34 protein-coding genes and 1 tRNA gene (1 of these 35 only partly in view) are annotated in these 41,371 nt (G+C 69.8%); 18 read left to right on the top strand and 17 right to left on the bottom strand.

Going from position 1 to position 41,371, the window contains the following annotated elements; translation table 11 throughout:
- Positions 1-299 precede the first annotated feature (299 nt).
- The gene (locus E8A74_RS09735; protein ID WP_170229004.1) at positions 300-1,451 is read left to right on the top strand and encodes a ferritin family protein; all 1,152 of its coding nucleotides are present in this window, start codon (positions 300-302) and stop codon (positions 1,449-1,451) included.
- On the opposite strand, the gene E8A74_RS09730 is transcribed toward E8A74_RS09735, so the two are convergent.
- From E8A74_RS09730 to E8A74_RS09720, 4 genes are all read right to left on the bottom strand, one after another.
- Entirely contained in the window at positions 1,410-2,633 is a 1,224-nt protein-coding gene (locus E8A74_RS09730) for an ATP-grasp domain-containing protein (protein ID WP_170229003.1), read from the bottom strand. The two genes, E8A74_RS09735 and E8A74_RS09730, sit on opposite strands and share 42 nt — an antisense overlap.
- Before the next feature lie 34 nt (positions 2,634-2,667).
- Positions 2,668-4,317 carry a tetratricopeptide repeat protein gene (locus tag E8A74_RS52065; RefSeq protein WP_170229002.1) on the bottom strand — a complete coding sequence of 550 codons (1,650 nt, stop codon included), beginning with the start codon at positions 4,315-4,317 and terminating at the stop codon, positions 2,668-2,670.
- A gap of 55 nt (positions 4,318-4,372) precedes the next feature.
- Positions 4,373-4,927, bottom strand: a complete 555-nt coding sequence (locus E8A74_RS09725) for a YtfJ family protein (protein WP_136928669.1) — start codon at positions 4,925-4,927, stop codon at positions 4,373-4,375.
- Between the two features lie 78 nt (positions 4,928-5,005).
- The gene (locus tag E8A74_RS09720; RefSeq protein ID WP_136928668.1) at positions 5,006-6,244 is read right to left on the bottom strand and encodes a monooxygenase; all 1,239 of its coding nucleotides are present in this window, start codon (positions 6,242-6,244) and stop codon (positions 5,006-5,008) included.
- Positions 6,245-6,429: 185 nt separating this feature from the next.
- Here E8A74_RS09720 and E8A74_RS09715 point away from each other — a divergent pair, with 185 nt between their 5' ends.
- Both E8A74_RS09715 and E8A74_RS09710 read left to right on the top strand, forming a co-directional pair.
- The gene (locus E8A74_RS09715; protein ID WP_136928667.1) at positions 6,430-7,881 is read left to right on the top strand and encodes a ferritin-like domain-containing protein; all 1,452 of its coding nucleotides are present in this window, start codon (positions 6,430-6,432) and stop codon (positions 7,879-7,881) included.
- Positions 7,882-7,912: 31 nt separating this feature from the next.
- Positions 7,913-8,299: an NFACT RNA binding domain-containing protein gene (locus tag E8A74_RS09710; RefSeq protein WP_136928666.1), complete on the top strand. Its 387-nt coding sequence runs from the start codon at positions 7,913-7,915 to the stop codon at positions 8,297-8,299.
- 413 nt (positions 8,300-8,712) lie between these two features.
- Here the strand turns inward: E8A74_RS09710 and E8A74_RS09705 are convergent, their stop codons facing one another.
- Complete coding sequence (locus tag E8A74_RS09705) at positions 8,713-10,050, bottom strand: sigma 54-interacting transcriptional regulator (protein ID WP_136928665.1); 1,338 nt, start codon at positions 10,048-10,050, stop codon at positions 8,713-8,715.
- 71 nt (positions 10,051-10,121) lie between these two features.
- On the opposite strand from E8A74_RS09705, the gene E8A74_RS09700 reads away from it, so the two are divergent.
- Positions 10,122-10,820 (top strand): hypothetical protein, encoded by a 699-nt coding sequence (locus E8A74_RS09700; RefSeq protein WP_136928664.1) that lies wholly within the window; start codon positions 10,122-10,124, stop codon positions 10,818-10,820.
- 3 nt (positions 10,821-10,823) lie between these two features.
- Here E8A74_RS09700 and E8A74_RS09695 read toward each other — a convergent pair whose 3' ends face one another.
- Positions 10,824-11,852 (bottom strand): tetratricopeptide repeat protein, encoded by a 1,029-nt coding sequence (locus E8A74_RS09695; RefSeq protein WP_136928663.1) that lies wholly within the window; start codon positions 11,850-11,852, stop codon positions 10,824-10,826.
- Entirely contained in the window at positions 11,849-13,303 is a 1,455-nt protein-coding gene (locus E8A74_RS09690; RefSeq protein ID WP_170229001.1) for a serine/threonine-protein kinase, read from the bottom strand. The genes E8A74_RS09695 and E8A74_RS09690 overlap by 4 nt, the downstream gene beginning before the upstream one ends.
- 157 nt (positions 13,304-13,460) lie before the next feature.
- Between E8A74_RS09690 and E8A74_RS09685 the strand changes: the two genes are divergently transcribed.
- A complete protein-coding gene (locus tag E8A74_RS09685) occupies positions 13,461-14,018 on the top strand; it encodes a superoxide dismutase family protein (RefSeq protein WP_211365324.1) in 558 nt (185 codons plus the stop codon).
- On the opposite strand, the gene E8A74_RS09680 is transcribed toward E8A74_RS09685, so the two are convergent.
- Positions 14,002-14,940, bottom strand: a complete 939-nt coding sequence (locus E8A74_RS09680; RefSeq protein WP_136928660.1) for a formate/nitrite transporter family protein — start codon at positions 14,938-14,940, stop codon at positions 14,002-14,004. The two genes, E8A74_RS09685 and E8A74_RS09680, sit on opposite strands and share 17 nt — an antisense overlap.
- Positions 14,941-15,110: 170 nt before the next feature.
- Here E8A74_RS09680 and E8A74_RS09675 point away from each other — a divergent pair, with 170 nt between their 5' ends.
- Together E8A74_RS09675 and E8A74_RS09670 are read left to right on the top strand one after the other, a co-directional pair.
- Positions 15,111-16,580: a tetratricopeptide repeat protein gene (locus tag E8A74_RS09675; protein ID WP_136928659.1), complete on the top strand. Its 1,470-nt coding sequence runs from the start codon at positions 15,111-15,113 to the stop codon at positions 16,578-16,580.
- A gap of 139 nt (positions 16,581-16,719) precedes the next feature.
- Entirely contained in the window at positions 16,720-17,115 is a 396-nt protein-coding gene (locus tag E8A74_RS09670; RefSeq protein ID WP_136928658.1) for a VOC family protein, read from the top strand.
- A 3-nt stretch (positions 17,116-17,118) separates the two neighbouring features.
- On the opposite strand, the gene E8A74_RS53835 is transcribed toward E8A74_RS09670, so the two are convergent.
- Positions 17,119-18,342 carry a hypothetical protein gene (locus tag E8A74_RS53835; RefSeq protein ID WP_211365323.1) on the bottom strand — a complete coding sequence of 408 codons (1,224 nt, stop codon included), beginning with the start codon at positions 18,340-18,342 and terminating at the stop codon, positions 17,119-17,121.
- Between the two features lie 162 nt (positions 18,343-18,504).
- Between E8A74_RS53835 and E8A74_RS09660 the strand changes: the two genes are divergently transcribed.
- The 4 genes from E8A74_RS09660 to E8A74_RS09645 all read left to right on the top strand — a co-directional run bounded on the left by E8A74_RS09660 (position 18,505) and on the right by E8A74_RS09645 (position 25,546).
- Positions 18,505-21,318, top strand: coding sequence for a cation-translocating P-type ATPase (locus tag E8A74_RS09660; RefSeq protein WP_136928657.1), 2,814 nt, complete (start codon positions 18,505-18,507; stop codon positions 21,316-21,318).
- A gap of 111 nt (positions 21,319-21,429) precedes the next feature.
- A complete protein-coding gene (locus tag E8A74_RS09655; RefSeq protein WP_136928656.1) occupies positions 21,430-24,099 on the top strand; it encodes an ATP-binding protein in 2,670 nt (889 codons plus the stop codon).
- Between the two features lie 73 nt (positions 24,100-24,172).
- Positions 24,173-24,988: a Uma2 family endonuclease gene (locus E8A74_RS09650; protein WP_136928655.1), complete on the top strand. Its 816-nt coding sequence runs from the start codon at positions 24,173-24,175 to the stop codon at positions 24,986-24,988.
- Positions 24,989-25,036: 48 nt separating this feature from the next.
- On the top strand, positions 25,037-25,546 hold the full coding sequence (locus E8A74_RS09645) for an acyl-CoA thioesterase (RefSeq protein WP_136928654.1): 510 nt from the start codon (positions 25,037-25,039) through the stop codon (positions 25,544-25,546).
- Here the strand turns inward: E8A74_RS09645 and E8A74_RS09640 are convergent.
- Both E8A74_RS09640 and E8A74_RS09635 read right to left on the bottom strand, forming a co-directional pair.
- A tRNA-His gene (locus E8A74_RS09640) sits at positions 25,539-25,614 on the bottom strand. The two genes, E8A74_RS09645 and E8A74_RS09640, sit on opposite strands and share 8 nt — an antisense overlap.
- Positions 25,615-25,688: 74 nt before the next feature.
- Positions 25,689-26,771 carry a histone deacetylase family protein gene (locus tag E8A74_RS09635; protein WP_136928653.1) on the bottom strand — a complete coding sequence of 361 codons (1,083 nt, stop codon included), beginning with the start codon at positions 26,769-26,771 and terminating at the stop codon, positions 25,689-25,691.
- Between the two features lie 137 nt (positions 26,772-26,908).
- Here E8A74_RS09635 and E8A74_RS09630 point away from each other — a divergent pair, with 137 nt between their 5' ends.
- The 3 genes from E8A74_RS09630 (at position 26,909) to E8A74_RS09620 (ending at position 31,159) form a co-directional block, all read left to right on the top strand.
- Entirely contained in the window at positions 26,909-28,342 is a 1,434-nt protein-coding gene (locus E8A74_RS09630; protein WP_136928652.1) for an MXAN_5187 C-terminal domain-containing protein, read from the top strand.
- Between the two features lie 468 nt (positions 28,343-28,810).
- Positions 28,811-30,787, top strand: coding sequence for a VWA domain-containing protein (locus tag E8A74_RS09625; protein WP_136928651.1), 1,977 nt, complete (start codon positions 28,811-28,813; stop codon positions 30,785-30,787).
- Between the two features lie 33 nt (positions 30,788-30,820).
- A complete protein-coding gene (locus E8A74_RS09620) occupies positions 30,821-31,159 on the top strand; it encodes a DUF6209 family protein (protein ID WP_136928650.1) in 339 nt (112 codons plus the stop codon).
- A 43-nt stretch (positions 31,160-31,202) separates the two neighbouring features.
- Here E8A74_RS09620 and E8A74_RS09615 read toward each other — a convergent pair whose 3' ends face one another.
- Positions 31,203-31,508: a LysR substrate-binding domain-containing protein gene (locus E8A74_RS09615; protein WP_232379467.1), complete on the bottom strand. Its 306-nt coding sequence runs from the start codon at positions 31,506-31,508 to the stop codon at positions 31,203-31,205.
- A gap of 40 nt (positions 31,509-31,548) precedes the next feature.
- On the opposite strand from E8A74_RS09615, the gene E8A74_RS52060 reads away from it, so the two are divergent.
- A complete protein-coding gene (locus E8A74_RS52060) occupies positions 31,549-31,800 on the top strand; it encodes a hypothetical protein (protein WP_170228967.1) in 252 nt (83 codons plus the stop codon).
- Between the two features lie 62 nt (positions 31,801-31,862).
- Here E8A74_RS52060 and E8A74_RS53830 read toward each other — a convergent pair whose 3' ends face one another.
- Together E8A74_RS53830 and E8A74_RS52055 are read right to left on the bottom strand one after the other, a co-directional pair.
- Positions 31,863-32,174, bottom strand: a complete 312-nt coding sequence (locus E8A74_RS53830; protein WP_211365322.1) for a hypothetical protein — start codon at positions 32,172-32,174, stop codon at positions 31,863-31,865.
- Between the two features lie 4 nt (positions 32,175-32,178).
- The gene (locus tag E8A74_RS52055; protein ID WP_170228999.1) at positions 32,179-32,766 is read right to left on the bottom strand and encodes a plastocyanin/azurin family copper-binding protein; all 588 of its coding nucleotides are present in this window, start codon (positions 32,764-32,766) and stop codon (positions 32,179-32,181) included.
- 263 nt (positions 32,767-33,029) lie between these two features.
- Between E8A74_RS52055 and E8A74_RS09600 the strand changes: the two genes are divergently transcribed.
- Complete coding sequence (locus tag E8A74_RS09600; RefSeq protein WP_136928648.1) at positions 33,030-33,995, top strand: hypothetical protein; 966 nt, start codon at positions 33,030-33,032, stop codon at positions 33,993-33,995.
- Between the two features lie 107 nt (positions 33,996-34,102).
- Positions 34,103-36,391 (top strand): lytic transglycosylase domain-containing protein, encoded by a 2,289-nt coding sequence (locus tag E8A74_RS09595; RefSeq protein WP_136928647.1) that lies wholly within the window; start codon positions 34,103-34,105, stop codon positions 36,389-36,391.
- Between the two features lie 57 nt (positions 36,392-36,448).
- On the opposite strand, the gene E8A74_RS09590 is transcribed toward E8A74_RS09595, so the two are convergent.
- From E8A74_RS09590 to E8A74_RS09575, 3 genes are all read right to left on the bottom strand, one after another.
- Positions 36,449-38,734 carry a lamin tail domain-containing protein gene (locus E8A74_RS09590; protein WP_170228998.1) on the bottom strand — a complete coding sequence of 762 codons (2,286 nt, stop codon included), beginning with the start codon at positions 38,732-38,734 and terminating at the stop codon, positions 36,449-36,451.
- Positions 38,735-38,860: 126 nt separating this feature from the next.
- On the bottom strand, positions 38,861-39,571 hold the full coding sequence (locus E8A74_RS09580; RefSeq protein ID WP_136928645.1) for a hypothetical protein: 711 nt from the start codon (positions 39,569-39,571) through the stop codon (positions 38,861-38,863).
- Between the two features lie 132 nt (positions 39,572-39,703).
- The gene (locus tag E8A74_RS09575) at positions 39,704-40,900 is read right to left on the bottom strand and encodes a glycoside hydrolase family 113 (RefSeq protein WP_232379466.1); all 1,197 of its coding nucleotides are present in this window, start codon (positions 40,898-40,900) and stop codon (positions 39,704-39,706) included.
- 89 nt (positions 40,901-40,989) lie between these two features.
- On the opposite strand from E8A74_RS09575, the gene E8A74_RS09570 reads away from it, so the two are divergent.
- Positions 40,990-41,371, top strand: the beginning of a protein-coding gene (locus E8A74_RS09570) for a helix-hairpin-helix domain-containing protein (RefSeq protein WP_136928644.1). Its footprint extends 1,250 nt past the window's final position; the window shows 382 of its 1,632 coding nt (coding positions 1-382); its start codon is at positions 40,990-40,992; its stop codon lies beyond the right edge, outside the window.

The following is a 41,371-nucleotide window of genomic DNA, read 5'->3' as shown; positions in this document are numbered from 1 at the left end:
GCTCCGACATCTCCCCTCTCGCGCCCCGAGGGCCGTCGAGAGGCTCCGTTTCGTCACGACCATCGCGCGTCCCTGCTCCGACAAACCCAGCCGCAGCCCCAGCCCGCGGTGCGTCCACCACGCGGCGTACGCATCGCTCGAGCCCGGCGTCGGCCCACCGTCAAGCGCCATCCCCTCCCAAGGTTTGCCGGCGTACCCTCCGGCAAACCGCAGGACCGGCCGAGGGGTGGGTCCGTTACGACCTGGTGGCCATGTCACATCGGAATCGATGCCCACGTGCCGTCGGAACGCGTGCCCACGTGGGTTCGGAATACGCAGGCATGATGGGCCACACCGTCGTCAGCTCCAGCGTCGGCGTCGGCGGGACGGGCGCGGGCGGCGCGCTCCCCTGTGAGAACCCGCCGCCCCCGAATGCCGAATATCGGTTCCTTTGCCTCGAAGGCTCCGTCGGCGGAAATTGTCCACCCCTCGCCGACGTTCAGAAAGAGCTCATGAAGCAGGTCCACGGCACCGACGAATGCGCGGGCTCCGGCTCCTGCTGCTATGACGTCCCCGGCGCCGGCTGCCAGGACCTCGCGATCAGCGCGCAATGCTGCTATCACGTCGCCATCATCTTCGAGTCCTGCGAAGGCCGCCCCTTCATCGTCGACGGCGAAGCGCGCACCGCGGAGCCCGCGGCCCGCGTCGATTGGCTCCTGCAAGCCGGGCAAGGTTTGGTCGAGTCGCCCAATGTCTCGAACCTCGACCCCACCACGCGTCGCGCCCTCGCCGACCATTTCACGCGCGCCGGCCTCTACGAGCACGCCTCCGTCGCCTCGTTCGCGCGGTTCGTCCTCGAGCTCCTCGGCGTCGGGGCCCCGGCCTCGCTCGTCTCCGCCGCGCAAGAGGCCCTGGCCGACGAGGTGCGGCATGCCAAACTCTGCTTTGGCCTCGCTGGCGCCTACGCGGGCGCGCCCGTGGGTCCGGGCGCGTTGCCCATGCCCGCGCTCGCGATTGGGCGGACCCTCGCCGACGTCGCGCTCGCCACGGCCCTCGAAGGTGCCGTCAACGAGACGCTCTCCGCGCTCGTCGCGGGCGAAGAGGCCCTGCGCGCGACCGATCCCGCGGTGAAAGCCGCCCTCGTCTCGATCGCTGAGGACGAGGCCACCCACGCGGAACTCGCATGGCGTACGCTCGCATGGGCGCTCGACGCGGGCGGGCCCGAGGTCGCCCGCACCCTCGAAAAGGCATTCACCATGGCCATTTGCCCCGAGTCCGAGGACCTCGTCGCCCTCGGCGCGGACCCGGACAAACTCGCGGCCCACGGCTGCCTCTCCGCCGCGGAAAAACGCGACGTCATGCGCCGCGCCATGGCCGACGTCGTCCTGCCGGCTGCGCGTACGCTCCTCCGCGCGCCGCGCGCTGGCCGGTCAGTGCGAGATGACGCGCACGGATTGGACAATCTGGCGTAACGCCTCCGCGACGCCCTCCGTCTCCGGGTGCCGGACCAGCACATACCCTTCGCCCTCGTAGCTCGCCGAGCGCGGCTCGCCGACCTTGGGCCATTTCACGTCCGTGATCATCTCGCCGAACGCTTGCTCGGCCTCCTCGACCCCCCACACCTCGCGCACCACGCCTGGCGCCTGCCCGCGCAGGAACGCCGCGCCCGTCGCATACTTGCGCTCGCGCGGCGCCTCGAACGTATCGAATGCGATGAGCCGCGCGACTTGCCCGTACATGTCGAAATCGTGGGCGCGCGCGTTCAGGTTCATGAGCTGCGCGCCGCCCGGCCGCGCCGCGACCTCGGAGAGCACGATCCTCCCGTCGTCTTGCCGGAACCATTCCATGTGGCAAATGCCCGTCTCGAGCCCGAGCACCGAGAGCGCCCGGAACCCGAGCTCCCGGATCGGAGCGAACTCCGGCCCGCTGATGTCCCGCGGCAGGAGCACGCACCACTGGATCCACGGATTCTCCACGACCTCGATCGGATTCGGCAGGTACCGCGAAATCGAGTACCAGACCGGCTTTCCCCCGATCACCACCGCGTCGAACGTATGCTCGGCTCCGCCCACGAACTCTTCGAGCAGCACGGGGGACGCGGGGGTGGGCGAGGAGAGCGAGAGCACGCGATCGAACTCGGCCGTGTCCTTCACGATGAACGTGCTCGCCGAGCCCACGCCGGCCGGCGGCTTCGCGACCAGCGGAAACCCCACCTCGTCCGCGAAGCGCCGCGCCTCGGCCTCGTTCGTGGCGAGGCGGTGGCGCGCGCACGGCAATCCCGCCGCGCGCAGCACGTCTTTCATGCGCGGTTTGTCCCGGAAGTTGCGGATCACCTCCGCGCCCGGCCCCGGCAGCCCCAGCGCGTCGCGCGCCTCGGCCACCGCGACCTGCACGAACTCGCTCACGCCGAGCAGCCGGTCGACGGGCGCGACGTTCGCGTGCAGCCACCTCGTCGCCGCCACGAGCTCCGCCGTGTCCTGCACGTTGCTCACGCGAAAATGCTTCACGAGTCGGCCGAGCAGCTCCGCCGGCAGGTTCTCCTCGACGTCCTGGCTCACGACCGCGAGCCGGAGAGCCGGCACGTCGAGCAAGGCGGCGATGAATCGGATGGCGCTCTCGTTGAAGAAAGGCGTGACGAGGACGGCGAATCGCATGGCGGGCGCCACCATACTCCGTTCGTCCCGGTCTTCAAGGCGTCGTTCGTGACGTCTGCGTGGCAGCGTCGGCGTCGTCTGCTGGGGCGGTCGCTCCGCCGACCACGATAACCTCCGTGTCCCCCGCCTCGGGAGGCGCCTGCAATCGCGAAAGGAGCTCCTCGTACCGCCGCCGGAGGGCCGGGCGATCCGGCGCGTTCCGTGCCGCTCGGTACCGCGCGTCGAGCGCCCGCTGGAAATCCCCGCGCGTGATCCACGACGCGGCGATCCGATCGAGCGCCGTCGCGTCCTCGGGATCGAGCGCGAGCGCCGCCTCGTAGGCCGCGTGCGCCGCTTCCTTCTCCCCGCGCGCCTCGCGCAACTTTCCGATCGCCACGTGAATTCGCGGGCCATCCCGCCCGAGCATCACGAGCCTACGCGCTGCGACCTCGACCCGCGCGAGATCCCCGGCCGCGGCCCCGCGCCGGATCCCCATTTCTTTCTCCCAGGCCGCGCCCGCCCACGCGCCCGCCGCCACGAGCCCCGCTGCAACGAGCGCAGCCCGCACCCCCCACGCCCCGAGGCCCCTTGCTGCCGGGGCCGTCTGCGGTGCGGTGCTGGGTTGTCCAACGAGCACATTGCCGACCGAACCGTCCCGGAGCTTCCAGATTGCGCCGTCGAGGAGGAAGTGATGCACATTCACCGCGGCCGCCACGAGCAGCCCGAGCCCCGATTCGAACGGCAGGATCCCGAGCGCGCCCGGCGCGCAGACGAGGGCGGGGAACACCCAGATTGCCGCGCCCGCGAGCACGGTTGTCCCGAGATACGAGAGCCCCGCCGGCGCCGCCTTGGCCACGCTCCCGGAGGCGCGCGCGTAATGGTACGAGATCCAGAGATATTGCACGCTGTGCGCGATCGCGACCCAGATGAACGCGAGCGCCGTCGCGCCCCCCGGACCATAAAGCGCCGGTCGCAAGAAGCCGAGCAGCACGGGCAGGACGAACCACGCCGCCTGGCTCACGACGAGCGCGACCGCCGGCACGAGCCGCGCAATCCCGGCCATCTGCGTGAGCTTCCGGAGCGCGACGCCCGTCACCACGACATACGAAATTCCCGCGACGGCCAGTGATCCCAGGGCAAACCGCGCGGGAATCCCGAGCGGCGCGAATCGGTAGGCCGCGCTCGCGGCTTGCAGGGGATCGGCCCCGCCCGCGGAGGCCGAGCCGTGGATGTTCACGAAGACCAGCACGAACGAGAGGACGAACGACGTCCAGACGAGCCGCCGGAGCGCCGGGCTCGGCGTGATCCCGCCGCGTCGCAGGAACATCATCACGAGCCCGAAATTCTGCGCCGTGTAATGCCACGGGCTCCACGTGAGATAGAGCGTGATCAGCCACGTCCCGAGCCTCGGCGCGGCGAGGGACCCCGTGAACGCCGCCCAGACCAGGAATCCGAGGGGGAATGCATAGAAAAAATACCGCTTGCGCGCCGATTCCGTCCCATAGACCCGGAGCAACGTCGCCCCGTAATGCGGGATCCCGGTCACGAGCACGACGAGCGGCAGCCACCCTTCGAGCGAGCCCATCGACGCGCCCGACGCCGCGAGGGCGAGGACGAGCAGCCCATACCCGATCCCACATCCGAGCAGGAGATCGGGCCACGGACCGAGCAGCCAGAGCCGGGGCGCCGCGACGGCGGTGGACATCGCGGCGCACTCTACCGCGACCGAACCGCCCAGGCCATCCCGCGAATGCGCCGGATCAGCTCCCCTCGACCTCGGCCTTCAGCGCGTCGACGAGCCGCTTCTGGTCGGCGCCCGCGGGCACGCCTTCCTTGGCGAACATCACGCGCCCCTCCTTGCCCACCATCACCACGCCCGTGATTTCGTTCTTCAGCTTGTACGCCGAGCGCATCCCGCCGGTCCAATCGCAATAGACCGTCGTCCCCTGCTTCTTCGTCTCGTCGCGGACGGCGTCCTTGACCGTGCCGCGCGCCGGCCAGAAATCGTAGGGGCTCACATCCGCGACGATCAAGAGCGCCACCTTCGACGTGTACGGGCCCGATTTCAGGAGCTTGACGAGGTCGCGCCGGAACGCCTCGCTTTTCGGCGCCGACGTCCGGTCGTCGTAGACGATGACGATCGGCTTGCCCTTCAGCGATTTGATCTCGACCGCCTTTCCGTCGGCGTCCTCGACCCGCGCGTTCGGGGCGACCGCCTGCTCCGACAGCACGGCCAGGGCGGGCGTGCTCGGAAGCGCCGTCGCCGCGAGAAGGGTGATTCCGAAGGCGAGCAGGGTTCGTCGGGCAGAAATCATTGCCCACCAAACAAACCGCTTTTTTCGGAGGCTGTCAAGCTCTCCACGATCGGCCACGAACGGCGTTCGCCCCGGACATCAATTTGCCGTCAGGTAGAAAAAGGCGATGCACATCTCGTCGTTCGTGCCCTGGCCCCAGGTCGTCGTCGTGTCGCGCCCGCGCGTGTCGTACGTGCACGTGATGCGCATCGAGCCGCCCGACGAGAGGTCGATGGGTTTCGTGTAATGGGCGAACCCCTGCCAGTGGAAATCCCAGTTGTTCACGCGGGCCAGGCATTTCTCCTCCCCGTCGTGCGTCGCGGCGACGTGCATCCCCGTCCCGAGCTTGTGCATGTGCGGCCAGAGCCCCCACAAGGTGAGATCGATGGACACGGGCTCGACCGCGCTCTGATCGACGCTCGCTTGTTTCGGCGGCAAGAGGAGGTTCGTGGCCGCGATGCGCTGCACGGTGGCCTCTTTCGGCACATTCCGGGCGAGCATGAGGTCGATCCGGGTGCGATCGGCGTGGCGCCCATTTTCTTGATTGTAATGGATCTGCAGGATCGTCTTCCGCCCGGCCCGCATGCGGAGCCCCGTGCCCTCGGGGAAGCGGAGCGCGCCGCTGCCGGGGCCCGCGCCGACGAGCCAGCGCGCATCCGGCACGTGGATGTCGTCGATGCACGAATACCCGAACCCGGGCTCGGCCGCGTCGAGCGCCTCGGCCGTGGCCTCCGATTCCTTTGTGTCGATGGAGAAGAGCGTGAGGTGATGCAACATCGAGGCGGCCCCCGGGCGCACGTGGAAGCCGGTGATGAACACGTCCTCCGCGAGCCCGGGATCGAGCACGAAGCACCGGTAATCGTCGAATTTCGCGGCATCCGGGGTGTACGTGTCCTTCATGTCGATCGTCATGTCGACGCGATCGAGCTCTGCGAGGGCCCGCGGCGCGGGGGCCGTGCCCTTCGGCGGCTCTCCTTCGGGCGCGCCGGCGCGGGCCCACGCCTCGATCGTCCTGATCTGCGCGTCCGTGAGCCAGCGGCCCTCGACGTACGTGTTGCATTCGCCGCTGTTGTCGAGGACGAACGGGGGCATGCTGCGCGACGTCGTGGAGATGCGGATCGCCTCGGCGGTCCGGCGCGCGTCCTCGTAATCGACGAGGGAAAACGGGGCAATGCCGCCCTCGTCGTGGCAACTCAGGCAATGCTCGGCGAGGATGGGCGCCACATCCTCGTGGTACGTGGGGATCCGGAGCGGGGCGCTCGCGTCGTCCTCCTTGCTGCTGCACGCGACCAGCGAAAACATTGAAATCGTAGCCAGAATCCACTGTGTCCGCGTCATCGAGCCCTCCTTGACGGGTCGGGGGCGACCTGCATGGTCCGGCGCGGCCGCTGCACGGCGCGTTCCAGAAGCCGGCGGGTCGACAATTTGTGGCACGGCCCGTGCACAGCTTGCTCGGGCGGGAGGCCGCGTCTCGTAGGCACGAACCGCGACATCACCGCGCGGAGCTGTGGTACGCTCGCCGCGTGGATCGTTACCGAAGTTTACGCCTCTCCCTCCTCGTCGCGATCGGCGGAGCCGCGTGCTCGGCCACTCCTCCCGCCTCGTCCGGCGCAGGGGAAGGCGCCGTCGTCGCCATCCCCACGACGCCTTCGAGCGCGACGGTCGAGCCTTCGCCCGAGGGCGAACCCGAGCCGGAGAAACCGAAGCGTGTCGGCTGGGTGGCCGAGAAAAACGGGAACGTCCACCGCGCGAGCCGCGTGACGTGCGACGCGACGATCGACATCCCTGCCTGCGCGGGCACGGAGATGCGCCAGTCTTGCAAGACGGACGCCGATTGCACGGAGCATCCGCACGGGAAGTGTACGAGCGGGGTGGGGCAGGTCGGCACCTATTGCGGCTGCACGTACGCGTGCGAGACCGACGACGAATGCGGCGCCGGGAAGGCCTGCATCTGCAAGGGCACGGGCGCTTTGCGCGCGAAAAACTCCGTCTGCGGGGACGCGTCCTGTAGCACGGACGCCGATTGCGGGGGGAGCACCTGTGGGTTGTCGGCGTATCACAATGGTTGTTTCGAGCAGGTCACGCTCGCTTGCCGGACCAAGGAGGACACCTGCAAGAGCGACGCGGATTGCGGCAGCTCGCCGAGGCCCGGCGGGTCCTGCGTGGCGATCGGCGCGAAGGGCGCGAAGCCGACCTGGCAATGCGCGTCGATGTCCTGCGTGATCGGCCGACCCCTCGTCGTGGAAGGCGAGGCCCGCGCCGCGAGGCCACGCGCCCGCGCGGACTGGCGCGCGCCGCTCGTGTTCGATACGGAATCTCTCGACGCACACGCGCGCGAGGCGATCGCGGCGCACCACGCGGCGATCGCCTCCATGGAGCACGCTTCGATCGCGAGCTTCGCGCGCTTCTCGCTCCAGCTCCTCGCGCTCGGCGCGCCCGCGGAGCTGCTCGCCGAGGCGCAAACCGCCGCGCGCGACGAGGTGGAGCACGCGCGGGTCGAATACGCCATCGCCTCCCGGATCGGTGGGCGGCTCATCGGCCCAGATAAACTCCCGGAGGCGACGGCGTGGCTCGCGACGGACGTCGTTTCATTCGTGGAGGCGCTCGTGGTGGAGGGCTGCGTGGGCGAGACGCTCGGCGCGGCCGAGGGGCAAGAGGTGGCGCGTTCCGTGAAGGACGAGGGCCTGCGGGCTGTGCTCGCGCAGATCGCGGAGGACGAGGCGCGGCACGCGGCGCTCGCGTGGAAGACCTTGCAATGGGCGCTCGACGCGTTCGGCGCCGAGGCGCGCGAGGCCGCCGTGCGGGCGTTCGAGCGGGCCCGAGCGAAACACGAAAAGGATCCCGCGGCCGGGCCCGTGGAAAACGAGGAATTCGGCGTGCTCGGGGCGCGGATGCTCGGCGCGCTCCGGCGCGAGGCGCTGCGGGAGGTCGTGGCGCCGTGCCTCCGTCAGCTCGGGCTCGTCGCCTGTTCTTGAGATTCGGCCGAGCGCGAGGCAGACTCCGCGCGTGGCAAGCAAAGGACGACCGTACCGTACGGTGACCGTGGAGGGCTTCGAGGTCCTCATCGGCCGCGGCGCCGAGGACAACGACTACCTGACGTTCGACGTCGCCAAGCCGCACGACGTGTGGCTGCACGTCGCGGGGGGGACGCCGGGGAGCCACGTCGTCGTGCGGAACCCCGATCGCGTCGAGGTCCCTCGTTCGGTCGTGGAGGTCGCCGCGGCGGCGGCGGCCTGGTATTCGAAAGCGCGGGGCGCGCCGAAGGTCGAGGTGCATTTCTGCCGCGCCTCCGAGGTCTCGAAGCCGCGTGGCGCCCCCGCGGGGCTCGTGGAATTGGGGCGCTGGAAGAGCGTCAAGGTGAAGCCCGCGGCGCCCGCGGGCGCGACGGATTGAGGGGGAGGCGGGGGCGGTCGCCCTCAGCTCGCGGTCGAGCAAGGCGTCGACACGGTCAATAAGGGCGTGCGCGGGGTCCGGGAAGGCGTGCGCGGGGTCTGAGAAGCCGTGCGCGGGGTCTGAGAAGCCGTGCGCGGGGTTCGAGAAGCCGTGCGCGGGGTCCGAAAAGGCGTGCGCAGGGTTCGAGAAGCCGTGCGCGGGGTTCGAGAAGCCGTGCGCGGGGGTCCGAAAAGGCGTGCGCAGCGTTCGAGAAGCCGTGCGCGGGGTCCGAAAAGGCGTGCGCGGGGTTCGAGAAGCCGTGCGCGGGGTCCGAAAAGGCGTGCGCAGGGTTCGAGAAGCCGTGCGCAGGGTTCGAGAAGCCGTGCGCGGGGTCCGAAAAGGCGTGCGCGAGGTCCGGGAAGGCGTCTACAGGGTCACGCCCCGCCCTCATCCGCCCCGCGAAACCCGTATTTCCGGAGCAACGACCGCAAATGGCTCCGGTCCATCTTCACCCGGCGCGAGGCCTCGGAAATGTTGTCGTGTGTCGCCCGCAAGAGCGCCCGCACGTACCGTCGTTCCCATTGATCCGAGGCCTTTTGCTTGCACACCCGGAAGGGGACCTCGAGGTCGATGTCGTCGTCCCGATCCTTGTCCCCCGGGGCCAGCTCGACGTCGTTTCCGAGCGCCAGGATCGCCGGGTCGTTGAAGAGGACGGCGCGCTCGATCGCGGCCCGCAGCTCGCGCACGTTGCCGGGCCACGATTGACGGCGGAGCGATTCCAGGAGGTCGTCCGGGAGGGGGTTGTCAGGGACGAGCTCGGCGTGGAAATGGCGCGCGAGGCGCTCGATGTCGCCGGTGCGCTCGCGCAGCGGCGGGACGTGGATGCGCACCACGTTGAGCCGGTAGAACAGGTCGGCGCGGAACGCGTTGCGGTTGACCTCCGTGCGCAGGTCGCGGTTCGTCGCGGCAATCACGCGGACGTCGAGCTTGACGCGCTGGTTTCCGCCGACGCGCTTGACGCTGCGCTCCTCCAGGGCGCGGAGCAGCTTCGGCTGCATGTCGAGGGGCAGCTCGCCGATTTCGTCGATGAAAATGGTGCCGCCCTTCGCCTGCTCGAACGCGCCCGCGCGGTCGGCCTGCGCGCCCGTGAACGAGCCCTTGACGTGGCCGAAGAGCTCGCTCTCGATGAGCGTCGGCGCGATGGCCGCGCAATCGAGGACGACGAACGGCCCCGCGGCGCGAGGGCTCGCCTCGTGAATGGCCGCCGCGAGGACGCCTTTTCCCGTGCCCGTCTCGCCTTCGAGGAGTACGGTGCTGTCGGAGTGCGCGACGCGGGGCAAGGCCGCGAAAATGCGGCGCATGGCCGAGCTTTGGCCGAGCAGCGGGCCGAAGCCGTCCTCGGGGCTCAGCGCCTCACAGATGTCCTCGTTTACCTGATCGACGAGGAGCGTCGTCCGGCCGACGCGCACGCGGGCGCCGGGCTCGACGTACCCCGCGAGGACACGCATGCCCGAGACCCACGTCCCGTTCGACGAGCCGAGGTCCTTCAAGAGATACCCCTCGGGTGTCGCCGAGAGGCTGAAATGGTGGCGCGAGACGGTGGGATCGGGGAGCACGAGGTCGTTTCCCTGGGCCGTTCCGACGGAGACCTCGCGCATCTCGGCGCGGAACGAGGCGCCGGCGCCGGGGCCCTCGATGACGGTGAGCGAGAAGCCGTCGAGGCGCAGCTCCTTGGCCCGGGAATGAAGGGGCAACGTGCTTTTCGCCGACATGGCCGCGGAGCCTACCACGGCGAAGGCCCCGCGTGGGCATCCCGTGGTATCCTCGGAGGGAGGGTGCAATCATGCAAACAGGGAAAGCAGCGTGGATCGCCCTGCTTCTGGCGACCTCGGGCCTCGTGGCCTTCGGCTGTCAGTTCGTCGCCGGGATCGCGGGGCTCGAAGCAACGGACGAACCCGGCGAGGCGTGTGACGAGGCGGCGTGTGGCCCTTATGCCTGCAATGCGGCGGGGACGGCCTGCAATACGAGCTGCAGCCGGATGATGGGGGGGTGCAAGGAGGACGCGGTCTGCGTCGCGCCGATGAACCAGCCCGGGACCTGCAACGAATGCGGATGGTCGGCCATGAGCGGGGTCTGTCCGAGCGCCGAATGTGATTCCTGCGCTGGGAACGTGTGCACGAGGATCTGCGACGCGTCAAACGAGTGCATGCAGTCCGACATGGACGCCGGGACCTTCACCTTGACCCTCGATACGAGAGCGGCGCCCGTCCGGCTCGAGTGCAAGGACCAATGCAACGACATCCTCGTGGGATGCATGGGCGGCTCGCCCTGCGAGATCGTCTGCGAGGAAGGAGGTTGTCAAAACTTGACGGTGAAATGCGGCCCGGACGGCGAGTGCAGCCTCGTCTGCAAGGGCCAGAGCTGCGCGGGCGCGACCGTGGTTTGTGGCGACAACCGATGCTCGGCCACGTGCGACACCGCCGTCGAGATCGAGCAGACCTGCGGCGGCTCGTGTGACTGCACGTCGAACGGATGCCTGTGAACGTCAGAACGTGCCGCGGAGCCCGATCGCAAAAGGGCCGACGAGCGGCATGACGGAGACGGCGCGCGGGGGAGCCTTCTCGTGTTTCGGCGCGAGGGCGATGCCGGCGATCCCCACGCCGAGGCCGAGGACGGCCACGCCAAACCCGATGTTCGAGACGTTCGCCAGGGTATTCGCCGTGGCGAGCGCGTCGGCTTGCCCCGGACACTGCGAGCCGTTGCACTTCGGCAGGATCTCGCTCGCCTCGACCAGCGTGAGGATCCCCGTCACGGCCCCGACGAGCAAGGCCGCGCCGCCGATACCGAACCCCGTGACCAGGAGGACCGTGGAGGCGCTCGGGCCCGTCGGCGCGGAGATGCGGGGCTCCGCGGGCGGTGGCTTCGTCTGCGCGAGGGGGGGCGAGGGTTCGGGCGGCGGTGGAGGAGGGGTCTCCGTGGGCGGCGGCGCCGGCGCGTCTTCGAGGGCGGGGATCACGACGGGAATCTCGCCCGGCTGCGCGGGCACGAGGATCTCGCCCGTCCAGGACCGTTTGCCCGGTGCCATGGCCGCGACGGTGTGGTTGCCCGGATCGATGGGCAAGGGGACGTTCAGCGCGGCGACGTCGATGGGTTTGTCGTCGAGCTTCATTCCGAGGCCGGCGGGCGGCGTTTCCATGCGGAGGACGACGTAGGCGAGCTTCTTCTTGAGCTCGGCCACGTGGTCGCGCGCGAATTGCTCGCGGTCCTTTTGCCCCTTGCCGCGCGCGAGCGAGGCGGCGGAGATGTATTCGGCCCACGCCGTCGCGGTTTTTCCTTCCTTTTCGTGGCAGACAGCGAGGTTCAGCAGCGTGCCGAGCTTCGGGTCGAGGCGCTGGCTCTCGGCGAGCTTGAGGCAAGCCTCGGCATAACGGCCCTGGTCGAGGAGCGCGCGGCCCTGCTGGAAGAGCGCCTCGGCGACCGCGATGGACGCGCCTTCGGGTGATTGCGCGCGCGCCGCGGCGGCGGAGGTCGTCACGCCGAGCGAGAGCAAGAGGGCAAGGGCCCAGCGCTTCATTCGCGCTCCCCGAGGATCGGATCGAGGTTCGGCGATTTCGACGGCATCTTGATCTTCACGGGTTTGGCCGAGCGTGGCGGCGGGGCCGCCGAGGCCGAGGTCGTCGGGGCGGGCGCGGGGGTGATTGCCGGCGGCGCGGCGGACGGCGGGGGGCTCGGGATTCGCTCGGGCTCGGGGGATTCGTCTTGCAGGCCGGAGCTCGCGCCGGACCCGAAAGGCACGTCGCTCGGGGCGCGTGAGCGCAAAAGGAACGAGGCCGCCCCGCCGAGGGCGGCGATTCCGAGCAGGGCGAAGAGCCACCGGGCGGACGGGCCATTCTTTCGATGCACGCTCGACGAATCGAGGGCGGACATGCGCTCGGTGGACGAAGGTTCGGCGCGCGCGTGGGGCGTCTCCGCGGGGGCTGCGCGGCCGGGCTGCGTGGTGGCGCGAAGTCCCCCGCTTTCGAGCGGGCCGCGGGCGCTCGTGAGGCTCGACGGGAAGGGCAGAGGAGGGGCGAGCCCGAGCGGGGCCGCCTGCGCGACGAGGGCGGCGACGGCCTCGCCCGCCGACGCGGGGCGATTGCGCGGGCGTTTTTCGAGCATCGCGAGGACGGGCGCGTCGAGCGCCGGGGGGAGGTCGGGACAAACGCTCGCCATGGCGGGGGGCGGCTCGGTGTCGTGCTTGAGGACGACGTCCATCGCGGAGTCGCCGGCGAACGGCACGGAGCCCGTGAGCATTTCGTGGATCATCACGCCGAGCGAATAGATGTCGGACCGGGGGTCGACCTTCTTGCCGCGCGCCTGCTCGGGGGACATGTAGAGCGGCGTGCCGAGCAGGACGCCGGAGCCGGTCTTGTGGGCGACGTCGTCGTCCATGAGCTTCGCGATGCCGAAATCGAGCAATTTGGGGAAATGGGAGCCGTCGCGCTCGGCGGCGAGGAAGACGTTTTCGGGCTTGAGGTCGCGGTGCGTGATGCCCGCCTCGTGCGCGGCGTCGAGCGCGGAGGCGACGCCCTGGGCGATCTGGAGGGCCGTCGGGAGGGGCAAGCGGTGCTTCTGCTGGAGGAGCGCGGCGAGGGTCTGGCCCTCGACGTACTCCATCACGAAATAATGCCGGCCCCCGGGGAGGGTATTGAAAGAAAAAATGTCGATGATGTTGCGGTGGCGGATCTTGTTCACCGCGCGCGCCTCCGCAATGAACCGGGAGACGGTCTCCGGATCCGAGGCAAAGCGCCGGTTCAGGACCTTGACGGCGACCTTCTTGCCGATGAGCGGGTGCTCGCCCGCATAGACGTCGCCGAACGTCCCGCCGCCGATCTTGCGGTCGATGCGGTACTCGCCGACCATCGTGCCGGGCCCGAGCGTGTCATCCGTCGGGAAAACATCGGGCGATACGAGCGCCGCGTCGTGCGCCGGGCATACGGGCACGTCGTCCTCGTAGCTCGCGCGGCACTCCGGACACATTCGCATAGGGGGCCGGATGGTACCGTTCCCGGGCGTTCCTTGGCTACACCTTCGAGGGGCGATCGGGCCCACGAAACCACGCTTGCCGAGCCCCGAGGACGCGCCATGATGCGCGAGATTTCCAGGCAGGATGCTTGGAGGACCCATGGCAGGGGAGGGGTACGTGACGAAGAAAGGCCATCCTTTCGTGGTCTTGGGCGCGTGTGTCCTGGCGGTGCTCTCCGGGTGCAGCAACGACGTCGACGGGGCGCATCAAGGCGTCAAGGAGAGGAAGAGGGCCACAGCGGAAATCATGCCCTCGGCGGGCCAGAACGTGATGGGGCTGGCCGTGTTCACCGCGGAGAATGGGCAGGTCGAGCTGACGCTCCAGTTGAATGGCCTCACGCCCGGGGTCCACGCGGTGCATATTCACGAGATGCCTGATTGCGGCATGAACGGCAACAACGCCATGGGGCACTGGAACCCGACGAACGAGGCGCACGGGAAGTGGGGGACGCCCCCGTTTCATCGGGGCGACATCGGCAACGTGACGGCGGACGCGACGGGGAAGGCGTCGCTCTCGTTTCGAACGGATCTCTGGACCCTCGGGGAGGAGGCGTCGTCGACGGACGTGTTGAACCACGCATTCATGGTGCACGCGGACCCGGACGATTTCACCACGCAGCCCACCGGCAATGCAGGCGCTCGGGTTGGCTGTGGCGTGATCAAGCGGAATCCGTAGCCTCAGGGCCCTCCGCGGACTCGGGCTCGCTCGCGAGCAGCTCCAGCACGGGAGGATCGGGGACGAGGAGGAGCGAGGGCGCCGGGGCCGGGAGGGGCGCGGCGATTTCCGGGGGCGCGGGGTTTGGCGCGGCGGCCTCGGGCTTGGGCTTGTGCGTGAAATAAAGCGCCATGCCCGTGAAGAGGCAGCCGCCCACGAAATTGCCGGCCGTGACGGGGAGCTGGTTCTTGAGCCACCAGTCGGCGAACGTCACCTTCGCGCCGAGCAACATGCCGGCCGGAATGACGAACATGTTCACGACGGAGTGCTCGTAGCCGTGCGCGAAAAACACGAGAATCGGTAGCCATGCGGCGACGATCTTGCCGACGGTCGCCGTGGACGTCATGGCCATGACGACGCCGAGACAAACCATCCAGTTGCAGAGGATGCTGCGGACGAACACGCCCACGAGGCCGGCGAGGCCATACTGGGGGAACTGGGTCTTGGCGTGGGCGATGGCGACGATCTTGTTCGCGACGGCGTCGGGCGGGACGCTGCCCATCATCGTGAGCGAGATCGAGAGGAGCCACGCATAAAAGAGGCTGCCCGCGAGGTTCGCGAAGAATACGACGCCGAAGTTGCGGACGAGCTGCCAGAAGGTGGCGCGCTTGTCGAGCATCGCCATGGGCAGGAGCGCGAAGTTGCCCGTGACGAGCTCGAGGCCGAGCAGGACGATCATCACGAAGCCGACGGGAAAGATGACCGCGCCGGCGACCGGGAGGGTGGTCTGGACGGTCGTGGTGATGGCGAGGCTCGTGGCGAAGCCGAGGAGCGCGCCCGCGAGGAAGCCGCGGATCACGAGGTCCCGGAGCGACGCCGCGGCCTTGGCCGCGCCCGCGTCGAGCATGGTGGAGACGACCTTCGACGGAGCGACGTAGTCCATGAACGGGGCCATCATCACCCGCGCGCGGCGCCCTTGGGAAGCCCCTCGCCGGAGGATCGTGGGAACACCACCAAGAAACGGCGTGTCGCTCCGTCTATCTGCGGTCCGAGGACCCAAGGAACCGATCGGGTCCGCGGGTGTGATACAACAAACCAGCCATCGAGGTGCACATGAACCCGAAGCGGTGGAGCTCGCGCGTGATTCTGGGGGTGTCGTTGCTCGTCACGGGGGCCGCGTGGGCCGAGACAGCGCCGGCGCCGGCGCCGGACGCAGGAGGCGCAGCGGCGCCGGATCCGGCGGCCGAGGCGGAGGCATTCCTGAAGACGTGGGAGGAGAGCGGCAAGCCCCTTTGCGAGAAGAACGAGCCGGGGTGCGCAGCGGCCGGGCAGGCGCTGGTGAAGGCCGCGGCGGCGTTCGAGGCGGCGCACAAGCGAGACAAGGCGATCGTCGTGCGGAAGATGATCCTCGACCCGAAGAACCGGCTCGACTACACGGAGTACGGCAAGAACGCGGCGTTTCTTCTCGCCGCGAATCTGGAGTCGATCGGCGAATACGCAGAGGCTGCAAGTTATTACGAGTCGGCCGCGCGCAAGTTCCCGAACATGGCCCAGGCGCCTGCGGCGCTGATGGACGCGGTGGCGCTGCGGGCCGGGCTGAAGGATCAGAAAGCGGCGGTCGAGGACGTCGAGCTGTTCGTGAAGAATTACGGCGCGAAGCAGCCGGAGACGTCGGCGCAGCTCGCCGTGGCGGTCGCGGATTTCCTGGTCCGCGAAGAGAAATGGGCCGACGCGCGCGCGTGGCTCGGGAAATGGAAGGCGGCGGTGGACAAGGCGGGGAGCCTGCAGGAGCGGATCCACGCGCACACGCTGCTCGGGCGCTCGCTGGAGAAGCTCGACGACAAGAAGGGCGCCGCGAAGGAATACGAGATCGTGCGCGCGGCGTGGAAGGATCCCGAGGCCAGCGTGAAGCAACTCGCGGCGGGGGGCGGCAGCGAGCTGGAGCAAACGCGGCGGCTCGGGCGGTCGTTGACGGACGTGGGCGAGGCGTTGTTTTTCTTCGCCGAGCAAAAGCGGGCCGAGGTCGACGCCATCCGGTATCCCGAATACAAGGGGCCCGCGAGCCGTGACGAGGTGATGAAGCACATCAACACGAAGGTCGTGGATTGGGTGAAGAAGAAGCGGCCGGCGATCGAGGAGGTGGAGAAGGCGTATGCCCAGGTGCTCGCGCTCGAGCCCGTGCCGCCGCCGCGGTGGGTCGTTGCCTCGGCGTCGCGCGTGGGGCAGTTGTGGGGGAAGTTTGTCGCGGAGTTCCGCGCGGCGCCGATCCCGAAGGAGTGGAGGGGCAACGGGCCCGTGCTCGGGACGACGATCACGTACGAGGAGCTGCGGAGAGCTTATTATGAAAAGCTCGACGAGGCGAGCGAGCCCCAGAAGCTACAGGCGAAGAAGTCGTTCGAGGTTTGCGTGAATTACTCGGCGAAGTATCAATACTTCGACCCGTACACGCGGAGTTGCAGCGTGTGGCTCGCGAAGAACTACGGGAAGGAGTACGTCCTCGTGGAGGAGCTCCTCCCGCGTCACGCAGGGGCGAACTTCGTGCTCCAGCCGTCGCCGGTGGCGAAGGCCGATCCCTCCCGCTAGTCCCGAGGGGGACGCCTCGCGTCCCCCTCTCGGCCAGGCGGAGCCCGGCCGATTCACCCCCTGGAGGCGAGCTCGCTACGCGAGCTCGCGGTGCCGAACAGGTGGCTGTGCAGCGCTCCGGCCGTGCTAGGGAGAGCGCATGACCCCCGACGAACCCTACCTCATGCCCTCCCACGTGAGGCTGCTCGTCTCGGACACGGCGCGCGTGACGGCGTTTTACGAGGCGCTCGGCTTCTCCTGCGTGAATCGCGACGGCGTGTTCGTGCACCTGCGCTGGGCCCGATACGCCGACGTGTTCCTCGTCGGCATGCCGGCCGGCGTCGAGCTGCCAGGGCAACGTGGGCTCGGGGTGATCCTGTGCTTCCACGTGGGCGACGAGGTGTCGCTCGACGACCTACGCGCGCGGGCCGAGGCCAGCGGCGCCGCCGTCGACGGGCCGCGAAACCAGCCTTGGTTCACGCGTGAGCTCGTGGTGACGGATCCGGAAGGGTACAAACTCGCATTCGTGACGCCGAGCGAGCGCGCGGAGGCGTAGCGCTCACTGGCAAGCGAGTCGGCAGCGCGAGGCGGCCGAGAGGCATTGGGCCTGGCAGGCTTGCCATCGGCCGTATTCGCTGCTCAGGGTCGGCTCGCTCCCGCAGCCACCATTGCATTGTTTCTGCGTGGCGGAGCAGCGGTTGACGCAGGCCGCGCCATTGTCCGGGAGCGCAGGCTTGTCGGTGGTGGCGGGCGTTTTGCGAGGCTGCGTGGCGGGCGCCGCGCGGGTCGGGGCGGGGGCGGGCGAAGGTGTGTCGAAGAGGTCGGAGCCTCCTGCGGGAGGCGCGCCGCCGGCGGAGTCCGCGGGGCGCGTGGGGCGGGGGCCCGAGGGCGGACGGCCGATCATGGGGCGCATGCCGCATTGCTCGTAGGCGCTCTTGAAGAGGTCGGTGCCGGGCTCCTCGCTGGGGGCGAGGGGCAAGTCGCAGCCACGCGCGAGGTTGCCGAGGCTGCGGCGGACGGCGTCGGCCGCGAGCCGCGAAGGTCCGCTCTCGCGGAGAGGTCGTTCGCCTTTGGCCATGGCGTCCGTGCCTGCGAGGAGCGGCGCCGGGCCGGCGTTCGAGCCAGCGCGGCCGACGAGGAACGCGCCGACGGAGGCGATGACGATGACGACGGCGGCGATGGCGAAGAGCAAGGTGAAGCGGCGGCCGTCGACGGGTTGCGCAGGCTCACGTGGAGCCGTACCGGGCCAGCCCGGAGCGTAGGGATCCCGGAGGAGCGGAGCTTCGGGGCCGCGCGGAGGTTCGATGACGGTGGGAGCGGGAGCGGAGCCGGCCTCGGGAGCGAGAGCGGGAGCGGTTGCGGCAGCGGGAGCGGCAGCGGGAGCGGGCTCGGGAGCGGCAGCGGGCGCGGGCGCGGACTCGGCAGCGGGCGCGGCAGCGGCAGCGGGCGCGGACTCGGCAGCGGGCGCGAGCGGCGCGAGTGGCGGCGGCGGCGGGAAGGCGAGCGCGGCGACGGGAGCTCCGGCGCGGGCGATCGGCGCGGGCCACTCCATCAGCGGTCGCGCTTGCTTCAGCGCTTCGACGAGCCGATCGAGCGAGCCTTGCCGCTCGAAGTGCCGGACGACCTCACGCGCGACGTCCTGGATGCCGCGACCCTCGCCGGGCAGACCGGTCGCGCCGAGGCCCTCGGCGAGCTCGCGTAGATCCTTGGCGCTGAAACAAAGCGTGATGCATCGGCGCACCTCGGCCGGGTCGTAGCTCGGCCGTTCCCCTTGGTCGCTCACGCCGGGGAGCTTACCCCGGCCCGCGGGTCATGGGCACCGGAAGCGCTCCCCCGCCCGTTCGAAACGAAACGATCGGGGTGGAGGCGCAGCTCGGCTCGTCCGAGCGCAGCCCCCGCGCGTCGAAAGGACTCGGCACGCGCCGTGAAGGCGAAAGGGAGGGACATGAAGCAAGCAACGCCCGCGCCCGCCCGGATCGAGCAGACGTCGTACCACGCGGAGCCCGCCGAGGTCGTGCTCGCAGCCCTCGGCAGCTCCGAGAACGGCCTGCTCACCACGGAGGCACAGCGCAGGCTCGCCGAGCACGGTCCGAACGTGCTGCCGCGGGCCGCCCGGGAAGGGCCGCTCGTGCTTTTGTACAGGCAAATCAAGAGCCCGCTCATCTACGTGCTCCTCGCGTCCGCGGCGCTCGCCTTCGCGCTCGGGAAGATCACGGACGGCGCCGTGGTGCTCGGCGTGGTCGTGCTGAACACGCTGATCGGGTTCATCCAGGAGTACCGCGCAGGGCAGGAAATCGAGGCGCTCGCGAGCCTCGTGCCCGAGCTCGTGACGGTGATGCGCGACGGAGGAAAGATCACCGTTCCCGCGGAGGAGCTCGCGCCCGGCGACGTCGTGCTCCTCGCAGCCGGTGACAAGGCCGCGGCCGACATGCGGCTCTTGCGCGTGAAAAACCTCGCGGCTGACGAGGCGCCGCTGACGGGGGAGTCGGTGCCGGTGCGCAAGCACGTCGAGCCAGTGCCGAAGGACGCCGCCGTGGCCGATCGGAAGAGCATGGTCCACGGCGGCACGTTGATCACGGTGGGCACGGGGCAAGCCGTGGTGGTGGCGACGGGCGCGCAGACGGAGATCGGGAAGATCTCGTCGATGCTGCGCGAAGCCGCGGAGCTCGAGACGCCCCTCACGCGCTCGCTCGCGCGCGTGGCGCAGGTGCTGACGGTGGCGATCGCGATCGTGGCGGCGTTGATGGTCGCCGTCGCGCTCGTGCGCGGGTATCCGTTCATCGAAGCGATCCTCGCGGGGATCACGCTGGCCGTGGCGGCGATCCCGGAGGGCTTGCCGGCGATCATCACGATCGCGCTGGCGATCGGCGTGCGACGGATGGCCGCGCGCCGCGCGGTGGTGCGGAAGCTGCCGGCCGTCGAGACGCTCGGGCAAGCCGGCGTCGTGTGCACGGACAAGACGGGCACGCTGACGCGGAGCGAGATGACGGTGGCGGCGATCTGGGCGCCGTCGGGGGGCTACGAGCTCTCGGGCGTGGGATATGCGCCGGAAGGGGAGCTGCGGCGCGAAGGAAAGCCCGTGGGCGCGACGCCGGACGACGTGCGCGCGCTCCTCCGGGCCGCGGCGCTCTGCAACGACGCGCGGCTCGTGCAGCGCGAGGGCGGGGGCTTCGGGATCACGGGCGATCCGACGGAAGCCGCGCTCGTCGTGGCCGCGCAGAAGCTCGGGATGAAGGGCGACGTGCTGCACGAGGAGGCGCCGCGGCGCGATGCGATCCCGTTCGAGTCGGAGCACAAGTACATGGCGACGCTGCACGTGACGGCGCCCCGCGCGCAGGAGATCCTGATGAAGGGCGCGCCGGAGGTGGTGCTCGGCCGCGCGGCTCGGCGCGTCGATGGCGAGCCGCTCGATCGATCCGCCGTGCTCGAACACGTGGAGGTGATGGCGTCGCGCGGGATGCGTGTGCTCGCGGTCGCGTCGCGCAAGCCCGAGGCGTGGATCGAGGGGCTCGGCGAGGCGGAGGTGGCGAGCGGCTTCGAACTGCTCGGGCTCGTGGGGATGATCGATCCGCCGCGGCCGGAGGCGATCGAGGCGGTGAAGGCGTGTCAACGCGCGGGCATCACGGTCAAGATGATCACGGGGGATCACCCGGTGACGGCGAAGGCGATCGGCATCGAGATCGGCCTGCTCGTCGCTGCGGACGAGGTGGTGACGGGCCGCGAGCTCTCGGCGATGTCGCCCGCGGATCTCGCAGAGGCGGCGCGGACGCGGAACGTGTTCGCGCGCGTGGCGCCGGAGCACAAGCTCAGGCTCGTGGAGGCGCTGCAAGCCGCGGGGCAGGTCGTCGCGATGACGGGCGACGGCGTGAACGACGCGCCGGCGCTGAAGCAAGCGAACATCGGCGTGGCCATGGGCATCACGGGGACGGCCGTCGCCAAACAAGCGGCCGACATCGTGCTGACGGACGACAACTTCGCGAGCATCCGCGCGGCCGTGGAGGAAGGGAGGCGCGTCTACGACAACCTGATCAAGGCGCTCGCGTTCGTGCTGCCGACGAACATCGGCGAGGCGCTCGTGCTCCTCATCGCGGTGCTCTTTTTCCCGCTGGTCGACGGGCGGCCGCTCCTGCCGATGGCGCCCGTGCAGATCCTCTGGATCAACCTCGTCGCCACGGTGACGCTCTCCTTGCCGCTCGCGTTCGAGGCCAAGGAGCCGAACCTGATGGAGCGGCCGCCGCGACGCACGAGCGAGCCGATCCTCGGGCGGTTCGTGCTCGTGCGGACCGTGATCGTGGCGCTCTTGATGACGGCCGGCGCGCTGGGGCTCTTCCTGATGGAGTACCACGACAAGCTCGGCGAAGGCCTGTCCCCGGAGTTCGCCCTGCGCGAGGCGCAGACGATGGCCGTGACCACGATGGTCCTCTTCCAGGTGTTCTACCTCCTGAACTGCCGCTCGCTCCACGGCTCGTCCCTTTCGATCGGGCTCTTCTCGAACCCGCTCGTGTACGTGGGGATCGGGACGCTCCTCTTGCTCCAGCTCGGGTTCGTGTACCTGCCGTTCATGCACACGCTCTTCGGCGCGGCCCCGCTCGGCGCCGCGGAGTGGGCGAAAGCCGTGGCCGCCGCCCTCGTGGTCCTGCCGGTCATCGGCCTGGAGAAGTGGTGGCAACGGCGGCGCTCCCTGCGACGGACCGGACGTACCCCGGGCGGACCGAGCTTCCCGGTCGTCCGCCCGCGGCTCCGGCCTCACCCCTCGTAAGGTCGGCGGATACGCGAAAATGCCGCCGGCGCCGCTTTCCTCGGAGCGGGCAAGGCTATACCCTCGCCGCGTCGGAGAAAAACCTCCCTCGCCAGACCCCCGCGGAGCTCGATGGAGACCGAGAGACCAAACGTCAGTGCGCCACGCGCGCCCGCGTGTCCGCTCGTGGGCCGGGACGAAGAGCTTTCCCTCCTCGCCGCCAATCTCACGGCCGTCGAAGAGCGGCGCGACACGCGCATCGTGACGATCGTCGGACCCGCAGGCATCGGCAAGACACGGCTCGTCGAAGAGTTCGTGGCGTCGCGCACGAACGAGGTCCGCGCGTTCGAAGGCAGCGCGCGGGACGGCTCGGTGTCGTTCTCGCCGTTCGCGCGGCTCATCCGCTCGCGCTTTGGCCTCGTGCGCGGCATGGATCCGGACGAGGCGCGCGCGACGATCCGGCAGAAGCTCGAAGGCGTGCTCGAACCGCGGCGCGTGAGCGACGCCGTGACGTTCCTCGGGCAGCTCCTCGGCCTGACCGAGGAGGAGAGCCCGCTGACGCGCGCCGTGAGCGACGACCCGCACGAGGCCGAGCTCGTGCGGCGCGCCGTGGTGAAGGCGTTCCTCGAAGCGGACGCGCAGACGGGCCCGCTCATCCTGGTGCTCGAAGACCTGCACGAGGCGCACGAGGACGCGCTCTCGCTGCTTCGGTACCTGCTCGAATACCTGACGGGCCCGATCTTCGTGATCTGCACGGGCCGCGACGACCTCGTCTACCGGCAGGAGGACTGGGCGCGCGTGGGCGAGCGCCGGCACACGCTGCTGGAGCTCGGTCCGCTCGGCGAGGAGGACAGCGCGCGTGTGTCGAGCGCGATGCTCGCCGTGTACACGAACGGCGGCGAGGTGCCCGCGCCGCTCGTGGAGACGGCGTGTGCGTTCGCGCGAGGGAACCCGGGGCTCCTCGCGCAGATGGTGGAGATCTACGCGGCCGAGGGCGTGATCGGCGAGGCCACGACGGAGGAGGGCGAGGCGCGGCTCGTGCTCTACCCGGAGCGGCTCGCGGCGGCGCGGCTGCCGGCGACGGTCGAGGACGCGGTGCAAGCGCGCGTGGCCTCGCTCGACGAGGACGAGCGCATCGTGCTCGAACAAGCGGCGGCGATGGGCGCCGTGTTCTGGAGCGGCGCGTTCGTGGCGCTCGCGCGCACGGGCCTCGAAGCGCCCGACCTCTGGGTCGAGGAAGAGACGGGCGACGTCGCGCGGATCGGGCGGATGCTCGATGGGCTGCACAAGAACGGGTGGATCCTCCGCCGCGCCGGGACGATTTTTCCGGGCTCGGTGGAGTACGCCTGGGCGCGGAGCGAGGAGCGCGAGGCGATCACGGCGCGGACGAGCGCGGAGGCGAAGAGCCTGTCGAACCGCGTCATCGCCGACTGGATGGAGCACCAGCCGGGCGTGCGCACGAGCGAGGAGCGGATCGCATCGCTGGCGCGCCACCGCGAGCAAGCGGGCGAGTCGATCCAGGCGGGCATCGCGTACCTGGAGGCGGCGGCCGTGGCGCGGCGCAGGTACGCGAACGGCAAGTCGTGCGAGTACTACCAGCGGGGCCTCGAGCTGCTCGGCGACTCGCACGACGGCGCGCGGATCGACGCGCTGCACGCGTACGGCGACGTGCTCCAGTCGATGGGCTACATCGACGACGCGATGGCCGCGTTCCGCGGGATGCTGACGCTCGCGTACCGGCTCGACATGAAGAAGAAGGGCGGCGCCGCGCACAACCGCATCGGCCGGCTCTTCCGCGACATGGGCTCGCTCGACGAAGGCGAGCGGCACCTGGCGACGGCGATGTCGCTCTTCGAAGCCTCGGGCGACGAGCGCGGCGTGGCCTCGACGATCGACGACCTCGGCAAGATCGCGTGGCTGAAGGGCGAATACGCGTCGGCCCTGACGAGCTTCCGCGACGGCCTCGCGCGGCGGCAGAAGCTCGGCGACCGGCGCTCGATCGCGCTCTCGCTCAACAACGTGGGCCTGGCGCTGCAGGACTCGGGTCAGTTCAAGGACGCGCTCGGGGCGTTCGAGCAGTCGCTCACGATCCGGCGCGAGGTCGGTGACCTCGTCGGCGTGGTGACGACGCTGAACAACCTCGGGACGATCGCCGAGGAGCGCCGGAACTTCCAGAAGGCGCTCGTGATGTTCGAGGAGGCGCTCGAGGTCGCGCAGCAGATCGGCGATCGGAACAAGATCGCGCTCGTGCTGACGAACATCGGGACGACGTACTACCGGAGCGGCGAGCCGGAGAAGGCGATCGGCGTGCTCGTGCGCGCCGAGGGCCTGTGCGACGAGCTCGGCGATCGGCTGAAGCTCGCGGAGACGCTTCGCGCGCTCGGCAAGGCGTACCTGATGCAAGGCGACCTCGCGAAGGCGCGCGACTGCATCGGCCGCGCGGTGGACCTCTTCGCCTCCGTGCGCAGCAAGGTGCACCTCGCCGCGGCGCTCCGGACGCTCGGCGAGATCACGGCGGCCGGCGGCTGGGGGCACGCGCATACGACGAGCGCGCGCGAGTACTTCGACCGCGCCGTGGCGATCTTCGAGCAGAGCGGCAACGAGGTGGAGCTCGCGCGGACGTTCAAGACCTACGCGCGTTTCCTGCGCAAGAACCCGGAGCTCGCCGGCAACGAAGACGTGCAGAAGGAGGCGGGCACGATGGATGCGCGCGCCGAGGCGATCTTCGGGCGGCTCCAACTGACGAGCGGGAGCAAGTCGGAGCTGCCGCCGTCGCCGGAGGCGGAGATCGAGGTGGGGTGAGGGGCGAGGGGCGGGGGAGCTCGGCCGGTCCCTGCCCGTGGTCGCTCTGCCCGAAACCCGCTACGATCCCGGCATGTCCGCGCCGGTCGAGTCGTACCGCGTAGAGCCCGACGATCCCCGCGCTCCGCCCGAGGACGTGTGGGAGCGCATGTCCGAGGAAGAGCGCGCTCGCGTCGTCGCCAGCTTGCCGTCCGCGTTCCCGGCCTCCGAGGCCGCTCCGCCCGAGGGAGACGCGCACTTCGACGCCAAGGCCCGCACGCGCCAGACGCTGGGCAGCTTCTTCCAGCGCTTGGGCCGCAAGGTCTACTTCGCGTGCGAGCTGCCCGTGTATTACCCGGGCGAACGCATGTTCGCCCCCGACATCCTCGCGGTGCTCGACGTGGAGACGCACCAGCGGATGAGCTGGGTCGTGAGCGCGGAGAAAAAGGGGCTCGATCTGGCGATCGAGGTGTACGTGGCGGGCAACCGTCGCAAGGATCTCGAAGGCAACGTCGAGAAGTACGCGCGCCTCGGCATCCGCGAATATTTCATCTTCGATCGGGGCATGCTGCGGCTCACGGGCTACCGGCTCGCCGACAAGGGGCGCGTGTATCGACGCATCGTGCCCCAGGGCGGCTTTTACGCGTCCGAGGTGCTGGGGCTCGAGCTCTGCGTGCAGGATGAGCGCCTGCGGTTCTTCTCGGGCACCGCGCCGCTGCTCGAAGCGGACGAGATGATCGTCGAGCTGCGCCGCATGATGGAGCAGGTCGAGGCGCACCGAGAGGGAGAGGCGCGGCAACGCGAGGAGGCCGAGCGCAAGCTGGCGGAGGAGGAGCGCTTGCGAATCGAGGCCGAGCAGAAGCTCGCGGAAGCGCTGGCGGAGATCGAGCGGCTCCGCCGCGAGCGCTGAGACGCGCCTCTATTCCCCGCGCCCTCGCCTCCGTGCTACCCGGCTTTCATGTCAACGTTTGGTCCCCGTAACGTCAGCGACTCGATCACGACGATGACCGAGTACGTCCTCCCGACGCACGCGAACGCGCTCGGGAACGTGTTCGGCGGGCAGATCCTCGCGTGGATCGATCTCTGCGCGGCGATCTGCGCGCAGCGCCATGCAGGGAGGCTCGCGGTGACCGCCGAGTTCGACGACGTCTCGTTCGAGGCGCCCATCCAGGTCGGGCAGGTCGTGCTCCTCCGCGCGCGCGTCACGGCGGCGTTCCGCACGTCGGTCGAGATCCTCGTCGACGTCGAGGGCGAGGACGCGCCCTCGGGCAAGCGCTGGCGCTGCGCGCACGCGTTCGTGACCTTCGTCGCGATGCAGGAGGTCGACGGCACGCTCAAGCCCGCGCCCGTCCCGTCACTCGTCTGCGAGACCGAGGAGGATCGGGCGCTCGCCGCGGAGGCGAACGATCGGAGGACTCAGCGTTTGGCGCGGCGCAAGCGCCGCGATGCACAACGAAGCTTGGGGTGAGTAACGGGGATCGAACCCGCGACAACTGGTACCACAAACCAGCGCTCTACCAACTGAGCTATACCCACCACGGTACGACCCCGGAGGGGCAACACCAGGCGCGCACTATACACGGTTCACTGTAGCGCGCAACGACTTCGTTTCAGATCCCTCGCCAGCGCTCGGCGGCCGTCGTCCGGGCTTGCGTGACCTCGCCCGTGTGCCGGAAGGAGGCGGGCGGCGCGCTGCTCGACGTGGACTCGGCCGTCACCGCGCGCGTGGCGCCGAGCAGCGTCTCCGCGAGCGAGCTCGAGAGCGCCGCGAGGTCGTAGCCCCCCTCCAGGAAAAACGCGAGCCGGCCCTCGGCGCTCCGCTGCGCCGCGCGCGCGACCAGCGCCGCCATCGTCGCGTAGCCCTGATCGGACACGCACATGTCCGCCAGCGGATCCCGCTGGTGCGCGTCGAACCCCGCCGACACGAGGATCAGCTCCGGCGCGAACGCCTCCAGCACCGGATCGACGATCTGCCGGAACGCCTCCGCGTACACCCGATCCCCCGCGCCCTGCGAGAGCGGCACGTTCACCGTGTAGCCCTCCGCGTCGCCCGCGCCCTTCTCGCGCAGCCCGCCCGTGCCCGGGTAGTACGGGTACTGGTGGAGCGAGATGTAGAGCACGCGTGGATCGGTCCAGAAGATGTCCTGCGTGCCGTTGCCGTGATGGACGTCCCAGTCGAGGATCGCCACGCGTTCGAGGCCCTTGGCGAGCGCGCTCGCGGCCGCGACCGCGACGTTGTTCAAGAGGCAGAAGCCCATGCCGCGGCTGCGCGTCGCGTGGTGGCCGGGCGGGCGCAGGAGCGCGAGGCCGGGTGCGCGCGCCTCGCCAGGCTTCTGGCTCGACGGGTCGAGCAGCGCGTCGACGAGCGTGATGCCGGCGCCCGCCGCGCGCCGCGCCGCCGCGACGGACGAGGGCGCGAGGTACGTGTCCGGATCGAGCGACGCGTGATGGCCGGCGAGGTTCGCGAGGCTCGCGAGGTAGGCCTCGTCGTGCACGCGCGCGAGCTCCTCTTCCGTCGCGTCCCGTGTCTCGACGGAGACGACGCCGAGGCCTTCCGCCGCGCAACGATCGAGCGCCGCGCGCGCCGCGTGCAGGCGCTCGGGGCGCTCGGGGTGGTAGCCGCGCGAGCGGTGGTCGTCGAAGAGCGCGTCACCGACGACGAGGATCTGCGAGGCGGGGTTCGTTGCGATCATGGCACTCCGGCGGGGACGGTTGAGGACTCGCCCGGGCGGATGGTAACGTCCTTTTCTACGATCGGGGGCTACGCTCGGACAAGCCGAGCTACGCCCCCGCACCCCCGCCCGTCGCCCCCAAAGGAGGGCGGCCTTTCATGCGCGCAAAAATCATTGCCGTTTTTACGGTCGTCGTGCTGGTGGTAGGGGTCCTCGCGTTTGCCTTGACCCGGGCCTCCTTGAATCCGGGGTCGCCCAGGGCTGACGCGGCCCGAGCGCTCGTCGCTGCCGAGGCGGTCCTTCGGGTCCAGGCGGGGGAGGCCGAGCGGTGGCTCGCGTCCCAGGCCGCGGATCCGCTGGTCCGTGAGCCGTTCAGCGCAGGCACGGGCCAGGCCAGGAGCGACGGCGCCACGAGCGTGGCGAACGGTATCAAGAGCGCCACCGGCAAGGCGCCCGTGATCGCTGGGCTCGGGCCCTCGCTCGTCGTGCTCGTGGATGCGAAGGGCACGGCGCTCGGCCGGGATGGCTCGCCGTTTTTGCGCGGCGATGACCTGGGTGGGATTTACCCGGCGCTCCGGGCCGGGCTCGCCGAGGGGCGGACGGGCTCCGACGTATGGGTGACGCCCGCCCGGAACGAGCAATTGCTCGTGTCCTGGGCGCCCATCCGGGGCGAAAACGGGCAGGTGCTCGGCGGGCTCGTCCTCGGGACGTCGCTGAGCGACGGGCGCTTGACGGACGTGGCGAACCAGACGAGCGGGGCCACGCTCTGGTTCGAGGTCAAGGACAAGGACGGCTATCGTATCGTCGCGCAATCGAAGGGCGGCACGCCGGACCTCGCCGCGGCGATCGATACGAAGCAGCTCGAAGCGGGCGCGGCGTCGGCGCTCTCGTCCGGGCAGGCCGTCGACGTGACGGCATTGCCGCCCGATTTCGGCGTGAAGGTGGGCCCGCTCGGCGGGTATGGCGACGGCAAGCGCGCGCTGCTCGTGGCGGTGGCGCGGGCGAACGCGCCGGCCGCGACGACGCTCTTGTTTCCGTTCCTCGGGGCCATTGCGCTCGGCATCGTGCTCGTGGCCATTGCGGGGCATATCCTCGGGCAATCGATCATGCGTCCGATCGAGGAGGTCGAGGAGGGGCTGCTCGCCATCATGAACGGGCGGACGGACCTGCGCTTCCAGATCGAGCACCCGGAGTTCGGCGGGCTCGTCTCGCGGCTGAACAGCCTTTTGAGCCAGCTCCTCGGCATGCCGGAGGACGAGACCGGCGCGCCGCCGGCGGCGATGGTGGTGCGGGGCAAGGAGCCCGAGGAGGCGCTCGCGGTCGACGAGTCGCTCGCGCAGAATCGGGCCTCCGGCGAGGCGACGGCGCTCGGGGCGGAAGACGAGGCCGCCTATCACCAGCGGATCTTCGACGATTACATTCGCGCAAAGAAGAGCGTCGGGGATCCGGTCGATCACATCACGCGGGATGCGTTCGTCGCGCGTATCGTGGCGAGCGAGAAGCAGATGGCGCAGAAGCACGGAAAACCCGTGCGGTACAAGGTCGAGGTGCGGGGCAAGGAGGTCGTCTTGCTCGCGGTGCCGCTGGCCTGACAGACCCGGTCGAGGGACCTCCTGGAGCGGGTGGAGGACCTGCTGGAGGAGGTCGAGTGACCTCCTGGAGGAGGTCGTGGACCTGCTGGAGGAGGTCGTGGACCTGCTGGAGGAGGTCGTGGACCTCCTCGACCTGGTCGCCGATCGGTTGGAGAAGGTCGGTGGATGGTCTCGACCCGGTCGAGGGACCTCCTGGAGGCGGTCGTGGACCTCCTGGAGGAGGTCGAGTGACCTCCTGGGGCCGGTCGCGGACCTCCTCGAACCGGTCGCGGACCTCCTGGAGAGGGTCGGTGGATGGTCTCGACCCGCTCGTGAACCTCCTGGAGGCTGTCGGGAACCTCCTGAAGGCGCTCGTGAACCGCCCAGGGCGCCATGGGACCAAGGTCCCATATCCGGCGCTCCGGGGTCGTCGTAGAGGCGGAAGCGAAGACATCAGGGAGCGCATTCCTGATGGGAGAAAGGATCGTCATGTCAGCATCCCCTACGCAAGCCGCGTCCGCCGAAGCGCTCGACCTCGTGTTTTGGGACCCGTCGGGGTACCGGTGGAATGGCCCCGGCGACTGGAACCAGTGGCGTTACATCCCCGACGGGTTGGGCGGCGAGATCGGCGTCCGCTTCGGCGTCAGCGCCGGCTTCGGCACCTTCGATTGGAACCTCGGGGGCGTGGCCCCGCACGGCTCGGTCAAGGACGGCACCGGCACCTCCTCGTTCGGGAAGAACGAGCAGGCGAACATGGCATCGGCCAGCGTCAATGCCATCCGCATGCAGGCCAACAAGCAATTCACCGGCGCCAGGAACAATTTCACGGTCGAGTTCGACTTCACCCGCTACAAGGGCTCGAAGGTCGGGGGCAAGGACGGCGTCGCGGGGGCAAACACGCTCATCGGCGTGAGCGACATCTACGCGGGCCTGACCTACGCGAGGACGACGGTCACCATCACCGGCACGCTCGAAAACGGCAGCGCCGTCAGCCCGGCAGGCTGGAAGCTGTACAACGGCGGCGTCGCGCCGAATACGGCCGGCGGCAACCAGCCGAGCGCGCAATTGAGCCTCGCGAACGGCGTTCTTCAGGGAACCAACAGGCCCGCCCCCGGCGGCCAGGCCAATTCGATCGACACCGTGATGGGCCTGGTGCGGCTCGACGCGGCCGGCTGCAAGACCCTGCGCTTGAGTTATGACCTCTACCCGATGCCGGGAAGCTTTGGGCCGCGTATCGACAATTCGGGGCTGTACGTCGCCTCCGCCTTCCCGCGCAAGCCGGTCGAGCCGCCGAAGGCCGTCGAGCCGCCGAAGGCCGTCGAGCCGCCGAAGGCCGTCGAGCCTTCCACGCCCGCGAAGCCGGTCCCTCCCACGGTCGTGATCAAGGACCCCGGGAAGCCTGGGACGACGACCAGCTATACCTACACCGTGAAGAACCCGGACGGCTCGATCGCGGGCAAGGGCTGCTTCACCTACGAGACCCCGGCCGACGGCGGCCCGCCCAAGCTCGTCGCATTCTATTACCACGACAATGTCGTGGGCACGATCAACCAGAGCAACGTCCAGACGTTCTATTTCGATCCGGAAGGTGACGACAAGCGCTTCACGTTCGTCACCGGGACCCCGGCCAAGGGCATTTGCAGCCTGACCGCGGACACCACCCTGCCGGCGCAGCTCACGGGAATCGGCGGCGAAGGCCCGCAGAGCTACCTCGGCAAGACGATCGATTTCCCGAAGCTCGCCACGGGGACCACGACCACGGACGAGAGCACGTCCATTCCGGCGGTCGATCTCGTGGTGGTCATCGACTCCAGCGTCTCGATGAAGGACGAGGCGAACGCGCTGAGCGAGGCGGTCACCGCGGCCATCGAGGTGGCCAAGACGAAATGCCCCTCGGACCTGCGCGTCACGTACCTGGGCATCGAAGGGACGTTCAAGAACACCCGCTTCGACACCACGGTCAAGACGTACCTGACCACCACGGCAAAGGCGGACGAGGCCGCGCTGCGGGGTCGAAAGAAGGGTACGGTGGAGGGCGGCGGCGCGCAGGAGGACGGGGCGCGCGCCATCGAGGACGTGGTCGCGCATTACGACTGGCGGCCCAGCGCCAAGCGCGCGGTCTTTTTCCTGGGCGACGAGGCCTTCGAGGGCGGCGGCGCGGACATCGACAAGGAGGATATCGCCGCCGCCAATCGTGCCATCGACGCCGCCAAGAAGGGCGACGTCCGCGTCCACACGTACCTCGGGACGAGCGGCGCGAAGGAGAAGCAGCGCAAGGCGCTGGAGGAGGAGTTCGCGCGTGTGGCCAGCGAGACCGGCGGCAAGGCGTTCACGTCGAAGGACGCGCTGAACGGCTTCCAGGCCCTCCTGGAGAAGGTGATCTGCGGGAGCAAGACGAGCACGAGCACCACGACCGAGTTCTGCTGCTGCCAGGAATACGTGGAGCAGCCCGAGGCAAAGCCCTGAGCGGGCGGCCGTAGGCATGAAAGGAGGGCGACCATGGCGACCGTGAAATTCTCAGCGGATTGGACCCATCAGCAGAGCGGCGACATTCGATCCGGGGAAGCCTTGCAGATCGACTACGCGACGGAGCGGGTGTGTCATTGCAGGGCGACGCGTTATGGGCAGAAGGCGTGGAGCATCAGCGCCAACGTCCGATTTCACCCGAGCGGGCAGGAGCAAGCCGCCGATGTGTCCTCGGGCGCGTGCCAGGTGAACGTGCCCGCGAACACCAGCCGGCTCGAGATCTGGTTTCACAATACCGATCACACGGGCTGCTCGGCCTGGGATAGCCGCTACGGCCAGAACTACGGGTTCGACGTGAAGGCCGCCGGCTGAACCGTCCCGCCCCCGCCTCCGCCTCCGCTCCCGCGACGCGCAGTCACGCCTTCGCGCGAAGCGCCGCGAGGAACGCCCGCAGGGACGGCGATTTCTCGTTCGCGCGCCAGGCAACGTCGATATGGAAACTGGCGTCCAGCCCATCGACACGCACGGCGGTGAGGTCGCCCGGAAGCTCGTACCCCTTGGAAATGGGCTTCAAGAGCAGGCCGACGCCCTCTTTGACGAGCGCAATCCCCATGGGTGGCTGCGTGACGTGGTAAACGACGCGCGGCTTGAAGCCCGCCTGCTCACACTGCGCCATCATCCAGTCGTACATGTGCGGACCGAGGTCCCGCGCGAAGAACATCAGGCGCTCCTCGGCCAGATCACCGAGCGCGACGCGCTCCTTGTTCGCCAGTCTGTGCCTGTGCAGAATCGACGGCCACGTCGTCGCGGTCGACCCGACGGACGGGAGCGGCGGGCAGCGCGTGTCGCTCGGGAGGCTTTTCGAGGGATTCACGCGGGCCGTCCGTGACGGGGGCGAGCCGCCGGCGAGCTTCGCGCGTGCGGTCGAAGTGCAAAGGATCGTCGAGGCGCTCTACGCGTCGCACCGGCGCAAGGCGTGGGTCGACCTCACGCCGGGAGCGGACCTCGGCTGACTCGAAAAAGGCGTGGGCCTCGCGAAAACCACCTCGCGAGGCCCCCACCCGAGCGGGCGAGATCAGGGCATCATCGAGCCGCCGCCGCCCATCCCACCGGCGCCGCCGGTGCCGCCCATTCCACCGGCGCCCATCCCACCGGCGCCGCCGGTGCCGCCCATTCCGCCGCCGCCGCCCATTCCACCGGCGCCGCCCATTCCACCGGTGCCGGCGCCGCCCATTCCGCCGGCACCACCGGCCCCCGTCGTGCTGCTGCTCGACGAGGTCGTGGCGTTGTTCCCGACGGGAATGTTCTCCTCCTCCACGTCCCCGCAGGCCACGAACGCAGCGCCGCAAAGCACGGCGCACGGGAGGGCCATGGCAAAGGTTCGCATGGAATCACTCGACGAAGATCGCCCCCGTCATCCCTCCGAGGGCGTGCGTGTCACAGTAATACCCGAACGTGCCCTTGTCCGGGAGGTTGAAGCTCGCCCCCATTCCGGTGGTCGTCTTCTGGATCGGCGAGGCGGCGTCCTCGTTCTTCATGAGCCCCTCGACCGTGCCGCCCACGAGCGGGTGGATCGTGAAATTCGACTCGAAGATCACGTCCGCCCCCGCCTTCACGCGAATGCACTTCGGCGCGTACGCGAGGCCCATGGTCTTCACGGTCGCCGACGCATCGGCCGTGTGATCCTCGGCCATATCCACCGTACAGCCATTGACGGCCATCATCCCGCCGCCGCCCGCGCCGCCGCCGCCGCCCGCGCCGCCCATCCCACCGGCGCCGCCCATGCCACCCATTCCCCCGGCGCCGCCCATGCCACCCATTCCCCCGGCGCCGCCCATCCCCCCGGTGCCGCCCATACCGCCGGTGCCGCCGGTGCCGGCCGTCCCGCCGGTGCCGCCGCTGCCGCCGGTATCGTCACCACAACCCGCGCCCGCAGCCAGCATCGCGCCCACGACCAGAAGCATACCGATTGTTCGCATGTTCAAGCTACCAACCTTTCTCGCGTGGTCCGGCTCCCCCCGGATGCCGGATCCACATAGGACGGCAACCCTATCACCGTTTCCGTATCCGCGTCTTCACGATGCACGACCTCGACGTGGCTGGAATCTCCGATGACCATCCTTCGTGCATACAGATCCCGGCGGATCTGGAGTCCTGGAGAACCATCCTCCGCGGATGCCATCGTTCATCCGCTCGGCCCTTCCGCCCGGGCGAGGATCGGCTTACCTTTCCAGGTGTCGTGATGCGCTGCGCACCTCCGCCGGATTTTCGGTACGTGTGGCTGGTCCCGGGTCCGAGCTTCCGGGCGCTCACGCTGGCCGCCGGCACGGTGGGGCTCTCGAGCCTCGGGCTCGCGCTCGGGCCGGAGACGGCGGCCTGGTCGCTCACGTCGGGCTCGCTCCCGATCGGGCTCGCCGTGGCCGGCGGCGCGGCGTTCGCCGTGGGCCTCGTGCGGCAGATCCAGAGGCCACGGGCGCCCTTCGGGGCGCGCGAGGTCAACATGGCCATCGTGCCCTGGGGCGTGCTCGTCGATCCGGGCGCGGAGGCGCGGATCCTGCGCTGGTCGGCCATTCGGAAGGTCGAGGTCGAGGTGAAGCACACGCTCCGCGGCGGTACGCCCGCGATCGTGTCGAGCGTGGTGACGGTGCAGACCGAGCACGACGTGCTCGCCGGGCACGCGCCCGGGGCCGTGGGGCTGGAGTCGCTGACGGTGAACCTCGACGCCTACACGGACGAGGCGTCGCGCCCGCTCGCCACGGACCTCGAAGGAATGGACGCGCTCGACGAGGACGGGCTCGGGCCCGTGGTGGGCCTTCTCCTGCGGCACGCGCAGGAGCTCTGCTCGACGAGCCGGGGGGCGGCGCGGCTGCACTTGCCGGCGGGCGATTATCGCCGGGCGTTGCTGCGGGCGCCGGGCCCCGAGACCGTGGCCGTGCTCGGACGCGCGCTCGCGGGCGACGTGCCGGGAGCGGCGGATCCGCGGCCGATCGCGGCGCTCTGCGCGGCCTTGCTCGGCGCCCAGGCCGTGACGCCGAAGCTCCTGCGCCTGTCGAGCTCGCCGCATCCGATCGTCGCCGCCGTGGCGCGCGCGGCGGCGCTGCGGCTCGGGGTCGCCCCCGCGAAGGTGGGGTCGATCGAGGAGGTGGACGAATTTTTGTTCGAGGAGGATCGCGTGATCATCGCCCGGATCGCCGCGGGAATCGATTGAACGGCGCGTCGGATCCTTTGACCACATATTGGTATCGAAAGGAAAAACAGACGGGACTTTCTTGCGGGTCCCCTTGTTCCCCTGCTAGCTCTCTTGGAGGAGAAACGGTGGTGCAGAGGCGGCGGATCGTGATGGGGCTCTTCGGGCTCGGGGCGCTTGGGCTCGGCGCTTGCGCTCGTTCGATGCCGATGCCCGGGGAGACCACGTCGAGCGCCGAGGGCGGGCCGTCCGCGTCCGCGTCGGCCGCCCCGTCCGCCTCCGCCGCGGCGCCCGTGGCCACGGCCCTCCCCGCCGGCACGACCGCGCCTGCGCCCTCGCCCGCGCGCTGGGCCGACGCCGTGCGCCTGGAGCGCTGGGACGAGGCCGAGGTGCAGCTCGACGCGTTGCCCGAGGCCGATCGGCAGCGGCCCGAGATGCGGTACGTCCGGGGGCGCGTCGCGCTCGAGCGGGGCGATGCGGCGCGCACGGTCGAGCTCTTCACGGGGCTCGAAAAGGAGCTGCCGCTGCTCGTGGACGACATCGTGCGCCGGCGCGCCGAGGCCGCGTCCGTCGCGGGGCCCTTCGCCGAAGCCGCAGCGTTTTTCGGCAAATCGAGGTCGCTCTCCGACCAGCATCGCGCCGCGCTCGCGCTGGAGAAGGACGGGCAGCTCGCCCAGGCGCGGACGACCCTCGATCGCGCGCTCGCGGGGGCGGGGCGGTCGCGCAGGAAGAGCGACGAGGCGAAGCTCCGGGCCGCCCGCGCCCGGATCGCCGAGGCGCAGGGCCTCTTGCCCATCACGATCGCCGACCTGCGCTGGCTCGCCGTGGAGGCCGCCGGTTTGCCCGAGGGCGAGGCCGGCGCGGCCGCGCTCGATCGGCTAAAGCAATCGCTCGCGCCGAAGGATCAGCTCGCCCGCGCGCTCGCGCTCGTCCGGGCGGGCCAGGCCGAAGCGGCGGTTCCGATCCTCGACGAGCTCGAAAAAAAGAAGACGGTGCCGCACCTCGACGTGCTCCACGCGCGGGCCGAAGCGAAGCTCAAGGCGCGCGATTATCCGGAGGCGGAAAAGGCGTTCCGTGTGCTCTCCACGTTGCCCGGCCCGCGCAAGGTCGAGGCGATGTATCAATCCGCGAATGCGCTCGCCCGCGGCGGACAGGCCGACGAGGCAATCAAGCGCTGGCTCGACCTCTCCTCGCGGTTCAAGAAAAATAGCTGGGCCGAGCGTTCCTTGTACCAGGCCGCGCGCTGGCTCCTGCTCCGCGGTCGTTATGACGAGGCCGCGCCGCTGTATACGCGTTACCTCGCGCTCTTCCCGAAAGGCGCGTACCGCGAGGACGCCGAATACGAGCAGGCGCTCGCGCAGCTCTCGGCGTCGCAGCCGAAGCTCGCGCAAAAGACGCTCAGCAGGCTCGCGAAGGCCGCGAAGAAGCCCGACGAGGCGCAAAAGCTCCGCGAGCTCGAAGGGCTCGCCGCCTTCCGCGCCGGTGACCGCGACGAGGCCGTGCGCATCTGGACCGAGGTCGCGCGTACGTTCCCGCTCTCCTTCGCCGCGCTCGCCGCCCGCTCGCGCCTGGCCGCCGCGGGCGCGCCCTTGCCGCCGTTGATCGAGCCCGCGGCCGCGCGCCCGGCGAATCCGCTCGACCTCGATTTGCCGGACCCGGCGCGGATGCTCGTCTCGGTCGGGCTCGACGCCGAGGCCGAGGGGAGGCTTCTTCCCTTCGAGCGCGAGGCGGCCGCGCGGTTCGCCGGTCGCGAGGCCGAGGCGCTTTGCGGCATGTATGGCAAGCTCGCGCATGCGCGGCGCCGGTATCGGGTGGGCGTGGCGCAGGTGGGAATGCCGCAGCTCCTGCGCGCGCCGGGCGAGGCCGATCGGTGGGCCTGGGAGTGCCTTTATCCGCGGCCGTACCTCGACGAGGTGCAGAAGCTCGAAGGGGAGCACGAGGTGCCCCGCGGGCTCGTGCATTCGCTCATGCGGCAGGAGAGCGCATTTGATCAGGAGGCGCTCTCGCCCGTGTTCGCCGTGGGCCTTTTGCAGCTCATGCCGAAGACGGCGGAGAAGGCCGCGGCCGAGGTCGGCATGAGCTTCGAGCCGTCGCGGCTCAAGAGCCCACACGTGAATCTCCGGCTCGGCTCGTATTACATCGGCAAGTTGCTGAAGACGTTCCGGAAGACCCCAGTCCTCGCGGTGGCCGCCTACAACGCAGGGCCGAAGGCCGTGGGGCAATGGATGCGGCCGGGCGTGGACGCGGAGGCGGATCTCTGGGTCGCGCGGATTCCCTACGACGAGACGCGCAATTACGTGGCGCGCGTGCTCGGGAACCTGGCGCGCTATCAATGGATGGAAGGCGGCGACGCGGCCGTCGCGCCGCTCGCGCTGGAGGTGCCGGTCGACGTCGAGGTGCCGCCGGACGCTTATTGAGGGGGTAGGGGAGGCGGGAAGGGGGCTCGATCGAGGCGAGCCCCCCTCGGGTTCACGTCACGGGCAAGCCATGACGTTGTTCGCCGCGCCGGGCGTGGGCTGCCCGACCTTGAACTTGTCGCCATTCTTGCGGCCGTCGCCGCAGCGCTGGATCGATTGCGTCTCCTGCGCGCCGCCCGAGCCTTCGCTCACCTGCGTGCGGCCCGGCGTGCCCGCGGGCCCGATGAGGACGTCGAGCAGGCCGGCGTCGGCCGTTTGCCCCGTGGAGTAGACGAGCACATCGATGAGGTTGTTCGCCGTGACCGCCGTGCCCGTGGGGAACGACGCCGGAGCGGCCTGGTAAATCACCACCGCGTCCTGGCCATTTTGGAGCACGCTGGTCGAGCTGAAGGCGATGGTTGGCGTGGGCGTCATCCCCGGGCTGCCGACGAGCAGCATGCCATTGGCATCCGTCGTGCCGGAGAGCGCTGTCACGGGCGCGTACGAGAGATCGTTGCTGCCATTGAAGAGGACGAGCGTGTAGCCCGCGAGGCTCACGTTCGGCACGCCCGTCGAGATCTCGACGAACTCCGCGGTGTCCGTACCCATCTGGTCTGTGTCGAACTCGTTGATGAGCAGGTGAATCACCGTCACCTGGAACGGCGCCGTGTCGCCGCTCGGCGTGGTGACGACGAGGTCCTGCAGCGCGATCGGCGTCGTGTCGGGCACGTTCGTGATCGTGATCTGCGTGTTGTTGTCGACCGTGAACGTCTGATCGACGCCGCCGATCTTGACCACCGTCGCGCCCGTGAAGCCATTGCCCGTGACGACGAGCTTACCGCCGTGCGCGAGGACCGGGTAATCGACCGACGTGACCTTGTGGGCGACACACGCCATGTTGCCCGCGCAATCCGTGTCGGCGCAGTCGACGAGGCCGTCGCAATCGTCGTCGACGAGGTCAGCGCAGGCCATTTCCATCGTCATGCCGCTCGGGCAGGCGCACGTCATCGACGCGGCCTCGCAGACGAGGCCGTTCGTCCCGCACGACTTGCCCGCGCAATCCGTGTCGGCGCAGTCGATCGCCATGTCTGCGTCGTCGTCGGTGCCGTTGCTGCAGTTCTCCTGCGGCAAACACGCGGGATCGGCGGCGCAGTCGGGATCGGCGCAATCGACCATCATGTCGCCGTCGTCGTCCTTCATGTTGCCGCAGTTCTCGACACACTGCGGCGCCATCGCGCAATCGGGGTCGGCGCAGTCGATGAGGTTGTCGGCGTCCTCGTCGAGCATCGCGGTATCGCAGACCTCGGGCGTCGCCACGTTCGCCGCGCCCGGCGTGATCTGCGTGGTCGCGCGCCAGTCGACGCTGTCGTCGCTCGTGTCCTGCCCGTTCGGATAACGGATCATCGAGCGGATCGGCGAGGCCGCGGCCTGGTTGTCGGACGCGGTCGTCGCGGTGCCCGAGACCAGCGAGAACGTCTGGCCGCCGAGCATCACGGCCGTGATCTGGCCGTCGGGCGTGCCGTTCTCGTACGAGAGCCCGTCGAGCAGCGTCTTCGACTTCGTATCGAAGAGCGCGATCCCGTCCGGCGCGCCGTTCTGGATGTTGTCCATCGGGTTCGGGAGCGACACGACGATCGCAGCCGGATCGATGTTCGTCACGCCCGTGGACGCGACGACGACATACCCGCCGGCCGCGAGCAACCCGGAGAGCTTGCTCGGGGTGCCGTAGACGACGTCCGCGCCGCCGGGGCCCGTGCCATTGACGAGGATGACCTCGACGCCGTCGAGCATCACGTCGCCGCCGGCATTGTAGATTTCGATGAACTCGGCCGTGTCGGCGCTGGCCTGGTCGTAATCGACCTCGTTGATGACGAGCTTGCCGCACACGGGCGCCATCGCGCAGTCGGCGTCGGCGCAGTCGATGTCGCCGTCGTTGTCCTCGTCCGCGCCGCCCGTGCAAGCCTCGGCACACGCCGCCGCGCAGTCGGCGTCGGAGCAGTCGACGTCGCCGTCGCCGTCGTCATCCATCCTGTTGTTGCAGGCCTCGGTCGGAGGATTGCCGCCGCCGGAGCCGCCCATACCGCCGGATCCGCCCATGCCGCCGCCGCCCATGCCGCCGACGCCGCCGGTGCCGCCCATGCCGCCGCCGCCCATGCCGCCGGTGCCGCCCATGCCGCCGCCGCCGACGCCGCCGTCGCCGCCCATGCCGCCGACGCCGCCCTGGCCGCCCTGGCCGCCCTGGCCGCCGCTGCCGCTGCTCGACGAGCTCGTGGTGGTGTTCTGCGTCGGTTCGTCGCTACAACCGGCGACGCCCACGGCGAGCGCCGCGAGGACCCCCGCCACCGAAAGAGATCGAAGCTTCATGGAAAAACTCCTCATCGAGGTCCCACGCCTGGGATGGGCACTACCAGGCGTGCGGACCGGATGAAAGGGGCTTTTCGGGACAGGAGGGTTGTTCGGGGGAAACGCGGAGGGGGATCGTCGGGACGATCACGGGCAGTTGATCTTCGTGCAACCCACGAGTCCCTCGGGGCTACACGTGCACGTGTTGCAACCGTCACTCGCCTGCCACGATTCTCCGGGTTGGTAGGTCTGTTCATTGTAGGTGCAGACGAGGCAGGCTTTCTCGGTGCACGCGACCGCGCCGTCGGCCACGCAGGTGCACGTATTGCAGCCGTCCGTCGAGGGGAAGGCGTCGCCGGCCTGGTAGGTTTGTCCGCCGTACGCACAAGGTGGGCAGGCCTTTTCAGTGCAGCCGACCATGCCGTCTTCGCCGCACGTGCACGTATTGCACCCGTCGCTCGAAGGGAACGTGTCGCCGGGCTTGTAGCCGATGCCGTCGACGATACATGCAGGCTCGGGGCAAGCCTTCTCGGTGCAAGCGACCGCGCCGTCGGCCATGCAGGTGCACGTATTGCAGCCGTCGTCCGCGGGGAAGTTATCGCCCTCCGTGAAGACGTTGCCGTTCACGGTGCAGGTCCCGACGCACGCCAATCGCGTGCAGATGGTCGACCCATCGGCCTGGCAGGTGCAGGTGTTGCAGCCGCCGGGCGCGGGGAATTCTTCGCCGACGGAGAATTGCTTGCCGTCCACCTCGCAGGCGCCGCCGCCGGCGCCGATGAAGATGCAGCCCGCGGCCGTCGCCGAGAGCGCCGCGAGCGTGAAGATCGAAAAGAAGGAAGAAAAGGTTCGTCGGATCATGTCGACTCCTGTGCCAGCATGGGCCAGGCCCAGGGGGCTGGCCGAGTGGCAGAGGGGCCTAGGAAGAACCGTGCCAGGGCCGGCGCAGGCGTTCGTGGGACGTCCAACCGCCGGACGTCCAAAGGTTTCGGGTCAAAAGAGGGGCGGGGAGAGCTCCCAGCCGAAAAGTCCCGGGGTGCGGGCGCGGTGCCTACCCAGGTTGTCACCCAGGATCGCGGGGCCATCGGCGGCCCAGCGCGCGGTGAAGGCGTCGCGGAGGACGAGCTCGGCGAGCTTGCCGCGCGGGGAGAAGCCCCACGCGGCCTCCTGGGAGACATCGTCCGGGTCGGCGTAGTACCGCCACACGAAGAAGCCCGCGCACGAGCGGCTGTCGAGCAGCGGCGCGAGGAGCGCCTCGTACGCGAGGGCCTGGGCCTCCTCGTCGATCGTCACGTCCTTCATGCCGTCGGGCCACTCCCAGGGCCGGATCGCCGGATCCTTGCGGGTCGTGTACCCGATCTCCGTGAGCACGACCGGCCGCCCCCACATCGCCGCGAGCCGCTCGATCCCCTCGGCCACCTTGCGCCCGCCCGCGAGGAGCGCCTCGCGCCCGGCGCCGTCCTTGTCGGCGAGCGGGTAGAACGCGTTGATCCCGACGAGGTCGAGCTCGCCGAAGATGAGCGTGTCCTCGGCGTCGTCCCAGTTCGCCGAGTAGGTCAAGAGGCCCGGGTAGACCCGGCGGACCTCCTGGATGATCGGGTAAAACAGGGCGGCGCGGCCCGTCGTGACGAAGCTGCGGAGCTCGACGCCGACGCTGAGCATCTCGGCGCCGCCTTCGGCCGCGACCTCGGCCCAGGTGAGCAGGAAGCGCTTGTACGCCGCGGCCCAGCGCTCCCAGGCCGCGTCGTCGCCCGGATCGATGAGCGCGCGCCATCCGCCGGTCTCGACCCACAGGTGCGGCACGAGGAAGACCTTGAGGCCACGCGCGTGCGCCTGCGCCATCGCGTGAAGGACATTCGCGCGGTTCTCGGCGAACGGCGCCTCGAAGGTGAGGTCGATCCCGTTCGGCGCGAGGTCCCACACGCGGCCGAAGGGGGTGAGGCTGACCCACGTGGAGCCGAGCGCCTTGGCCTCGTCCATCGCGCGTCCGCTCGCGGGGCTGCCGTAGCCTTTGCCGGCGTGGCGGAGGCTCTCGATGGGGCCGATGGTGAGCCCGCGGATGCCGCCGCGCGACGCGTCGGCCCAGGCCGTCGGGCCATGGGGCGCGGCGTTGGGCGCGGCGACGGTCGCCGAGGCGGGAGCGGCAGCGGCCAGGACGAACAGGCTGGCTGCGGCGAAGGAGGTCCTCACGGGCGACGGGATATAGCGCGAGAAACCCGACGTGTGATTTGCTTTTCGCAGTCTGGTCTGGCGCGAGCAGGCGAGCGAAGAGGAAGAACATGGACAACGAAACCATCGGGAGCACGCTGGATCAGGTCGCTGATCTCCTGGAGATCGAAGGCGCGAGCGTGTTCCGCGTCCGCGCGTACCGGGGCGCCGCGCGCACGGTCTCCGCGCTGGCCTCGCCCGTGAGCACGTTGCCCGAGAAGGGGCCGGGCTCGCTGGAGGAGCTGCCGGGCATCGGCAAGGACCTGGCCGGCAAGATCCGCGAGCTCGCGGAGTCGGGTGAGCTCGCGCTCCTGCACGAGCTGAAGTCGCGGACGCCGGAGAGCCTGATCCACCTGCTGGAGCTGCCGGGGCTCGGGCCGAAGCGGGCGAAGGCGATCCACGAGGGGCTCGGGATCGACACGATCGAGGAGCTGGAGAAGGCCGCGCGGGAAG

Origin of the sequence: Polyangium fumosum, assembly GCF_005144585.1 — a bacterium.
Lineage (GTDB): Bacteria > Myxococcota_A > Polyangia > Polyangiales > Polyangiaceae > Polyangium > Polyangium fumosum.
Note: the sequence above shows the minus strand (reverse complement) of the source record. Positions and strands in the feature narration are given on the sequence as shown.

Coding starts and splice junctions, on each gene's coding strand:
- E8A74_RS09615 (WP_232379467.1), bottom strand. CDS start 31,508: ATGTTCTTCGCGCGGGACCTCGGTCCGCACATGTACGACTGGATGATG.
- E8A74_RS09600 (WP_136928648.1), top strand. CDS start 33,030: ATGCGCTGCGCACCTCCGCCGGATTTTCGGTACGTGTGGCTGGTCCCG.
- E8A74_RS09650 (WP_136928655.1), top strand. CDS start 24,173: ATGTCCGCGCCGGTCGAGTCGTACCGCGTAGAGCCCGACGATCCCCGC.
- E8A74_RS09620 (WP_136928650.1), top strand. CDS start 30,821: ATGGCGACCGTGAAATTCTCAGCGGATTGGACCCATCAGCAGAGCGGC.
- E8A74_RS09660 (WP_136928657.1), top strand. CDS start 18,505: ATGAAGCAAGCAACGCCCGCGCCCGCCCGGATCGAGCAGACGTCGTAC.
- E8A74_RS09695 (WP_136928663.1), bottom strand. CDS start 11,852: ATGAAGCGCTGGGCCCTTGCCCTCTTGCTCTCGCTCGGCGTGACGACC.
- E8A74_RS09635 (WP_136928653.1), bottom strand. CDS start 26,771: ATGATCGCAACGAACCCCGCCTCGCAGATCCTCGTCGTCGGTGACGCG.
- E8A74_RS09705 (WP_136928665.1), bottom strand. CDS start 10,050: ATGTCGGCGAAAAGCACGTTGCCCCTTCATTCCCGGGCCAAGGAGCTG.
- E8A74_RS09655 (WP_136928656.1), top strand. CDS start 21,430: ATGGAGACCGAGAGACCAAACGTCAGTGCGCCACGCGCGCCCGCGTGT.
- E8A74_RS09675 (WP_136928659.1), top strand. CDS start 15,111: ATGAACCCGAAGCGGTGGAGCTCGCGCGTGATTCTGGGGGTGTCGTTG.
- E8A74_RS09670 (WP_136928658.1), top strand. CDS start 16,720: ATGACCCCCGACGAACCCTACCTCATGCCCTCCCACGTGAGGCTGCTC.
- E8A74_RS52055 (WP_170228999.1), bottom strand. CDS start 32,766: ATGCGAACAATCGGTATGCTTCTGGTCGTGGGCGCGATGCTGGCTGCG.
- E8A74_RS09730 (WP_170229003.1), bottom strand. CDS start 2,633: ATGCGATTCGCCGTCCTCGTCACGCCTTTCTTCAACGAGAGCGCCATC.
- E8A74_RS52065 (WP_170229002.1), bottom strand. CDS start 4,317: ATGTCCACCGCCGTCGCGGCGCCCCGGCTCTGGCTGCTCGGTCCGTGG.
- E8A74_RS09725 (WP_136928669.1), bottom strand. CDS start 4,927: ATGATTTCTGCCCGACGAACCCTGCTCGCCTTCGGAATCACCCTTCTC.
- E8A74_RS09680 (WP_136928660.1), bottom strand. CDS start 14,940: ATGGACTACGTCGCTCCGTCGAAGGTCGTCTCCACCATGCTCGACGCG.
- E8A74_RS09645 (WP_136928654.1), top strand. CDS start 25,037: ATGTCAACGTTTGGTCCCCGTAACGTCAGCGACTCGATCACGACGATG.
- E8A74_RS09590 (WP_170228998.1), bottom strand. CDS start 38,734: ATGAAGCTTCGATCTCTTTCGGTGGCGGGGGTCCTCGCGGCGCTCGCC.
- E8A74_RS09630 (WP_136928652.1), top strand. CDS start 26,909: ATGCGCGCAAAAATCATTGCCGTTTTTACGGTCGTCGTGCTGGTGGTA.
- E8A74_RS09700 (WP_136928664.1), top strand. CDS start 10,122: ATGCAAACAGGGAAAGCAGCGTGGATCGCCCTGCTTCTGGCGACCTCG.
- E8A74_RS09720 (WP_136928668.1), bottom strand. CDS start 6,244: ATGACGCGGACACAGTGGATTCTGGCTACGATTTCAATGTTTTCGCTG.
- E8A74_RS09690 (WP_170229001.1), bottom strand. CDS start 13,303: ATGCGAATGTGTCCGGAGTGCCGCGCGAGCTACGAGGACGACGTGCCC.
- E8A74_RS09580 (WP_136928645.1), bottom strand. CDS start 39,571: ATGATCCGACGAACCTTTTCTTCCTTCTTTTCGATCTTCACGCTCGCG.
- E8A74_RS53830 (WP_211365322.1), bottom strand. CDS start 32,174: ATGCGAACCTTTGCCATGGCCCTCCCGTGCGCCGTGCTTTGCGGCGCT.
- E8A74_RS09625 (WP_136928651.1), top strand. CDS start 28,811: ATGTCAGCATCCCCTACGCAAGCCGCGTCCGCCGAAGCGCTCGACCTC.